Below are 57,671 nucleotides of genomic sequence, written 5' to 3'. Positions count from 1 at the left end.
CGGCGGTTCAAACCCCACCGCAGCATACAAATCCTGGAAAATCGTCAACGCAATCCCCCGCTGCCGCGTATCCCCAGTCGCATAATACGTAAGCTCCAACGCACACCGCCGCTTGCGGTCAAACGTCTCCACATACGCCTCCTGCACATGAGTGCGCCCAGAAAACACAGCCCACCCACAGAAACTATCCAACTGCTCAGCCACCTGCGCAGGCAACCGCGCCGCCAACTCCCGCGCAGCTAGCACCACCGCATCCCAATTCTCCTGCGGGTAATCCAACAGCAAACCACACGCCAAAAACGTATCCGCCCGCTGCTCAGGGGTATGCGCCACCACCGGAGTAACAGGCGCCTTCTGCCGCTTAGGCACAAAACTCGGCGCACACCGCGAACCAGAAGACATACTCACAACCCCGGACGCTTCCCAATAGAAACCGGCACCTTATTACCACGAGGCCCAAAATCACCCCGATCACCCACCGGACACAAATACTCCGTTGGCGTCCGCAACGTCTCCGGATGCGTTGTCGGAATCACATACCGATCCTCGTACTTAGCAATCGACAGCAACCGATACATCGCCCGCACCTGGTCCTCAGACATGCCCACAGCCTCAGGAATCTGCGGATTCGGATCATTACCCAACGTAATATCGCGCATATACGAACGCATCGCCGCCAACCGCCGCAACGACCGCTCAACCGGACGCGGATCCCCAGCCGTGAACAAACCAGCCAAATAATCCAACGGAATCCGCATCGTCGCAATCGCAGTCAGAAGAATCTTATGATCCTCCCCATCATTACCCGACGCCGTCACCGCATCCACCACCGGCGACAACGGCGGAATATACCAAACCATCGGCATCGTCCGATACTCCGGATGCAACGGCAGCGCCAAATCATACTCTTTAATCAACTTATAAACCGGAGAGTGCTGCGCCGCATCAATAAACGAATGCGGCACCCCACTCGCCTGAGCAGCAGCCACCACCTCAGGATCATTCGGATCCAACATGATCGACCGCTGCGCCTCATACAAATCCCACTCATTCTCAGTGGCCGCAGCCTCACTCACCCGGTCCGCATCATACAAAATCACACCCAAATAACGCAGCCGACCCACACACGTTTCCGAACACACCGTTGGCTCACCCTGCTCAATCCGCGGGTAACACAACGTGCACTTCTCCGCCTTACCTGAATGGTGATTAAAATACACCTTCTTATACGGACACCCCGACACGCACATGCGCCAACCCCGGCACGCATCCTGATCCACCAGCACAATCCCATCTTCCGTACGCTTATACATCGCACCAGACGGGCAAGCAGCCACACACGTAGGGTTCAAACAATGGTTACAAATCCGCGGCAGGTAGAACATGAACGACTCCTCAATGGACGTCTTCACACTCATATTCATCTGCTTCAAAACCGGGTCTGCATCTAACGTCTCCGTGGACCCCGCCAAAGAATCATCCCAGTTCGGACCCCACTCAATATTCTTCAAAGACTGCCCAGTCATCTGCGAACGCGCCTGCGCCACCGGCAGTGCCTTCGAATCCGCTGGCGCATTCAACAACTTATCGTAATCGTAAGTCCACGGTTCGTAATAGTCATCAATATCGGGCATCAGCGGGTTCGCGAAAATCTTCGAAAGCTGACGCAACTTACCACCCGAACGGGGCACCAACTTACCCGATTTAGTACGCTTCCACCCGCCCTGCCACTTATCCTGATCCTCCCAAGTCCGAGGGTAGCCAACACCAGGTTTCGTCTCTACGTTGTTAAACCATATGTACTCCGTGCCCTCCCGGTTAGTCCACGCCTGCTTACAGGTAACCGAACACGTGTGGCAACCAATGCACTTATCGAGGTTCATCACCATCACAACTTGGCTCATTACCTTCATGGCTGCATCCTCCCTGTCAAAAACTTCCCAGACTTAAACCAGACCTAAAACCGTTCCGGCCCAAAATCTTCTAAAACTCCACGTCTTGACTACGCCGGCGAATCACCGTCACCTCATCCCTCTGGTTACCCGTCGGCCCAATGTAATTGAATGCGTAAGACAACTGCCCGTACCCACCAATCAGGTGCGTGGGTTTAAGGAAAATGCGGGTCAGAGAGTTATGCGTCCCCCCGCGCTTCCCCGTGCCCTCATTCAACGGCGTGTGCGTAATCCGCTCCTGCGCGTGGTGCATGTACACCGTGCCCTCCGGGATCCGGTGCGACACTATTGCCCGCGCAGAAACCACGCCGTTACGGTTATGTGCCTCAATCCACTCGTTGTCCTTAACCCCAATCTTCTGCGCATCCGCCGGGCTCATCCACACGGTTTGCCCACCGCGCCCAAGCGTCAACATGTACAAGTTGTCGAAGTACTGCGAGTGAATCGACCACTTATTGTGCGGCGTCAAATAACGCACCGCCACTTCCGCGCCCCCACTGCCATCTTCACGCACAGTACCGGGCGCTGCCTCACCAAACAAATGATGCAAATCCAAAGGTGGTTTATAGATCGGCATGGTCTCGCCGTACGCATCCATCCAGTCGTGATCCAAATAGTAATGCATCCGTCCCGTGAGGGTGTGCCACGGTTTCATATACTCCACGTTCTGGCTGAACGCCGTGTAACGCCGCCCCCCATGCTCAGAACCAGACCACTCCGGGGTTGTTATCACCGACTGCGGTGCCAACTGCACCTCTTTCAACGAGATCTCGTGGTCCTCCTGACCCGCCGACATCTCCACCATGTTCCCATCGCTCCCCACCTTTTCTTGCAGCTGTTCAAAACCGCGGGTAGCGAGCCTCCCGTTCGTAGCGCCCGAGAACTTCAAAATGAACTCGCACGCCGCCAAATCAGTAGCTAAAGACGGACGCGGACCAATCGGGGTGTCCACCAGCCCGTACTCTTTCGCCATCTCTTTCACTTCCGGCTCCGGGTGCAGCGTGACGCCCTTAACCGTCTCCCCCAGTTTTTCAAGCAGCGGGCCAATCGACTTGAATTTTTGCCCAATCGCCGAATAGTCCCTCTCTACCGGCACAATCTTCGGCATATTCTGCCCCGGCACCCACCCGCATTCCGCGCGTGGCACCACCACGCCATTGGGGTTAGCCAGTTCGTCGGGCGTATCCGTGTTCAACGGGCACGCCACCACGTCCGTCTCCACCCCCAGGTGGCCGGCAGCTAGCTCAGAAACCTTATCCGCCAGGTTTGAATACAGCTCAAAATCCGTGCGCGCCTCCCACGGCGGGTTAATTGCCGCGTTAAACGTGTGGATGTACGGGTGCATGTCCGTGGTCGACAAGTCGTGCTTCTCGTACCAGGTAGCAGCTGGGAACACGATGTCCGAATGCAACGTGGTAGAGGTGTTGCGAAAATCTGCGGTCACAAACAAATCCAACTTGCCGTCCGCGCCCTGTTCCCGCCACCGCATGTGCTTCGGACGCTGCGCTTCACCCAGTTCCTCCCCCTGTACGTCATTATCGGCACCCAGCATGTGCCGCAAGAAGTACTCCGTGCCCTTCGCGGAAGAGCCCAGCAGGTTCGTGCGCCAGTTAAACAACACTCGCGGGTAGTTCACCGGATTAGACGGGTCTTTAGAAGCGAACTCCAACCGACCCGCCTCCAGTTCCTGCGCCACATACGGGCCCACATCTAAACCCACCTCTTTCGCTTCGCGTCCCAACCGCAGAGATGACTTGTTGAACTGCGGGTACGTGGGTGTCCATCCGCGTTCTTGCGCTTCCAACAGCGAATCCGCAACGTTCACGTCCTCAACCTTCGCGGTCGAAACCGCGGACGCCAACCGCGAGGTTTTCAACGCGTCGTAACGCCACTGCTCGGTTGCTAAATACCAAAATCCCGTGGAAATCATGTGGCGCGGCGGCCGGTGCCAATCCAACCCAAATGCGTAGTGCTGGAATGATGCCACGGGACGCACCTTCTCTTGCCCCACGTAGTGCGCCCAGCCACCACCGTTCACACCCTGCGTGCCACACATCGACGTTAAGGCCAAGATTGTGCGGTACACCTGGTCGGAGTGGAAGTAGTGGTTAGTACCCGCCCCCAACACGATCTGGGAGCGCCCCTTCGAATCGTCCGCGTTCTGCGCGAACTCCCGACCAACCCGGATAGTCGCGTTCGCAGGTACCCCCGTGATCGACTCCGCCCAACCCGGGGTGCACGGACTAGAAGTATCCGCGTACCCATCTGGCCACTGCCCCGGCAGGCCCTCGCGCTCCACCCCGTATTGGGCAAGCAGCAGGTCGTACACCGTGGTGACCCACTGGCCGTCGTAGTTAATGGCCGGCACCCCACGTTTAATCGCGCCCGCACCCACCGAGTGCTGCGCCGCTTTGCCATCCGGCACCAAGTCGAAGCGCGGGAGCGTCACCTCGGTCGGCTCTCCGTTTACCTCCGCGAGGCTCATCACGGGGTCCACGCCCTCCATCTTCAAATTCCAGTGGCCATGCCCCTCAGGGGTAAACCGGTCCGCCATGGTGCCACGCGGGTCTTTAACCGTCCCATCTTTACCCATCACCAGGTACCGCGCTTCCGGTTTCGGCGCGTTCTTAGTCTGCTGCGAAACGCTCGTCACGTCCTTTACCGTGAGGAACTTGCCGGGCACCAGCCCCTGCTCTGTCTGCTCCAGTTTCACCAAGAACGGGCTGTCAGTGTACTTGCGCATGTAGTCCAGGAAGTACGGGGTTTGCTTCTGCACGTGGAATTCCTTGAGGATCACGTGGCCCATCCCGAGCGCTAATGCCGCATCCGTACCCGGGTTTACTCGCAGCCATTCGTCCGCGAACTTCGTGTTATCCGAATAGTCCGGGTTGATCGACACCATTTTCTGCCCGTGGTAACGCGCCTCCGTCATGAAGTGCGCGTCGGGCGTGCGGGTAAGTGGCAGGTTCGACCCCCACACCAGCAGGTAGGTGGCGTTGAACCAGTCACCGGCCTCCGGCACGTCCGTTTGGTCACCAAATACTTGCGGGGAGGCCATTGGCAAGTCCGCGTACCAGTCGTAGAACGAAAGCATAGTTCCACCCAAGAGCTCCAGGAAGCGTGCGCCCGCACCATAGGACACCATGGACATCGCGGGAATCACCGAGAAGCCCGCGAGGCGGTCGGGCCCGTACTCCTTGATGGTTGAAACCGTTGCGGCCGCTGTGATTTCCGTGGCTTCTTCCCACGTGGCTCGCACCATCCCACCTTTACCGCGCTGCGACTTGTAACGCTTCGCCAACTTCGGGTCTGAGGCCACCGCATTCCACGCATCCACCGGATCCGGGTGCGACTTCTTCGCTTCCCGGTACGCCTCAAGAAGCACTGAACGAATATAGGGGTAGCGGATACGCGTTGGGGAGTATTCGTACCAAGAAAACGCGGCTCCACGCGGGCACCCCCGCGGCTCGTAATCGGGCATATCCGGACCCGTGGACGGATAGTCCACCGCCTGAGCCTCCCACGTGATCAACCCATCTTTAACGAACACACGCCACGAACACGAACCCGTGCAGTTCACCCCATGGGTAGAACGCACAACCTTGTCGTGGCTGAAACGCTGGCGGTAAAAACTGTCGGCTTCCCGCCCACCCAGCAAAAACATTTGCCGCGCGTCTTCACTTACATCACCTCTGCGCAGTTTAGCGCCCAGTTTCAATAAAGATGAGTTAGCCATCGTTACCCTTTCCGCAAATCTGTCTGTGCCCAAACGCTGCCACCACCCTGGCGAACCCCGCGTCCTTCAAGAACCTCGTGCTTTTCAAGAATCACCCGCCCAGCACCGTCGGAGCCCCTAGCCTGGGAACGGCGCCCCTTTTAGCGCGTACTGCTTCCAGCACAGCACGGATCCGACAACGCAGAACACTGCGCAAATAAAGAACCAGGTGGAAGCCGACACCGCTGTTAGTGCCATCGACACCACGAACGGGCCCAATGAGGCCACGGCCGCGGTGAAACCAATCGCCCCACCGGCCTGACGCGCCGGCATGATCATCGGCATCTGCTTGAACGTCCCCGCGTTACCGAACCCAGAGAACAAGAACATTACCAGCATTGCTGTTAAGAAAAAGTAGAAGTCCGTTTTACTCTTCGGATTCATGAGGAAGTAGCCACCCACCGCGAGTGACACCGCCATCCCCACGCCCGAGATGAACGTCCAAATTGCCCCGCCCATCTTGTCGCAAAACGGCCCCCACAGCATCCGCACCACGGAACCGATAAGGGGGCCGAGGAACGCAAATGACGCGCCCGTAACCGCAAGTTTCAGTGGTGACTGCGCCCCAAAGTTGTCGTTAATCAACAGTCCGAACACGGCGGAGAACCCCGAGAAAATCCCGAACGTCATCACGTACAGCACCGTCATGTACCAGGTGTTGGGGTTAGAGAAAATGTCTAGCTGCTGTTTAATATTCGCTTGGATCGGCACGTCCCTCAACAACCAAAACGACAAAACCGCAGCCACAATGCACCACGGAATAAAGAACACGGCAGCGTTGTGAACCCACAGGGGCCCGCCGTCTCCCTGTTGGGGAGATAGCCAGGTGAGGCCAAACAGAGAAAAGCCCATCAGTAGCGGCCCAACCAGTTGGATAATTGACATCCCCAAGTTCCCGATACCGGCCTGCAGGCCCAAAGCGGTGCCCGACAGGCGTTTAGGAAAGAAGTACCCGGTGGATGGCATGTAACCAGAGAACGATCCGCCGCCGATACCGCACATGAACGCTAAGGTCAGTAGCCACCAGTACGGCGTATTCGTGTTCTGCACGGCAAAAAACCAGCCGAGCATCGGGATGATGTACAGCAGTGAGGAAATGCCCACGAGCTTACGCGTGCCCACAATTGGCGGTAAGAACGTGTAGATCAAACGCAGCACCCCGCACGACAGGCCCGGCATCGACGTGAGCCAATACAGTTGCGCCTTCGTTAAGTCAAAACCAATTTCGTTTAGTTTCGGCGCTATCGCTGACACTAGGAACCACACGCAGAACGCGAGGATCATTGAGAATGTACTAATCACTAGGGTGCGCCACGCGATGCTGGCGTTCCACTTGTTGGGATCGTTCGGATCCCACCCCTTCAGGAGGTATTTTGATTCCTTAGTTACCATGTCATCCTCACGCAGTTACTACTTATCGGCCCTAGCATTCCACAAATATTCACACCTTTTTCCGGTTTAATATAGTGGGAGAGAATGTGCTGACTGTAAGGGCTTTCTTGAGGTCCGCCAAACCCGGGATGCGCCGAGCGTAAACACAATTAAAGTAAGTTCATAATTACGTAAATGAAGGGTTAAGGGATGGGCGACAAGAACACCAACTCGAAGATAAAACAGAAGAAACTGGCAAAATTACGACACCGCGTCGCAGGTGCGGTAATTATGGTGATGCACGACAGCATTCGCGCCAGCCAACCTGGCAGTGCCGGCAACCTCGCGCGCCAACTGCTACAAAAGTATCAAGTTGACACCCCAGACCTCGTTCTTGTCGACGAAGATGCCGCTAAGGTACAGGGCGCAATCAAAGCTGCAATCGCAGGCGGCGCCCGGGTGATCCTCACCTGCGGTGGAACCGGCGTGACTAAGAGCGACATCACCCCTCAAGCAACTGAACCGCTACTGGCCGCGCACCTGGACGCAATTCGCTGGCAAATCGCTCAACAAGGCCTGTCGATGACCCCACTGGCGTCCCTGTCGCGCGGACTCGTGGGCGTAACCTCCCAAGATTCCGACGGGGTACTCATCGTCAACTCCGCCGGGTCACGCGGCGGCGTAAAAGACACCATCACCGTAGTGGGCCCACTCATCCCTCACGTGTTAGAACAGCTGGACCCAGACACGTTCAAGCTAGTGACAGAGGAATCAAACTAGCGCAGACCCAATCCCCACACGACCGACGCGCCGAACAATACTGCGCCTTCAGGCTGGATACTTCGGTGGCGCGCCTTCAACCTGGCTACCGGCGACGGCCCAAACGCCACCCTTTCGCCTCCCGTGCTGGTTGATGCGGTTTATCCAACAGGCCCCGCGAAATCGCCGCAGCAAACGGCGGCCACAGCGGCAACCGGGGCATTAACAGTGCCTGCACCGCATGGTAATTGTCTTTTAAACCCGGCAGGTAAGATTCCGTGACCTCATTATCTTCCGACAGGCACCGGTGCCAATACCCGGGCTGCTCAATCACGTACTCCTCCACGTAATCTAACCACGAACGATAGTGGTGGTCGTAATGCTCCACGGAACCAATACTTCCGCCGTCGTCCAACACCGCTTGCCGCAGGGCGATCGTTGCGGCAATCCCCTCAGAAACAATCCACTGCATACGCGACGCATCCACCACATTGCCCTCAAAATCAACGGAATACACGAACCCCGGTTTCCCATTACGACGCCACCCATCCACGCGGGCACGTTCAAACATCTCTTGCGACAGTTCCAGAAGCCAATCCGGCGAGGTGCGCCCAATCGTCTTATTGGCAGCCCGCACGTGAACCGCAAGCCGGGCCCACTCCATCTGGTGGCCAATCACCACCGCGTTCGGAAAATGCTGCTCACCGCGCGAATGCCCCGGGTAATTCACCAGCGGCTGCCAGTTGGAATCGTAGTGTTCCCCCACCCGCCAATCGTTATTCGACGCCTCTTCGTACACGAACCGCAAAATCGCGGTGGCGCGGTCTATCCACACCGGGTCGTCCATCACTTCCGCCACCGCGAGGTACGCTTCCGTCGTGTGCAAGTTAGAATCCATGCCCCGGTAATCCGCCAATTCCGAATAGTCGCGGTTATAGCGCGCCCGCACCCGATCCACAGTTTCGTCCCACCAATGCGCCTCTTGATCCCGCATCGCTTCCAGCAGGAGCTCGTTACCACCCGGCCGGTTAGCCACCGTTGCCGACGCCGCCGCTAACAGCAAGAACGCGTTCGAGTACTGACGTTTCCACGCCCCATCCTCACCGTGTGGCACCCCGTTGCCATCCGCATCCGGCTGATGCTCAATCGCGAAAAACCAGCCGTCAAACTCCGGGTCCTTAAAATACTTCCGTAAACACCGCACCCCATGGTCCGCATACTTACGCGACCCCGGAATCCCCAGTTCGGTAGCTAAACAAAACACGTAAGTGAACCGAGCGGTGGCCGCTAGATCCACCGGGCGGGTCTTGTCAATACTCCCATCGGGGTTCAACATCCCAAACCCCGTTGGCACCATCGCGGACCGGCCAGTTTCAACCAGCGCCTGCAAATGCTTACTCAACCAACGGTTGTGTTCAATGGAATCTAACCAGCTCATAACGCATCCCCTCATTGGAACTACCGCCCACCCACGGGCAACTAGCTGTCTTAACTCCAGGCTAGCGCCTCCGCTTACACGCCGGGTTGCGTTCGGTAGTTTCCCAAGTTTTCAGAGGCGTTACTGGCGCGTTTCAAGACAGTTACGGGCGGTGCTTACGGAAGTGCCCCAGGTTTTCAGAGGCGGTTTAGAACACGATGAGGCCGTTGCAAGCCGGTGAGGCGGTTGCAAGCCGGTGAGGCCCCCTAGAACACAGTGAGGCCGTGATCGCGAAAGATTTCCCGCGCAGCCTCCGTGGCTTGTTTCGACGGGGGTTCGACGTCAGCTAACTGGTAGTCAATGCCCAGGCTGTCCCATTTATCGCGTGCCATCTGGTGGAACGGGAGCACTTCAACCCGCTCCACGTTCGGCCACGCGCTCACTATCCGCGCGGCTTGCTCCACGTTATCCGGGTTGTCCGTAAGCCCCGGGACCAGCACGAACCGGGTCCACACGGGAATCCCCCGCTGCGCAAGCACGTTTCCGAACTGCACGGTGGGTTCCAGGGGGCGCGAAGTCGTTTTCTTGTACGTGTCCGGATCCCCAGATTTCACGTCAAGCAGCACGAGGTTCAAGTTGTCCAAAATCGTGTCCGTTGCAGACCGTCCTAGGAAACCCGAAGTGTCGATCGTCGTGTGGATCCCCTGTTCCCGGCACCGCACCAGCAGGTTCTCAAGGAACTTCGGTTGCATCAGCGGTTCCCCACCCGAGAACGTGACCCCACCTTTACTGGCGCGGAACACGGCTCTATACCGACGGATGCGGTCCATCAGGTCATCGGTCATCACGGGGGTACCGTTACGCATTTTAAACGTGTCGGGGTTGTGGCAGTACAGGCATCGCAGTGGGCAGCCCGCGAAGAACGTGGTCATGCGCGTGCCCGGCCCGTCAACCGCGGTCACTAACTCCCACGAGTGCACGGAACCAATCTCCCCGGCCCGCACCGCTTCGAAATGCGCGTGCCGATCCAACTCCGGAGCCTTCTTAATTCCCTGCAGGCCCGCCCCAGAAACCCTGGGGACTTCTTCTTCTAACGGTTCGGGGCGGTACTGTCCGGTCAGACCCTCCGTCTGCCAGAACGCACCGCCCCTATCGAGTTTTTCACTCAAAATCGAGTTAATCCCTCAAACTTACATGCCGTCGTGGAACGTGCGCGACAGCACGTCCAGCTGCTGTTCGCGCGTTAGACGCACGAAGTTCACGGCGTAACCCGACACGCGGACCGTCAGCTGCGGGTACTTCTCTGGGTTCTCCATCGCGTCTTCTAACGTTTCGCGGTTAAGCACGTTGATGTTCGCGTGGTACAGGCCTTTTACCCCACCGTTGTCCGCCCGGTTTTCTTTCATGGAAGCCAGGCGCTGTTCAAAAGTCATGGTTGCCATTTTTGTCTCCTTATTATTTTGCTTCTTGAGGTTCTGCGCGAACCCTATAGCTAGTTCTGCTCGTTGAGGTTCTGCGCGAACCCTTGTGGTTATATTTACCGCTTCTTTAGTTAGCCCCGCGCTTAGTCTTGTTTGATGAAGCCGGCGTCCATGATGCCAACCAGGTTCGACACCTGCTCGCTCAGGTCGCGGCCCAGCGACGAGGGGATGATCGTGTTGGTCAGTGAGATGCCATCGAGGGCGTCCGTGTAGTCGAGCTTGCCGACCGAAAGCATGGAAGCCAGCATCCCGTGGGTGTCTGCCCCGTTTTCGGGGTTAGCGCCGGGTGCGAATGGGGTTCCCGCTTCGTGCCCTGAGGGGAACGACCCGGTCGCCTTGCCGTACACGACGTTCGAGGTGATGGTCAGAACCGACTGCGTTGGGATCGCGTCGCGGTACATGGGGATCGCTTTGATCTTAGACATCACGGTGTGCACGATGGTTGCGGCGATGTCGTCCGCACGGTCGTCGTCATTACCGTAGCGAGGGAACTCCCCTTCCGTCTTGTAGTCCACAACCAGCCCCGTTTCGTCCCGAACGGGAGTGACGGTGGCGTATTTGATGGCCGACAGGGAGTCCGCCACGATCGACAGGCCCGCGATACCGCATCCCATGGTGCGGACAATGTCGGAGTCATGTAACGCCATCTCCATTGCTTCGTACGCGTAGCGGTCGTGGCAGTAGTGGATGATGTTGAGGGCTTCCACGTAGGTGCCCACCACCCAGTCGAGCATCTGCTCGTACTTTTCCCAAACCTCATCGAAATCTAGGGGGCCATCGGATTTGATTGGTTCGTAACCTTCCATGACCTGCTTGCCTGATACTTCGTCGCGACCACCGTTGATGGCGTACAGCAGAGCTTTAGCCGCGTTAACGCGCGCCCCGAAGAACTGCATTTGCTTACCTACCCGCATTGGGGAAACACAGCAGGCAATGGCTGCGTCGTCACCCCAGTGGGAGCGGATCTGGTCGTCGGCCTCGTATTGGATCGATGAGGTTTCAATCGACACGCGGGCGCAGAAACGCTTGTACCCCTCAGGCAGGTTTTCGTTCCAGAAGATCGTGATGTTCGGTTCCGGGGCGGGCCCGAGGTTCATGAGGGTTTGCAGCAGGCGGAAAGACGTTTTCGTCACCAGGGTGCGTCCGTCTTCACCGAAACCGGCGTCCGACCAGGTGGCCCAGTACGGGTCGCCCGAGAAAATCTGATCGTACGCGATGGTGCGGAGGAACCGCACGATCCGTAGTTTAATCACCAGGGAGTCGATGATTTCTTGCGCTGCTTTCTCATCTAGCACACCGCGCTTGAAATCGCGTTCGAAGTAAATGTCGAAGAATCCAGATAGGCGCCCGATCGACATGGCGGCCCCGTCTTGGCTCTTAATGGAGCCCAGGTACCCGAAGTACGTCCACTGCACGGCTTCTTGCGCGTTCTGAGCGGGTTTAGAAATGTCGAACCCGTATGCGGCCGCCATGTTCTTCAGCTTCTTCAGGGCCTTGATCTGCTCCGCGTGTTCTTCGCGGTAGCGCGCCCAGTGTTCCGAGAACGGCTCGTTAGCTACAGCGTCTTTGTCTTTTTGTTTCTCTTCAATTAGTTTGTCCACGCCGTAGAGGGCGACGCGGCGGTAGTCCCCGATGATGCGTCCGCGCCCGTACGCGTCGGGCAAGCCGGTGATGATGTGGGAAGAGCGCGCAGCCCGGATGCGGGGCGTGTAAATGTCGAATACCGCGTCGTTGTGCGTCTTACGGTATTGGGTAAAGATCTTCTTCACGTCGGGGTTGGGTTCTTTACCGGCTTCTTTAATCGCCGTTTCAACCATGCGCCACCCACCCTCAGGCATCATCGCGCGTTTAAGTGGAACGTCGGTTTGTAGGCCAACCACAACGTCATCATCTTCACTGATGTAGCCCGCGGGGAAGGCATCCACGTCCGCGGGAGTGTCGATGTCAACGTCGTACACGCGGCGTTCACGTTCGACGGAAAGGTAGTTCTTTTCAAGAGTGTCCCAAAGACGCAACGTTTTGTCCGTGGGGCCTTCTAAGAACTCTTCACCGCCTTCGTAAGGCGTGTAGTTTTGCTGAATGAAATCTCGAACGTCAATGTTTTCGGTCCAGTTACCGGTTTTGAAATCGGCCCAGGCTTCCTCAAACGCTTGCGTTTGCGGTTTCGAAGCGTCTTTAGCCACTTTCTCATCTCCTTAGACGTGCTTGTATTTACGGTTTTTTCTGCTACTGCCTAATCGTATCCGAGCGCGCGAGGCGGTTCCTCAGATGGATTTAAAGATCACACCTGTGCGATCTAGTTCACGAATGGAGTTTTTTGTGGTTCCTTGAGGGTGGTTGGCGGCGCTACCGTTTCCCTAGTAATGCGGCCATAACTGCAGGTGCGCCATCGTATTCGGCGGGGCCGGTGACGGCGTTTGCAGCTGCTTTAACTTCGTCGCTGGCTCCCTGCATGGCGACGCCGTGGTGTGCCCACTGCAGCATCGCTAGGTCGTTGGTCCCATCACCGATCGCAACGGTACCGGTTTCTGGTACCCCCAGTTGCTCGCGCAGTGCTTCTAACCCGGAGGCTTTGGTGACCCCCTCTGCACTGACGTCCAGCCAGGCGGTCCACCCAACGGCGATCTCCACGCCCGGCAGGTCTAGCTGGCCGATGCGCTGCGCGAACTCGTCGCGCGTAACGTTCAGTTCCCGCACTATCAGTTTTGTGGTGCGGGTGCTGGCGACGTCCGCGATGTCTTTTACTATCACGGTGTGTTCGTCCTCCAGTAGTTCCCCGGGTGGGAACGGGCGAGACAGCCAGTAGCCCATGGGGAGGCGTTCGCATCCGAAGAACGCGTCGGGGAACTCCCTGACAATCGTGGAGATGGTTGGCTGGGGGTCGAAGTCGAACCGCTGCACCGCTTGGGCGTGCCCATCGGTTATTTGCAGGGTAATCGCCCCGTTGGAGCACACGGCCCAGCCGTCGCGGATCCCCACTTCCTCCAGCACCGGGAGAGTTGCGTTGATCCCCCGTCCGGTAGAAAGCACCACGTGCGCGCCGGCGTCCTGCAGCTGCGCAACCGCTTGTTTAGACCGAGGGGTCGCCCCGTCTACAGTCAGTAAAGTCCCGTCCAGGTCAAGTGCCACCAGCAGGTTCGGCCCCGCTTGCTCGAGGGTGCCGGGTAAATCCGCTGCCGCCTGGTCCAGCAGATGCTCGAACGGCATCGGCGGAAGTGTGGTAGGCGGCGGTGTCAGTAATGGATTACTCATCGCTCCTTACTGTATGGGGTCGAGCACGCTTACACCACCCATATAGGGCTGCAGTGCCTGCGGAACGTTGATGGAACCGTCTGCATTCTGGTGGTTTTCCAAAATTGCTACGATCCAACGGGTGGTCGCTAGCGTCCCATTTAGGGTTGCGGCAATCACGTTGCCATCCGTTTTGCGTTGGCGAATATTCAACCGGCGCGCCTGGAACGTGGTGCAGTTCGACGTGGAGGTCACTTCCATCCACCGCTCCTGGGTGGGCAACCATGCTTCGCAGTCGAACTTGCGAGCTGCCGAGGAGCCCAAGTCGCCCGCCGCCGTGTCGATCACACGGTAGGGTAGTTCCACTTTCGCGAGCATCTGCTCTTCCCACGCCAGCAACCGCGCGTGTTCTTCTTCAGCTTGCTCCGGCGGGCAGTAAGAGAACATTTCTGCCTTATTGAACTGGTGGACCCTAATAATCCCCCGCGTGTCTTTGCCCGCCGCACCGGCTTCGCGCCGGTAGCACGTGGACCATCCCATGTAGCGCCGCGGCCCCTCATCTAAATCTAAAATCTCATCCTTGTGGTAGCCCGCGAGCGCCACTTCGGACGTGCCCGTAAGGTACAGGTCGTCGGCGGGAAGGTAGTAGATTTCGTCGGAGTGTTCCCCGAGGAACCCGGTGCCTCCCATGATTTGTGGGGTAACCAAAGTGGGAGTCATCATCGGGATGAATCCGGCGTCCACCGCCTGGTCCATTGCCATCGTCAACAGCGCTAGTTCAAGCCGCGCGCCCACGCCCTTGAGGTAGTAGAAGCGCGATCCGGATACTTTTGCGCCGCGTTTCATGTCGATCGCGTCGAGCCCTTCAGCCAGTTCCAAGTGGTCTTTGGGAGTAAAACCTTCTTTGGTGAAATCGCGGGGGTCTCCGCCTTCGTGGCGCAGGACCTCAAATTTGTCTTCCCCACCCGATGGGACTTGTGGCAGCACAATATTGTCGAGGCTGCGCGCAAGTTTTTCTAGTTCCTCAGCTGCCGTATTCGCTTTGGCTTCAAGGGTTTTCACCTCTTCGGCGAGGGCTTTAGCTTTTTCGAGAACTCCGGCGCGTTCTTCTTTCGGGGTTTTCCCGATCGATTTCGACACGGCCTTTTGTTCGGCCCGTTTCGTTTCGAAATCCCGCAGGGCTGCGCGCCGGGCCTCATCGGCCTGCAGGATCTGATCTACAAGATTTGGGTCGGCGCCCCGAGCGATCTGTGAATCGCGGGCTGGTTGGGGGTCCTCACGAAGCTGTTTCAGGTCAATCATGCTTTAAGACTACCGCGGGTAAGCGGGTGCCTGGTATTCGCGCGGGCAGTTTCCGTGTCGCTACGGTTAAACTGGCTGTTAGCAGACCGGTGTTTTGAAACGCTTGGTTTCGGTCTGGTTAGGAGCTTGTTTTGACGACCACCCCCCACACGCACGGCGGCGTGTATGTGATTTATAATCCCGCGAAGGTCGCGCGGCTGCACCGGTTGAAGCGTTTGGTGCGCAGTTTTTGTTTAGAAACTAACGCGGGCGAACCCACGTGGTTGCCCACGAGCGTTACGGACCCCGGGACGGGGCAGGCAGCCCGGGCGGTAGCGGCGGGCGCTTCGCTGGTTATCGCCGCGGGGGGAGACGGTACGGTGCGGGCCGTTGCCGCGGGGGTTGCGAACACGGACGTGCCGCTGGCAATACTGCCGTACGGAACCGGGAACCTGTTGGGCCGCAATATTGATATTCCCCCCGACGACGTGGCAGAAGCAGTGGAGATCGCGTTCTACGGCTACAACTCGCACGCCGACATTTCGTGGCTACGCATTGAACGCGGGGACGAGCCACCGGTGCTGCTACCAGAAGGGCGGCTGCTACCCGAATCGCATTTACAGATGCTGCGTGCCCGCGGCGTTACCCCACCGGCAGCGAACGAGTACCCGTTCGTCGTAATCGCGGGCCAAGGGTGGGATGCGGAACTGTTTGCGGGTACGGACACGCGGTTGAAAAAGCACATGGGGTGGGGCGCTTACGTCGTAGCGGGAGCCCGCACCCTCAAGGTCCCAAATATTAAGACGCTAGTGGAACTGGATGGGCACCGGCGCTACCGCGTTACCGGCCGCTCGATCTTGTTCGCGAACTGCAGCCAACTGATGGCGGGGATTACCCTGGTGCCGGGCGCGCAGATTAACGACGGGCTAATTGACGTGACCGTGTTCGCCACACAAAGTGGGCTCATTGGGTGGCTCGACCTGTTTTCCAAAATCGCTGCGCAGGGCGTTGGAATTAAGCAAAGCTATTTACCGGGCACGGACGGTCGTTTAGACTTTCGTAGAGCCCGAACAATCTCAACACGCACCCGAAAACCGCGGTTAACGCAAGTGGACGGTGACACGATTGGAAAGGCACGGGACGTGTTTGTGCGCATCGACAAACAGGCACTGACACTAAGACACGGCTGAACAGCCGGTATTTAGAGGAGGAAAAACGCATGAGCGACGCCAACAACCCATGGGTCAACCCCGGAGGGCCAACCGAGGAACCGCCGCGGGAAAACCGTGACGCTGCCCCACTCGAACCAGGCGACGCAGCAACCTCCTCAGGGGACAAGACGGACTTGACTACGAACCCGGAAGCCACCAGCGCCGAAGCGTCTAGCACCAAAAAATCCAGCGCTGAAACCACTGACGGTGGGGGCAACAAAGAATCCAACGAAGACTACGCACACGCACAGATGCAGCAACAGGGCGCGAACAACCAAGGGAGTTACCAGCAAGCGGACACTCAGGTGAGTAACCCGTGGAGTAAACCCCCGTCATCGTACGGGTGGTCGGTAGTGAAACCGGGGATCATTCCAATCCGACCGCTGAAGTTAACGGATTTTTTCGAAGCCGTGTTCAGCCTCATCCGGTTTAACCCGGCGGGCACGCTTGGGCTCGCGGTTTTAGTGGGTGTAATCGGCGCACTCCTAGCGGGGGTTTCTAGCGCAATCGTCACCAACACCCCGATACCAGAAATGGGGGAAGATCCGCAGGACATGATCCTGGCCTTCATACCCGTAGGTCTGCAAAGCATCGGGTCGCAGCTGCTCACGGGGCTGCTCACACTGCTGGCGATCCCGATGCTGGTACTGGTTACGCTTGCGGCGGTACGCGGCTACAAACTGAACCTACAGCAAGTGTGGACGGGTGCGAAACCACGGTTACTGCCCGCGCTCGGTGCGGGAATCGTGATTTCAATAATCACCACAACGGTGGGGCTGGTGACGATCGCGGTGGTGGTTGCGGCTGTTATTTTCATAGTCGCCAACTCGCAGATCGACAGTATCCACCTGGTGTGGGTCATTCCTCTTCTGGCGATTGTGGGAATCCTGATCACAGCCTTGTTGAATGCCCGCTTCGCCCTCACCATGCCCGCGGTGGTAGAAGAAAAACTCTCCCCCCTCAAAGCTATTTCTCGCAGCTGGCGACTTTCTAAAGGAAATACGTGGCGACTGGCTGGAATCCTGATTCTCACCATGATCGCCGTCAGCGTCGTCGTCGGCGTAATCTCCCTCCCGTTATCAATCGGGTTAGGTGTGGTAGTGGGGCTCACTAGCACTACCGCAGCAACACTTTCGGCACTATCCGCTGCGGTTACCGCGATCAGCTACGCAATCTCATTCGTTCTAACCACCCCGATCCAAGCGGGTGTGGTAACCATGCTTTACGTAGACCAACGGATCCGGAAAGAAGGTTTCGACATGCAGCTACTGAACGAGTCGCAAACTCACTAATACGAAGATACAGCGGATATGTTAGTTTCCACTGCATTTACTCCAGATCCCGATGAGGCGCGGGAACTGTTGGAACGCGAACTCTCCCACGCGGAATACAACACGTTCGACATGCTCCAAGCGGTGTTCAACCGCTGGCTTCAAGAACTCCTCACAGCCGTCCACTTACCCCCCAACGAAGTGGGATACACGGTTGCGATCATCGCAGCAATCATAGTCGTTGCAGTTCTTGGGCTAATAATCTGGAGGATCCGCAAACACCGTAAAGTCCGCGGGCAAGCTTCCGTTGAAGACGCTTTACTGGACCCAACTGTGAGTGCTGAAGAGTATGCATCGCGCGCCCGCGCCGCCTTGGAAACTGATCCGGATGCCGCGGTAATAGATGCGTTCCGCGCAGTGGTGGCCCTGTTGGACCGCGCAAAAATCATGCACGCCTCCCCCGGGCGCACAGCCGGGGACGTGCAGCGGGAACTGCAGGCACATTTCCCGCCCCTCAGATCAGCGGCAACGCACGCCACCCGCGCATTCAACATCGCCTCGTACGCACAAACCCCAGCTCCGCGGACCACGCGTGAGGACGCGCAGCAGATCCTCATAGTCTTTGACCAGGTAAGCGCTGCCCACCAACGCAAGCAAGCACCTCAAGGGCATTCGGAAGTACACAGGTACCCAGCACCTCAAGGCCACTCGGAAACGCAGGGTCGTCCGGAAGCGCAAGGAGGTGGCAATGAGTGAATCCAAGCCGCTGACTCGTAACACCCGGGCGATCGTGATGTGGGTGGTTATCGCCGTGGTTGCGGTCGTGTTACTCGCCTGGTTTGGCCCCTCGTCGAAAGAACAGGTGCCGTTGGACGCAAAGTCACCTGGCCCCATGGGGACAAAAGCGGTGGTTCAAGTTCTGAAGCAGCACGGGGTGAAAACTCAATCGATTCACTGGGCCAACCAGTTGGAAGCCGTGCAAGGCAAAACGGTGGTGATTACAGACGTGGACGCCATCGAAGAAAAAGACGTGGCGAAAGTGAGAAACGCCCTCAAGAAAGCGCGCCGCACAGTGATTCTAGGGGGCAGTGAACAACGGCTGCACGACCTGGGAATAAACGTGCGCGCTGGGCAAGCGCAAACCATCGCCAAAACCACGTACCTGAACGTCCACTGCACCGCCGGCGTGTTTGGGAACGCGAAAATGGTGGACGGTTTAGCGATGCGGTTTACCGCTGCTTCAACCGAGGACGCGCCCGAAAACTGTGTTGGCGAACCCGCCCTCACCCTGCCTGCGAACGAGCGGCACCCTCAGACCGTACTGCTTGGCGACCCCACGATCTACACGAACGTGTCAATCCGATACTACGACAATGCGGCAGCAGCCCTGGCGTCCCTGTCCGCATCCGAAGATTTAATCTGGTACCTGCCAGTCCTCGACCCGAAAACGGAAGTGGACCCCACCGCAACCGGGTTCCTGCTGCTCATGCCACCGTGGTTCTACTCAGCAGCAGTGCTTGCCGGACTCGCGGTGCTGGCCCTCATGCTGTGGCGGGGCCGCCGGTTCGGACGCCTAGCAACCGAACCCCTCCCCGTGGTGGTTCGCGCAACGGAAACCACGGAAGCGTTGGGGAGGCTCTACGAGCAAAGTGCAGACCCGGGAGTGCCGTTAGAAGCCATCCGCGTGGGCGCACGTCACCAACTGGCCCGCGCTTTCGGCCTGGGAACACACTTCCACCCCGCCGTGCTGGTGAGGCGGGTTGCCGCCCGAACCGAGCGCGAAGAAAACCAGGTGCGCGACGCCCTGTACGGCAAGCAAATAGTTTACAAAACAGAACTCATTCATTACAGCCGACTAATAACGCAGATCCTTCAGGAGGTTACCCATGACTGAATCGACAAACTCTCGCGACGCCCTGCTGCGCGTGCGTTCCGAGGTGTCCAAAGCCGTGGTGGGGCAAGACGCCGCGGTTACCGGGCTGATGATCGGGTTCCTCACCGGCGGGCACGTCCTCCTCGAAGGCGTGCCAGGAACCGCGAAAACCCTGCTGGTGCGCGCCCTGTCAAAAGCACTTTCGCTTGACACTAAACGCGTGCAATTCACCCCGGACCTCATGCCCGGTGACATTACCGGGTCCCTGATGTACAACCGGGCAGCGGGCGAGTTCAACTTCCATGCCGGCCCGATTTTCACGAACCTGTTCCTGGCGGACGAAATTAACCGCACGCCCCCAAAAACGCAGGCGGCGCTGCTGGAATCGATGGCGGAACGTCAGGTGAGCGTAGATGGGCAGCCGCATTACCTACCGAAACCGTTCATGGTGGCGGCAACGCAGAACCCCATTGAGTACGAAGGTACTTACCCGCTGCCAGAAGCACAGTTGGACCGGTTCATGCTGAAAATAAACATGGACATTCCGGCGCGTGATCAGGAAGTGGAGATTGTGTCTAGGCACGCTCACGGGTTCGACCCGTCTGATTTGGATGAGGCGGGCTTGCAGCCCGTGGCCAGTGGGGAGGATCTGCAGGCTGCGATGCGGGCGGTGCAGGACGTGTCGATTCGCGATGAGGTTGTGGGCTACATAGTGGATATTGCGCGGGCCACACGGGTTGCACCGTCTTTGAACTTAGGGATGTCGCCGCGTGCGGCAACCGCGTTGCTGGCAACGGCGCGGGCGTGGGCATGGCTTTCGGGCCGCGATTTTGTGACGCCGGACGATGTGAAGTCCCTGGTGTTCCCCACGATCGCGCACCGGTTGGCATTGCGGCCAGAAGCGGAGGTTGAAGGGTTGAAAGTTGAGTCCGTGCTGGCGTCGGCGTTGGATTCGGTGACTGTACCGCGATGAGTGTTTCGTGGCGTCCCGCCGCCTTACTGTTAGCGGGCATTATCCCGTTGGTGATTGTGCAGCAGCGTTACGTTGCTGGCTTGTGGCTCGTGTTTGTGCTGGTGATGTGCGTTTTGGATTATGCGACTGCGGCGAGCCCGCGGAAGTTGTCGATGCGGCGTGAGCGTTCCAGCGCAGTGCATGCGGGTGAGCCTTCCACCACGTCCCTCACGATTATGAACGCGGGTAAAAGGGATATGCGCGCGGATGTGCGGGACGCGTGGCAACCTTCTGCGGGAGCGCACAACCACATTTTCTCTACCCGCATTCGCGCTGGTGAGAGCGTGGAACACACGTCTGACCTGGAGCCGACGCGGCGGGGCCGGTTACGTACCGACCGGGTTACGGTGCGTTCGTGGGGGCGTATGAGGCTAGTGGCACGCCAATTGTCGTTTGAATGCCCCGGTGAGTTGGATTCCCTCCCGGCGTTTCCTTCTAAGGCGAAACTTCCGGTGGCGTTCGCTAAGTTGCGTGCCGTTGAGGGCATGGCGACGGCGCGGATCCGCGGGCAGGGAACGGAGTTCGACTCGTTGCGCGAGTGGGTTGATGGTGACGACGTGCGTTCCATTGACTGGCGGGCTACGGCGCGCACGGACGATGAGTTGATTGTGCGCACGTGGCGGCCCGAGCGGGATCGGCACGTGGTGATGCTGCTGGACACTTCCCGCGTGATGGCAGCGCGCATTGCGGACACCCCCAGGTTGGACACGGCGATGGATGCAACTTTGCTGCTGTCTGCGGTTTGTGCGCGGGCTGGTGATCACATTTCGATGATTGCGGGCAGTAACGAGGTGGAACAGCAGGTGGTGCGACCTGCGAACGCCGACGCGTTGAACGACGTGTCCCACGCGTTGATGCACGTGGACCCGCAGATGATAGAGGCGAACTGGGCCAGGCTTGCGGCGGCGGTGCATGGCTTGGGAAATAAGGTGTCGCTAATTGTCATTTTCACTTCAATCGACCCGACCGTGCTGGCTGATGCGCTGCTGCCCCAGTTAAGTGTGCTGGCGAATAAGCACCGGGTTATGATCGCATCGGTTGCAGATAGTGAAGATGGGATTTTGAACCTGCCAACCGGTGAAGCCGAAACCACTGCCGCAGACGTGTACCGGGCCGCCGCGTATGAAACGTTGCGGGAGCGTTCCCGTCAGGCAATTACAGGTCTTGAGGCCATGGGCGTGTCCGTGGTTGAGCGCGACGCGGAGAACCTCCCGATGGCAGTAGTGGACCACTACCTGGCGTTAAAAGCTCGCGGCCTACTGTCTTAGACCACGCCAAACTCTGCGTGTTTGCCTCTAATCAGGCTGTTTGGCGGCGGTTTGGTTGGGTTTATGCACTGGCCCTAACTGGACTATATTGCGGTGACGGTTTGGGCGTCTCGCTGCCATAGGGGGATGTCGCCGTCAACCCCATTTTGGTAAGCGCGTTTGCCAAGTAGGAGTGCGTACAGCATGAAGCCTATCCACGCGGTCAGTCCGATCCCTACGCGCACAGCGGTGTTCAGCGGTGAGGGAGTTACGAACGCTTCGATGATCCCGCACAGCAGCAGCACTATTGCGAGCCCGAGGCTGATCATAAGTACTTTGCGTCCACATTCGCCGAATGCTTGTGCGCGCGTGCGCGCACCCGGTGCCACCCAAGACCAGAACAGTGCTAGGCCCGCGCCGGCGGCCACGAACACGCACGTCATTTCTAGCATCCCGTGGGGCAAGATGAGTCCGAAGAAAACACTGCCTTTACCAGCGGTGAACATGACCGCGCCAGAAACTGCGAGGTTCATCATGTTTTCAAACAGCACTTTCACCACCATCACCCCGGTTACGCCCAACGCGATGGCTTGCACGGAAACCCAAGCGTTATTTGTCCACACTTGCGCTGCGAACTCACTGGCCTGGTAGGTCGAGTAGTAGTCTTCAAACTGGTGGTTAGCCATTTCCTTAACCTGCTCGTTACCGAGCACCTGTTCCACCACTTCTGGGTGGTGCGTCAGCCAGAACCCGGCGGTGAACGCAAACAGTACTGAAACCACCATCGTGGTGATCCACCAGTACCTCAACTGGTATAAAACCGACGGGAAGGTGCGGGTAAAGAACTGTCCGATGCTGCGGGGGTGAAACACTTTTGTCTGCCCCGCCCGCCGCCGGGCTTTACCGAGAATGGCCGAAAGGTAAGACACCAGCATCGGATCAGGCGTGCGCGTGCGGACAAACGATAGGTGTGTGGAAGTGGTTTTGTACAGGTCCACGAGGCGTTGTGCCTGCACAGAGTCCAGTTTGCTCAGTTTTGATAGGTGCTCTAGTTCTTCCCAGAGCTCCCGATTTTTTAGGACAAACGCATCCAGATCCATACGTCTAATGCTAAATGACGATATCGTTCATGTCATGGGGCATTTCGACAGTACTGAAAGTCAAAGAACCTCGCTGCCGCAGCAGCCCGCCAGGCAGCGCCAGAACCTCACGACGGACGACTTCGTGGTGGGTGAAGGCGTGGCGCTCGCAACCCCACCTGTAAGCGTGGTTACGCGGCTGTTGGAAGGGATTATAGACTGCGCAGCACTTGCGCTCACGAGCATTCTACTGTTCGTAGCGTACTTATTGATATATCCGTTTAAAACAACCGCCACTAACTCTGTTGTGTTCGTAACTATCATTGGGACGATGCTCTTTCTGGTGCCCGCCACTATTGAAGCGATAACGCACGGGAAATCGCTTGGTAAATGGGCGTGCGGTACCCGCGTGGTGCGTTTTGACCAGGGCCCGATTTCTGCTCGCCATGCGTTCACGCGCGCTTTGATTGGGGTGGCAGAAATATGGTTGACGTCGGGTTCGCTCGCCACTATTTCTAGTTTTGTAGATAAGCACGCGCGCCGCCTAGGGGATATTGCAGCGGGTACGTATGTGATTAGTGAACGCGTGAAGCTGCAAGAAACACATCCAATGCGGGTTCCGCGTGGTCTTGAGGGGTGGGCTCGCTCGGCGGATATTAGTTTGCCAACTGGTTTGGCGCTGGCGATCCGCCAGTTTTTGAACCGGAAAGAGACGATGATGCCTCAGGCGCGCCAGGCGATGGGACAGCAGTTGTTAGATTCTGCTCGCGCCCACGTTTTGCCAATGCCTAGTGAGCAGGTGGGGGCGGAGGCCGCGTTGACCGCGATTTTGGCGGAACGCACCGCCCGTGATTTAGCGCGCATTGACCGCAACCGGGAGCTGGCTCAGCGGGTGCTGGTGCAAAGAAGTTAGCGTCCCCCTGCTTCTTCTGGTTTGCTACTGTACTGAGATGTGAGGTTTATTCACTCTTCATCGTCAACACGCGGGTGCCCAAAATTAGACAGCCACCGGGCACCTGGTAGCGAGCGCCATAATCGCCGCGCACTGGTTTTACCCATGCTGATCCTGGGGTTGTTAACGTGCTTAGCTTGGCTAACCCCGAACGCGCCTGCGTTTGCAGCTCCCACTGATTTCGAACCGGCCAGCGCGGCGCCTTCACCGGATTCTGCGAATGCACTGGTTTTGGCGCTGCCAGACACGGGGGTGGCGGATCTGGATTGGAAGTCACCGCGCTTGGCAAAATTCGCGCAGAAAGCGGGTTTTGCGAACCTCATGTTGACGTCACGTGAGGAATCCGTGACGCTCACCCAAACTGCAAAACAGTTGAAAATGACGCCGATTGGGCTTTCGGATTTTTCTTGCACGGGCCTGCAAAAGGCCCCGCAACTAGTGGACTTGTCGCGAGGTGTTACGGCAGATTCCCCGGCAGACCGGGCGGCGCAGGTTGAAGAGCGGCTCGCGCACGCGTTAGAAGCGTCTGCGGATTGTCCAGCGCGAATAATCGTCGCGTCCCTGTCGGATGCGGGGCCAGCGGACCTGCATGCGCTCGCGGTTTCAGATCCGGAGTCCCACCAAGCCGGAGCCCTGTATTCCGACAACACGCGCCGAGCTGGCTTGTTGACCGTGGCGGATTTGAAGTACCTCATAAATGGTGGAGCGGTAAATACCAGCCGGGAGCTGGGTACGAACCCGGGGGAAATCACGGGGAACCTGGTGAGCGCGCAGGTGCACGCGCATGCGGCGAAAAACACGATCGCTCCCTGGTTTTTAACGTGGGCACTGCTGATGGCGGCGGGAGTGATCGCTGCGGGCAGTGTTGGCTGGCTGGTGCGATACCGGCATAAGACAGTGAGTGTACGCACTTGGCGGGCGTTGACGTGGTGGAACACGATTTCGTTCGCGTGGGTGCCGGCCGCGTTAATACTGAACTTTGTGCCGTGGTGGGCTTATTCTACGCACCCTTCTATCCCGATTCTGCTGACCGCTTTGATAGCTGTGGTTTTAACTGCGGTGGCGCGGCAAACGGCGATTCCAATTGGGGTTTTAGCGGCCACTACTCTGCTGTTGTTGGTTACGGATATTGTGTCGGCCACTAGCTACCAGTTGGATGGTTTTTTGGGGCCGCTCACCTTGATTTTCCGCCGTTTCTACGGGGTGTCTAACCGCGAGTACGTGATTCTGGTTGTCACCGCGTTCATCTCATTGCTCCCGTATGTGCACGCGCAGTTGAAGGCTGGGAAGCGTTACGCGGCTGTGGGAGCGGTCGCGTTGATGGGCGTTGGGGTGCTGTGCGTGGACGCGTTGCCTGTGTGGGGCGCGGATTTTGGGGGTGTGCCCGGCATCGTTGGCGGATTCCTGTTGGCGTGTATTTTGCTTTTGGGTATGCGTTTGAGGTGGTGGCACGCTCTTTTGTGGATTGGCGCGTCCGCGTTGGGGTGGGTCTTGATCGCGGTGGTGGATGCGCATGCGCCGCAGCCCACGCACGTGGGACGGTTGTGGCGCGCTTTGGTTTCGGGTGAAGGTTGGCAGGTGTTGGCCCGCAAGTGGTCGGATATGACCGCGAGCGTGCTGAATCCGATTACGGTTGCTGTGGTGGTTGTGCTTGCAGTGGTTGCGCTTGGTTTGGTGTGGGCGATGCGCCGCGGCCGGTTCAGCGCAGTTGGGCAGTGGCTGGGGAGTGTACCTGGTTTACCCATGCCGCGTGAGCGTGGTTCGAAAGCCCTGTTGGTTTCCATGGGGTTCGCGATTTTGGTGGCGGTCTTGGTGAATGATTCGGGTCTAATTATTATTGCCGACGGTCTACTTATTGGACTGCCACCGGTGACCGCGTTGATTACCCGCCAGTTCCAAGAGTTAGCGGCTAGGGGTTAGGTGTTTTTCACCGCGTTTGGTAAGCAAGCGTTGTCACTGGTGGCGCAGGATTTGCGGCGGCAGGGCGTGCGCCGCCTGGTGGCGCCGGATTATTTTTGCCTCAGCATGATCCTTCCTTTTGAGTTGGAAGGTATTTCTGTTCGCTACTGCCCCACGGACCGGCGGGCACTACCGGTTCCGCAGCGCCTGGCCGAACTTGTGACGCCCGGTAGTGCGGTGCTGTTGTGTTTTACATTTGGGAACTTGCCGACTGCGCAGCTTGTAAGTGTTCTTGAGGGTGTGCGAGCGGGTGGCGTACCCATTGTGGTGGATGGGACGCATAGTTGGCTTGGCCCTCAAGCGAATCTGAACGGCGAGAAAACGCAAGCAACGCAGCGTGCGGACGGCGGTGGGTTCGCGTCTGTGGCGTTACGAGCGAAGCCGGGGTACGCGGATTATTACGTGGTGTCGATGCGTAAGCTCCTACCTGTTCCCGATGGGGCTTTCGTGCACGGGCTCGAGGCGGATAGTGCGTTCGTGGATACGCCATTTTTTGCACAGATCCCCGGCTCTATGGGCGACTCCGGCTCTATGGGTCGTTTTGGCAGTACGTCGAATAACGCACCTCCGTCTGAGCGGGCGACTGTTCTGGCGCTGGAGGCAATGCGCAGCCGCAAGAGTTGGTTAGCGGAGTTAACGCCTCGGGAGTCCCCGTCGTCTGAACACCGGGGCGGCCACATAATAAATCACGGGGACGCCCACATAGTCGAGCGCTGGGAAGCCCGTAGGGCTGCTCACAAGTGGTTGCAAGCGTTGGATGCGGCGGAGGATGCGATTGAGCAAGCGTGGTCGCCCGCGCCGATTAGTGCGTGTACACGACGTTTCCTAAGAACAGCGGACTTGGAGGAATACGCGCGCAAACGCCGCTCGGTCGGTTCTTTGTTGATTGACAGTATTTCGCACCGTTTCGAAGTGGTGAACCTACACACAGTGGAGTGTGGGGTGGTGGTGCGTACGGAAGGGAAGGAACACACCCGGCACCTGCTCGATCAGCTCTTGGAAATCGGGGTGTCCTCCCCTATTTATTGGCAACGCCCGGCCGGGCTGGCCCGTAACGCACCGTGGCCAGAAGACCTTCTGACACTTTCCACAGCGCCAGATCAACCATTGACGCTACTCGACAGAATCATAGAAACTATCTGCTAGCACCCGGGCCTCACGCTGCTTACGTTGCCACGCTTGCGCCCCGGTTTGCTTCTGTGCTGTTTCGTTAACCCCAATGTCGCTCGCTCAACGCAACCTCGCATTTGCCGCCGCTTCGTCCGCGGCAGTTCTGTTTGCTCGGCTATCTGGGTTTTGGAACTGGATGTCTGTTTGCTCAGCCGCCTGAGTTTTAGAACTGGATGATTTGGCGCAGTTCTTTCCCGGCTGCGAGCCTGTCCATACCTTCGTTTATATCTTCCAGTTTGATGTGACTGGTGATCAGTTTGTCTAATGGTAGTTTTCCATCTAGGTATAGCTCGGCGAATTCTGGTACGTCCCGTTTCGGCACTGCTGACCCCATGTAGCTGCCCATCACGGTGCGAGCACCAGCTGTAAGGGCTGTGGGGTGGATTTGTGAAACCTCGTCGGGGGCTGGTAGGCCAATCGTCACCATTTTCCCACCCACACAGATCGCTTTGTATGCGGTTTCAAAGGCTTTCGGGTGGCCCGCAGCCTCCAGAACTAGGTCGGCTGTTACCCCTTTTTCTTCCACTTCTTTAGTTGTCAGGCAGTGGTGGGCACCGAACTGTTTCGCAAGCTCCAGTTTGTCGGCACTGACGTCAGCAGCGGTGACTTCCACGCCCTCACACGCTAATGAGGTTAGTAAACCCGCCATACCAACCCCACCTAACCCCACTACCATGAACGATTGGCCTGGTTTTGGGTCTAGTTCGTTTAGCACAGCGCCACCGCCAGTGATCATTGCACAGCCGAGCACTGCGGAAATGTCAGCAGGTAGTTCTTGAGGTACTTTCACAATCGACGCCTGGTCTACAACCGCATGCGTGGCGAACCCGCTCACTCCCAAGTGGTGGTGGATCTGCTGGTCGCCGTCGTGCAAGCGGATGGAACCATTCAGCAAGGTGCCCGCATTGTTCGCAGAAACTCCCTTGCTGCACGGTAGTTTTCCACCTGTTTGGCAGGCTCTACATTCTTCGCAGCGGGGAAGGAATGTCATAACCACGTGGTCGCCCTCGTGGAAGTCTTTAACTTTGGCTCCTACTTCTTGCACCACACCAGCAGCTTCGTGTCCAACAACTAGTGGAGTGGGCCAAATCCGATTTCCCTGTAGAACGGAGAGGTCGGAGTGGCACAGCCCAGCAGAAGTGATTTTAACGAGTACTTCGGTGGGGCCAGGTGCGTCCAACACCAGTTCTTTCACCTGCAGGGCTTTTGATTCGCTAAATGGTTCCGGGCAGTTCTGACTTTCAAGTACGGCGGCTGTAATTTTCATGGTCATCATCCCCTTCGATACCGACCTCACGCAAGACCTCCTTACGTGAAAAACGTGTAACTAAACTACAACGAATCCGCAGGTTCAGCTACCGCACGGAATAAGCCTCCACATTTTGAAACTGAGTTATCAAATTGTTATCCAGATATTTTCCGAAAGCTCTTATCCCACCATCTGCATTCGCAGTAATATTGCACTGTTGCTACTCGGCAACTGCACAAATAGGTACTGAAAGGTACAAGACTAATGAAAACTATCGCAAGGAAATTAAACATTATAGCTGCCGTAGCTATAGTTTCTGGGGGGGTCTTCCCTCGCTCTAGCCGCTAACCACTCGGCTTCTATGACGGGGTCTACTGCAAAATCCGTTGGTAAAGTAATATATTCTTACGACACAGCAGCCGATTCTAAGTTCACCCGAGCCAACTGGACTGTAAAGGGTGCATCTGGTGGTGTTACAAACAGGTCAGGCTCCGGCTCAGTGGCATCAAGAAACACAGGACATGACATTAAAGCAGTGCAAGCATGCAGATCTAGAACTGCCTTACCCATGATTTGCACAAGTTGGAACAATAATTACTAACCAAGACAGAAACTGGAATGAAACATGAGGATAGGGGTTTCTCGGCGTACGTTTGTTGCGGTGGCTATTGCTGTCGGTATTGCTGTGCTTGCTTTCTTCACGCTTGCAGTTAGGTTCAGTAGTCAATATGCGCGGAACAGTTTTCTGGAGGAACTGGGAATGTCAGATACTCCCGCGCAGTCGGGATTACCTGCGAACGCAGATGCACTCATTTACTACACTGCGGCTAGTCAGCACACGGTTACAGCACTGCTCGCCAAACCACATACGTTAAGAACCCCGATCCCATTCAATGCAAATAAGTGGCCTTCCGCGGGGCATTTCTATGCATCCCCGGATCTCAATAGCTCCGAAATCCACGAGCTTTCAAATAAGTTCGGCGGATTCGAAGGCTATTTACCTACAGGAAGCGGACTGCCCTCAGCAAAATCATCTCGCATAGTTCTTGCAAACCCTAAAGCAACCAAAGGGTTGTCACCAGCCTGTCTTGGATGTTCAAAAGCGTCTGTTGATCCCGGATTTTTCCCACCAACCCAGTTGAGCACTGCGGTGAGCTACGTCGGATTAGTATGCAGTTTCATTATTCCCTCACTCATATTAGTGGGGACTGTAACTGTTGCTTGGCGCAGAAAACAGGACCACGCAACACAAATTCTGGAAACTTTGGGGGCAACACCACGTTCCCTACATTTCTCACTCTTCAAATCGTTAATAAAACCATGGTTGGCAGGAATCATTGGGAGCATTCCGATACTCATTATCCTGTTTACATTCGATATTCCTATTCCATTCTTCACCTTCACAATCAGAAGAATTGACGTGCTAGGAGTGTGGTGGGCATTCCTCCTTGCATTGCTTACCGCCGCGATAGTCAGTGTGCTAGTCATTCTAATGTGCACCTACCCAAGGAAACCTAGATTCACCCCGGCGGGAATACGAGATGCACACATAACAACTTCATCTAAAGTACTCGGTTTTATCAGTCTATTTATTCCACCAATAGCATCGACAACAGTGCTTAACGACTTCATAAACGCCAGTTACACGGATGCCTCAGACGCGAACTATGCACTTTTTTGGATCGGAATTATCTGCACGTTGCTTGCTATCCCATTCGCCGCCCGCTTCCTAATCTATTTAAGTTCACGCATTATTCTAGAACTCGGTCGCTGCAGCGCATCTGCTCCCATGATTGTTGCAGCCCGTACTTTATCCAGCTCGTCACAGATCGTACGTTCACTAAGCACAGGATCAATACTGATCCTAATAACCACTACACTCGCTATATTCAGCCTATTAACCTGGCTGCCCGCCGGCCAAGTTCAACGCACAATCAACTTCGTTGATAGCAGTTACGTTCAAATCGATATCCCACAAAATGCTTCAAATTCAGAACTTGCCAAACTAGAGAAAGCTCTGAACAAATACTCCGTCATGGAACTCGCTACTTTCTTACCCACAAATAATAACGAAAACTCGAAGCTGCACCACACACTTTCAGCCACCCCAAACTCATTTAAAAAGTAGCATTTGAAATCTGGAAAAACCACATCCGTAGCTTCGTTGCCTCCGAAACTTGGTGTCATGTTCCCAGATGACCAGGCACTCACCGTGCGCACTATTTCCTCAATAAAGAATGCTGGACTAGCAGCAAAGACAAAGGATGACGTCCCAGCATCATTTTCGTGGATAGTTTCGAAACAATCCGGTAATCGGGTCGACAAGTCAGAGATCACCAAAATAGTTAGCGCCACACTGGGGCCTATATACAACGTGTACGTGGGTGGTGAAGAATGGATCGCGGGTGCGAACGACACCGTATTCCAGCACAGGTGGCTCCACCTGTGCGCCATTGTTTCCTCAGTTATCCTATTGATCTCAATCCTCATCACCGCCACAAGAGACATTGAGGACTTCAACGCTCGCCTCATGCCAATTCAGAAAGCGTATGCAAGCACCTCAACAGTGCGTAAATCCATATGGCTCCGCACATGCCTACTGGGACTACTGACCGTGCTAGTAGGCGGTGGCGCTAGCATCTGCTTCGCGCGGTGCATAGAAGACGATCGTCTAAACACCGTTGGGGGAATATATCCGGTAATCACAGCAGTATGCACGCTAATGGTGATAACGCTTTTCCTATTCACTTCTCTATCGTCCAAGCATCACCGCAGCGAAAGACGTTTTTCAACCTTTTATATTCCCAAGACATAGCGCACAACCTCGCGCTCCCAAAACTAATTACTCACATAACCCATAATCGGAGGCCATAGTGGCTAACTCAGATCCAATAATCTCAGCGCATAATCTTCAACAGAAATTCTCGAAAAACCTGGTGCTAAACGATGTTTCATTAAGCGTGCACGCGGGTGAGTCTGTAGCTATTTCAGGCTCATCAGGTAGCGGAAAAACAACTTTGCTCGGATGCATTATGGGGTTAATCCGGCCAACATCAGGTGTTGTAATCGTTGCTGGGCAAGATATGAGTAAGCTTTCACGCGCAAAAGGCGCGGCCTTTAGGAACCAAAATATAGGCATAGTCTTTCAAAATGGGGAGCTCATCGAAGAGCTGACAGCAGAAGAGAACGTTGCTCTGCCGACTCTTATGAATAAGAAAGATAAATCTGTGCTGGAACGAGCGAGCGAATATTTATTTAAACTCAAAGTACCTGTGGGGCGTCCTGTTTATTCTCTGTCTGGGGGTGAAGCACAGCGTGTAGCGTTTGCACGTGCCACATTCAACCGGCCACCCGTGATTTTAGCTGATGAACCAACCGCTAGCCTCGACCCGGAGTTGCGCGATGAACTCTGTATGCTCTTATTCGAAAACGCGCGCGCCTCAAAGTCAGCTTTAGTAGTGGTAAGCCACGACCCGGTTGTAAACAGTAGGGCCGATAGGCATTACGCCTTAAAAGACGGGCATCTTATCCCTAACAACCCTAGATAACCGGGGGTATTAGCTTCCAGCAATAGTACCTGTGTTCCGCCTACTTACCAGTTAGATACTGTTTGCTCGCATTGGGCGGCTTTGTAATACTTGTTAAGCGAGTTAGAGAGGAAGTTAATGGCTGCTGTTACTTTAGATCGCGTGGAAGCCTCGTTAGGTAGGTTTGGTTTCCAGTCTGTGCGGAACAAAGAAACCACTATTGCGGCGTGGGATAACTGCGTCATTTACTTCAGTGTTGAAGGTAATGCGTTAGCTATGCGCGCGTACTGGCGTACTGAAATTAAGAATGAGGAGGATGTTGCCCGGATCGCCGACTTCCTCACGCAGTGGACAACGCCAGATAAGGTGTCGCAAACTTCTATAGACCAGTTGCATGAGGGCCACTACCTCGCTCAAGCTGCGTCTGGTGTGGACATAACAAACGGTTTAGACGACGAGCAGATAGACATCGCGATTAAGGCGACTCTACCGGAATTTTTTCAACTTTTTGACGATCTAGATGCCGCGTTCCCACACTTGAAACCCATCGTCTAATCCGACTTCCAACTAACCACACTGCCTCTTCTAACATTTTGAGGCATTACCACGGGTACCCCGGTGTTACTGGCTACCAGCAACACGCAGGCGCCCCGCTGTTATTTGGTTACTGCTAACTCGCAGGTATCCCAGTACTACTTTTTGTCGTATGCGATCCGGTAGGGTGCGCCCGCTGTGGTAGCGGTTTTTGGACGCGCATTACGCGGTACTTTACGGCCTGTTAAACGCCGCCGCATCACCGCAGCCCAAACGTCCTTATACTGGTTTCCCCGGTGCAGGTAGCCAGCAAGGTCATTCCCAGTGGGGCGGTGCGAGAAGTTACACGGCACCTCCTGGAACGTGAACCCTTGCACCAGCAGGTCAATCGTCATTCCAACTTCCACACCCCAGCCGGTAGCGAACGGCATGGCCGCATTCACAGCCTCACGCGTTAAACAACGCTGCCCCGAAAGCGGGGCCTGCTGCCGCCACCCCGTTGCCCGCTCAATTGCGCGGCGCGCAAAATTCACCACAAACCCGTGCCCACCAGCACCTTTCTGCGGCGGAAGCGTAGCCACCGCACAGTCCGCAACCCCTAACTGAACGTTCTCAATCAGCGACGTCGCCTCAACCGCGCTCTCCCCTAAATCCGCGTCCAAAAAAAGCAGGTGGCGGGGCTTACCCTCAGGTAAATCCCGCATCGCCGCCACCTTCACCCCAGTTTCAAGCGCAGACGCTTTTCCCCGAGGAATCGAATGACGCACCACCACAGCCCCACTGGACCGCGCGTAATCCCCCGTGTTATCCCCCGACCCGTCATCCACCACGATCAGCAGATCAACTCCGGGGAGGGCCCGGCAAGACCTCACGGTAGTGGCGATAGTGCGCGCCTCATCGTGCGCGGGAATCACCACCGCCACCTTCTGCTTCTCACGCTTACCCGCAGTCACAACCAACCCCTCCTAAACACTAAACGCGGGTTAACGAACAGACACTTGGCGCGACACCAAACCGGCACGCACACTCCGCTGCGCATCAGTGAGCGGCGTGGAATCCGCAAGCGCCTCCGCAAGCGCTTTCTCCAGTTCAGCCATCGGCTCCTCTAGCTCAGCGGCCGGCACCTGCTCGGGGAACTCGAACACCGGAATGGAAATCCCAAGCGCGCGGAAAGCACCAATAAACCGGGAACCAGACCCAAGCGTCAACTCGTCCCTGTCCGCTAGGCGCGCAAGAGCGGAGAAAAGTTTCGTCTCATCTTCCGTACGCACCCACCGCACAAACAGTTTCGGCATCGTCTGCCAGAACGCAAGTGACGGACCCGGCACAGGTTTAGTAGGCACCAGTTCCTTAGACGACTGTGCAATCGCCGACTGAGTCTGCTCATCTTCCAACTGTTCGGACGTGAACCAGAAAGAAAGGGAATCCTCAATAGAAAGGTCGCCAGCGGAGGAGATCATGTCACCGATCCGAGGGGCGGCGTCACGCACATCCACGTTCACCACACCCGGCTGCCCCTCACCTTTGTCGAACGCCTCCGCCCGCTTCAACGCCTCTTGCAGAGCAACCCCCAGGTCGTGCGCCACATCCCCCGAATGCGACCGGGTCTGCAACGCCACCAACACTTTACCGTCACCACGCACACTCGCCTGAGCCTGGTTCGGCAGGATCGTCACGAACAACACCTCGCGCGCACCGTATTCCTCAGTGGTCTTAGCGGGCAAGGTAGCGGCAGGCAGTAACTCGCGCATAGACACCAGCGCACCCTCATAATCCAAACCTTCAAACGGCCGGGCCACATGCGGAATCGGGGGGCGGAACTGCTTCGGCGTGCCCACAACCTTCTTACGACGACTCTTCTTACCCATCAGAATCCTTAAAACGATAAGTCTGTTAAACGACTCAATTGTAGCGTCAAAAACTTGCCTTTACGCAAAGTCACTTCCACCAGCGCACCCACCCCACCCGACCTGTAGTCTTGAAGGGAACGAAGGGAGCTTTCAATGAAGATTATTCTGCCACCGGAACCGAAACTGGATTGGAACTTGCCGGGTGAAGTGGAACCGGTGTTTCTAAGTGAGAATCAGGAGGTTCCAGCTGAACACCAGGATGCCGAAGCGGCGGTGGTTTGGGGGATGACCCCGGCGGTGCACCCGTTTGTAGAGCAACTACCGAACGTGCGTTACTGGCAGTCGATGGCGGCTGGCCCTGACGGCCTCATGTCCTCTAACTTGCGTACAGACGCGGTGGTGTGTAACGGCGCGCACTTCCACGACCGCACGGTGTCCGAACACGCACTCGCGCTCACCTTGGCGTTGGTGCGGCGCGTACCGAAACTGATGCGCGATAAACAGAATCACACGTGGGACACAGCCATGGGGCAGGAACGCGACCTGCACTCTGACCAGTGGGTCCACACCGTGGTCGATTCCAAAGTGGTCGTGTGGGGTTTTGGCGCTATCGGACAGGCCATTGGTAAGCGTTTCGCCGCATTCGGTTCCAAAGTGGTTGGGATTGCCCAGTCCGCAGGTACCCGCTCCGGGTTCCAAACCTACGCGGTCGATAATATTCTTGAGGTCCTGGCTGACACGGACATTCTTGTTATGGTGCTGCCCCGCGCGGAAAACACTGAGAATGCGCTTAACCAGCAGGTGATTGACGCGCTCCCCGACCGGGCAGTGGTTGTGAACGTGGGCCGCGGATCCACCGTAGACGAATCCGCCCTCGCGAATGCGTTAAAGAACGGTCACTTGTCGGGCGCGGGCATTGACGTGGCGCAAACCGAACCACTACCGGAATCCTCACCCCTGTGGGACACCCCGAACCTCATTATCAGCCCCCACTGTGCTGGCGGACGGCCAGATGGGCTCGTTGACGTAGTGGCCCACAACCTCAAGAAAATAAAAGAAGGGGACGTGGCGGGAATGCGTAACCTTATGCGCACACCGCAATCGAAATAGTCACTGAGAAATACTCTCCCACTCCGTGACATGCCTGTGACTTTTCCGGTGGTTACTGCCACACTAGAAGTATGTTTGAAAGAGCTGGCAAGCCTGCCGAAAAGAAGGATCTTATCAACGTCGATGAACTACTATCGGCCTACTACGATGTAGAACCAGACCCAAACAACCCAGATCAGCAAGTTGTGTTTGGCACGTCCGGACACCGCGGGAGTGCGCTCGACGGCGCGTTCAACGAAGCCCACATCGTCGCCACCACAGCCGCGATCGTGGAATACCGCGCAAAGGAGGGTATTGGCGGCCCCCTTTTCTTGGCGCGTGACACGCACGCACTTTCGGAACCCGCGTGGCGCACCGCCCTGGAAGTCCTGGTTGCAGCTGGGGTAGAAACCCGGATCTGCGCCCGTTCCGCATACACCCCCACTCCCGCGTTGTCGCACGCAATTTTGGTGGCGAACGGCGCGGGTTCCCGCAGTGGGGTGCGCACCACTGGCAGTGGCTTGGCGGATGGGATTGTGGTTACGCCGTCGCACAACCCGCCGCGCGACGGTGGGTTCAAGTACAACCCGCCTCACGGTGGGCCAGCGGGGACGGACGCAACCAGTTGGATCGCAAACCGGGCGAATGAGATCCTAAAAGACGGTTGGTCAAGAGTTAAACGCTACGGCGGTTCACAGTTACTGCAGCAATCTGAGATTCAGCGTTACGACTATTTGAGTACCTACGCCAAAGATCTTGAGAACATTATTGATTTCGAGGCGATCCGCCGTGCGGGCGTGCGCATAGGTGCGGACCCGCTGGGCGGTGCTTCAGTGGATTACTGGGGGCAGATTGGGGAACGCTACGGCCTGGACTTGACGGTGGTGAACCCGCAGGTGGATCCGGCGTTTGGATTTATGACGTTGGATTGGGATGAGAAGATCCGGATGGATTGTTCCTCCCCGTACGCGATGGCGTCCCTGCTGGAGGCCATGACTCCGAACGAGGATGGTCGCACGCCGTACGACATTGCTACGGGTAACGACGCGGATTCGGACCGCCACGGGATTGTCACTGCAGATGGGTTGATGAACCCGAACCATTTCTTAGCCGTAGCGATTGAATACTTGTACACGCATCGACCAGATTGGGCTGCGGATTGCGCGGTTGGGAAGACCTTGGTGTCGTCCGCGTTGATTGACAGGGTTGCAGACCATTTGGGCCGCAAGTTGATTGAGGTGCCGGTGGGCTTTAAGTACTTCGTGCCTGGCCTATTGTCTGGTGAGGTTGGTTTTGGTGGTGAGGAGTCCGCTGGGGCCTCGTTCTTACGCAATGACGGTACGGTGTGGTCGACGGATAAGGACGGCATTATTATGTGCCTGCTCGCCTCTGAAATTCTTGCGGTAACTGGTAAGACTCCGTCACAGTTGCATGAGGAGCAGGTGGAGCGGTTTGGTGATTCGGCGTACAAGCGGGTGGACGCACCGGCTGATCGGGAGCAAAAAGCTAAGCTCGCTGCCCTTTCGCCCGATGACGTGTCCGCAACCGAACTTGCGGGTGAGCCCATCACCGCGCGCCTGGTGAATGCCCCGGGTAATGACGCCCCAATCGGGGGGTTGAAGGTGACCACTGAGAGCGCGTGGTTCGCTGCCCGCCCCTCCGGCACAGAAGACGTGTATAAAATCTACGCGGAATCTTTCAAGGGCGATGACCATTTAGATGAGGTACTGGCCGAAGCTAAGGACGTTGTCGGAAACGCGTTGCAGAGTTAAGTTTCTTAGGCAGTTTAAGGTAACACGCTTTGCACTGTGAATAAACATGAACCGAAATCGTAAACGTTAACTGCGTAGCAGGGCTTTCGGTTCTGCTACCAAATACCTGGTTCGGTCGTTGAAAACTCACTGTGGGTCAGTTCACCTAGCGTGAAAGGCGTTTACGTGGCATGATTGAACCAACGACCGGAAACGTTTCCGATCAAGTTTGACAACCTACGGGATCCGAAGACGGATCCGCGTTCCAAAGGAGGAACCTCATGAGTACCAGAACCCGGAAGGTCTGTGCTGCACTCGTGGCTGGCGCATTCGCCTTAACCGGCTTGGCCGCATGCTCGTCCGATTCAGCTGACGACGGCAAAGGATCCGTCTACTACCTGAACGGCAAACCAGAACAAGACGCCGCGTTCCAAAAGATCGCTAAAGAATACACTCAAAAAACCGGTGTCCCAGTTAAGATCGTAACCGCCGCTTCCAACACCAACGAGCAGACCCTCAAGTCTGAAATCTCCAAAAAAGACGCCCCCACCATGTTCGGCATCAACGGGCCAATGGGGTTGAAAACCTGGCAAAAATACGCAGCCGACCTAACGGACACGAAGTGGGCCAAGAGCATTAAAGACGACAACCTCGCCCTCAAGGGTGAAGACGGAAAAGTATACGGCCTTCCGCTCGCAGTAGAAGGATACGGTCTGATCTACAACCAAGACATCTTCGACAAGTACTTCGCAATGGATGGCGCTAAAGCCAAGAACATGGAAGAGATCAATAACTTCCAAAAACTCAAAGAAGTTGCGGACGACATGCAGGCAAAGAAAGCGGATCTGGGAATCGACGGCGCGTTCGCATCTACATCCCTAGCGACCGGTGAAGATTGGCGCTGGCAGACCCACCTGTCAAACATCCCGATGTTCTACGAATACAAAGACGAAAACATTACGGACACAGACAATGCAAAGTTCAAGTACAACGACGAATACAAGAACATTTTTGACCTGTACCTGAAGGACTCCACGGTCGAGCCCGCGTTGACGCCCAACAAAACTGTTACCGACTCCATGTCAGAATTTGCGCAAGGTAAGGCCGCGATGGTTCAAAACGGTAACTGGGCTTGGAGCCAAATCAAAGACGTATCTGGCAACGTAGTTAAAGAAGACAAGATTAAGTTCATGCCTATCTACACCGGGCACGAAGGTGAAGAAAAGCAAGGTCTAGCGATCGGCACGGAATCCTTTACCGCGATTAACGCTAAAGCCTCCAAGGCTGATCAGAAAGCCACCCAAGACTTCATTGAATGGCTGTTCACCACCGACGAAGGTAAAAAGCACGTGGTGGAAGACCTGGGGTTCATCGCCCCGTACAAAGACTTCACCGACAGAGACATTCCCACCGATCCGCTGGCACAACAGGTTGCCCAGTCCATGAACGACACAGACAAAGAGACGATCACCTGGGTGTTCACCACCTACCCGTCCCAGCAGTTCAAGAACGACTTCGGTGCCGCACTGCAGCAGTACGCATCGGGGAACGAAAAGTGGGATCAGGTTGTCAAAACCTTCACAGATTCTTGGGATAATGAAAAGTCGATGCTCAAGTAGCCAATAAACCTGGGTTGGGGCGCGGTCACCGTGCCGCGCCCACCACCCCCTTTAGGTGATCTTTATGCAAGCAACACTGAAAAAATACTTCCCCATCTTCGTCCTCCCCACCCTCCTCGCGTTCCTGATTGCGTTCCTAGTGCCGTTCTTCATCGGCCTGTTCCTGTCGTTCGCCGACTTCACCACAATTACGGACGCGGAATTCGTGGGGCTGCAGAACTACATTGATGCCCTCGACCCCCGCGAAGGGTTCACCGCCGCATTCGGCTTCACACTGCTGGTAGTGATCCTGTCGATCATCAGCGTAAACCTGTTTGCGTTCACCATCGCGTGGGTCCTCACCCGCAAACTGGCGGGTACAAACTTCTTCCGCACCGTGTTCTTTATGCCAAACCTAATTGGTGGAATCGTCCTTGGCTACACCTGGCAATCCATCATCAACGCGTTCCTCGCGCGCTACTCAACCACCATCATTTCGGAGTGGAAATACGGTTACATCGGCCTGATCATCCTCATTAACTGGCAGCTAGTGGGGTACATGATGATCATTTACATCGCAGGTTTGCAAAACGTCCCTCCAGAACTGGTGGAAGCCGCGCAGATAGACGGTGCGGGCCGGTGGCAAATCCTGCGTAACGTAACTATTCCCACGGTCATGCCATCCATCACGATCTGCCTGTTCCTCACCCTGTCGAACACGTTCAAAATGTTCGACCAAAACCTGGCGTTAACAAATGGGGCGCCGCAGCACCAAACAGAAATGGTGGCCCTCAACATTGTGAACACCATGTTCAACCGAAATGGGTTTGAGGGTGTAGGCCAAGCTAAAGCCGTTATCTTCGTGTGCGTCGTAGTAGTGATCGCACTGTTCCAGTTACGCGCCACGCGCAGTAAGGAGGTTGAGGCGTGAGCACCGCAGCACTGAATCCGAACGCGCCCAATTCAAACCCGAACACACTCCAGGTTGCAGACCACTCCGGCACTAGTACGGGTAACCACCCGCAGGCCGCGCCGGGGGGCAAACTCCCCGCAAACCCGCGGCGGCGCCAGAAGTTAGGGCCCGCACAGCTGCTGCTGTACGCGGTGCTGGTGTTCCTTACCTGCGTGTTCCTCGGGCCAATATTTTTCATCCTATTCAACTCATTCAAAACAAAATTCTCCATCGCAGACCACCCATTCGCACTCCCCCTAGGGGAAATGTGGGCGGGCCTAGAGAACTACGTGACGGGCTTGGTGCAAACCGGGTTCTTCTGGGCCATGCTGTGGTCGTTCGTAATCACGATCCTGTCGGTAAGCGCAATCGTGTTCTTCTGCGCAATGACCGCCTACTTCATTACCCGCGTGAAAACGTGGTGGACCAGTGCCCTGTACTACATGTTCGTGTTCTCAATGGTGATCCCGTTCCAGATGGTCATGTTCCCCACCGTGAAAATCGCCGACATGCTGCACTTAGCGAACCCCATCGGGATCGTGGTGTTGTACCTGGGTTTCGGCTCTGGCTTGTCCGTATTCATGTTCTGCGGGTTCGTTAAATCCATTCCCCTAGACATTGAGGAAGCCGCGATTATCGACGGGTGCAGCCCCCTGCAGAACTACTTTAGGGTAGTGCTGCCCATGTTGAAACCAACGGCGATTACCGTGGCGATCTTGAACGCAATGTGGGTGTGGAACGACTACCTGCTGCCCTACCTGGTGATCGGCTTGTCAACTAAATACAAGACGATTCCCGTGGTTGTTCAAATGCTGGTGGGGTCGAACGGTAACCGTGACATGGGGGCGATGATGGCGATGCTGGTGCTGGCGATCATCCCGATCGTCGCGTTCTACATGTTTGCCCAAAAGTACATTATTGAGGGCGTAGTAGCTGGCGCGGTTAAAGGATAGAGTCCTCAAGGTAGGCCCCCGAAGGGGCCACGCCTATGGGCAACGAAAGTGTAAGTAATGATGGCACAAATTACTGGGCGGGTAACCATTAAGGAAATCGCCCAGGCCTGCGGCGTGGGCGTAACCACGGTGTCACGGGCCCTGAACGACGCGCCGGACGTGAACGCCCACACCCGCAAACGCGTACTCAAAATGGCACGCACCATGGGGTACACCCCGAACTTGCACGCCCGGAAACTGCGCCAGACCACGTCAGACAGCGTGGCGCTAGTAGTTAAGGGGCCGTCAAACCCGTTTTTCTTAGAGATGCTCGACGTGTTCGAAGCCAAAATCCGCGAGCGCGTAATGCACGTGACGATGCTGCGGGTTCCCCATGGGGAAGATGAAGTGCAGGCGGCTTTGCAGCACACCGCCACTGCTCACCCAGCCGCAGTGGTGTTCCTAGGCGGCCAGCTAGATGGTTCCCGCAAACAGTTCGAGGCCCTTGGAGCGCCCTTCGTGCTGTGCACCATCCCTCATAATGAAGCATTAAAACCAGACGCGTACTCGTCGGTGGCACTCGATGACCAGCTGGCTCTGACGCAAATCGTGGAGTATTTAGCGGACTTGGGGCATGAGGAAATTGGGTTCATCGGTTCGGACACGGCCGACAATTCAGTAGGAGAACTGCGTTCACACTATTTCCGCGCGGCAATGCGCACGCGTTTCGGTTCCAATACCACTCCCGCGGTGCTGCGTGGGCCCGTGCAAGACACCCCGTACTCCTACCACTACGGACTGCAGTTGGGCTACGAAATGCTGTCGAAACACCCGCAGGTCACAGCGATTGTGGGGATGACGGACGTGATCGCCCTGGGGGTGATGCGCGCCGTGCTGGACATGGGGCTGCGGGTGCCCGAAGCGGTGTCTGTGGTGGGGATTGATGGGGTGGAAATCGCTGCGTACTCGCACCCGCGATTAACCACCATCCGACAGCCCCTACACGACCTAGTGGAACGCACGTGCGAAGCCCTGTTCGCGGCCATGCGTGGGGAGGCAGCGCGCCACCTGCTGCTACCCGGTGAGCTGGTGGTACGGTCCTCCACCGGCCCGGTGCGCAACACAATCTTTGCTGAGCAACCCGTATGGAGGTCACGTGCCTAAGTGGTTGAGCCCTTCTTCTTCGTTCTACGCGGTGTTGTCTTTAGCCGCGGACCTGGTGGTGGTGAACCTGCTGATGGTACTGTGCTCACTACCGGTAATCACCATTGGGGCCACTACTCGGGCTGCGAACGCAGTGATTGCCGACCTGATTAAAGGCGGCGGGGCACGGCCGGCCCGTCAGTTTTTACGCGAGTTCACCTACCGGTTCGGTGCCGCCACGGGTGGGGCCGTGCTGTGCGGGGCTCTCGCGATGCTCGGGGGATACAACTGGCTGTTGATTGGGCAGGCAAGCTCGGCGATAACGAGCACCAGTGGAATGGTGCTAGAAATGGGGTTGATTGCCGGCACAATCGTAGTAGCTGGAATTACCCTGTGGTTATTTGCACTGTTAGGACAGTTATCGAAACCCTTTCGCACTCCAAGCCCCAAGCCCACCACCCCCAGTTTCGTATCTGTCCTTCAAACGGCTACCATCCGGTCGATCCGCTATCTTCCCCGCACCGCCGCAGCTGTGCTGGTGTGGGCTGCCCCGATTATTCTCGCCCTCGTTGTACCCGGCGCGCGCGGAACAGTACTTTTCACTTACTTTGTTTTTACGTTCGCGTTCTGCTGGTTCCTCACGCAACTAATATTTTCCCCCCACCTACAAAACCTGTAAGCGGCACATTCGCGCATTCTGATGGGGATCCGGTGGTATGTTTCACCCCTGGCGCAACGTGTTTTAAAGCAAAATATCTAATAACCTAGATGAGTGTTCAAGTCGTATCGTGAGATCCTGAGTATCCCCGGTGCATTAAAGTTTTCTGCAGCCGGGGTTTTAGCGCGTTTCCCCATGTCCCTGGTGGGTATTTCCCAGATCCTAATGATTTCTGCGCTGTACGGCTCATACACGCTTGCCGGCCAAGTTTCTGCGGTGAACATCGTGGCGTACGCGGTAGCGGCACCCGTGCTAGCGCGGTTAGTGGACCGGTATGGGCAGTCAAAAGTGATGCTCCCATCGGTCATCACATCCGTACTAGGCATCGTCGGGGTGATGGTGGTGGCATTCATGCGTGGGCCCGCCATCTTACTGTACATTTTTACGATCATAGCTGGGGCGTTTTCCGGTTCCCTAGGGGCGATGGTGCGGTCGCGTTGGACGGGCGTGGTAGAGAACGCCTCGCAGCTACACACCGCGTATTCACTAGAATCCACGTTGGATGAGGTGGTGTTTATGGTGGGCCCGATCCTCGCCACCTTGCTCACCACCTCCGTAAACCCAATCGCTGGCCTGGCGTTAGCGGTTTTGTTTGCCCTGTTTGGCGGCGTGTGGTTCCTATCGCAACGAGAAACGGAACCACCGGCGTTAGGTAAAGACGCGGCAGCGGACGCGGGTGGTTCAGTGATGACTCAACCGGTGATGATCTCCCTGGCGCTCGTGTACATTGGAGCGGGCGCGATGTTCGGTGGGATCGACGTGTCCGTAGTAGCGTTCACTTCTGAACACGGAGTGCGGTCGGCCTCAGGATTACTGCTGGCCGTGTTCGCCACCGGATCGATGCTAGCGGGTCTGATTTACGGGGCACGCACCTGGCGGTTCCCACTGTGGAAACTGTTCGTAACCGGGGTGGTGGCCCTATCTGTTGGCGTTACGCTAGTGGGATTCACTAAAGGCGTGGTGTTGATGGCGATCATGATGTTCATAACCGGCTTCGGTATTTCCCCCACCATGATTAACGTGAACGCGATGGTTCAGCGGGCTGTGCCCGCCCGACGTCTAACGGAAGGGCTCACATGGATGTCCACGGCAATGAACGTGGGCGTGTCAATCGGCTCGGCGATTGCAGGCCGGTTCATTGACCATTCGGGTTCTTACGGTGGGTTCCACGCCGTGATTGCTTTCGCGTGGTTGATGACGCTGGTGACGCTGCTTTCGATTCCGTTCTTGCGCGAAACCTCGCGTAAACGCAAGAAGAATCACCTACCCACCGAGCTGCGTTCGCGCCGCCTGGGGATGGGCCGGCTGTGGAAGCGTAAGAAGCGGCGTAAAGGCGACCAGAACAACGGCGACACACAAGATAAGTAACAGGTTACACGCTGATACAACACACCTTTAATGCGGATATAGGACTAAAGTGTGGAGTATGAGCAATCCCATTACACCAGCACAGTCGTCAAATTCTCCCTCTAGCCAGTCTCCAATTGCCTCCCCTAAAGAAATTGTGGGTATAGCCGCTAACGCGATGCTCGGCAAAGCTACGGCCCGGCCCACAAAAATGTTCATGCTCGCAGTTTCTGCGGGTGCGTTCATCGCATTAGGCTTCACGTTCTTCACCACGGTAGCAACCGGTAGCAACCACCTGCCTTTTGGGGTGGCTAAGCTGCTTAGTGGCCTAGTTTTCTCCGTTGGTTTAGGCCTCGTGATTATTACAGGGGCGGACCTGTTCACCTCAACTACTATGAACCTGGTGGCCAAGGCGGAAGGCATGCTGAACTGGCCACAAGTATTCGCCCACTGGGCTGTGGTTTACGTGGGGAACCTGGTTGGGTCACTCGGGGTGGTTGCGCTTTGCTATTTTGGTGGACTGCAGAAGAACGCGAACGGAGCCTGGGGGCGAACAATTGTAGCGACGGCGTCTGCGAAGCTTTCACACACGCCGTTTGAATGCTTCGTTCTTGGGATTGGTTGCAACCTGGCGGTCTGTCTAGCGGTGTGGCTGTCGTACGCTGGACGTTCCCTCACGGATAAGATTGTCGCGGTAATCGGTCCGATTTCATTGTTCGTAGCAGTTGGATTCGAGCACTCTGTTGCGAATATGTACATGCTGCCCTACGGCCTGCTACTTGATTACGGGCACGGGCCACTTACTCTGTTCAACGCTCTATTTGTGAATCTGCTGCCGGTCACGTTGGGAAATATTCTCGGCGGAGGTGTATTCGTAGGCATCTACTTCTGGTACGCGCACAAACATCCACATTCCACGGCCGACTCACAACCGGGCCAATAACTCACAGCCAGGCAAGTAGCCCACTGGTAGGCCAGTAACCCCTGCTCTTACCGCCCAGTATTTTTACAATGAGGGGATACAAAAAGGGGGCTTGGACCCGCTTCCGCGGCGGATCCAAGCCCCCTTTAGTTTGTTCTTGCGCTTAGATGCGCGTTAGAACCTCACGAAGAAAACCACAGGAAGTGGGTTACTTCTCGATCTTCATGCGGTCGCGCACTTCCTGGTTCTTATCGAGCCATTCTTTAACAGTTTTGTCAATCGGCTCGTCCTTGTGCTCGTTCAACACGTAGTTCTCCACGTCCGAAAGCTCTTCGGCCGAAAGTTTGAAGTTCTTAATCATCTTCGCAACAGCTTCATTATCTTTGCTGAAGTCCTTGCGTGCGAACGTGTGGATCTTCTCTGCGCCGCCCATGGCCCCCTTCGGGTCCTCTAGGTCACGCACGTCGAACGCGCTGTACGCCCAGTGGGGGCTCCACAGGGTAACCACAATGTTCTTCTTGTTCTTCATCGCAGAATCCAGTTCCGCCAACATCGCGGCGGTAGAGGAAATCTTGAAGTTCATGTTGTCCAGACCGTACTCTGGGATCGCGGTTTTCTCGGTGGTTTCCGTGATTCCCGCGCCCGCGTCAATACCAACGATTTCGTTGTTGAAATCGTCCGCGTGGTCCGCCAGTTCCTCAATCGACTTAATCGGCGCGTCCTTATTCACAGCCAACGCCAGCTTCGCCTCGTCGAACCAGGTTCCCAGGTCCTCCATGTCGTCCCCGTATTTCTCTACGTAAGACTTGTGGGTAAGTGGCAACCAACCGTCAAACAGCAGGTCCATATCGCCCTTGGAGATGGAGGTGAACACTGCGCCAATGTCCGCGTCCGTCAGTTTCAGGTCGTAACCCTGGTCTTCCAACGCGCTCTTCATCATGTTGGAAATAACTACGCCTTCGTCCCAGCCGGCGGGTACGCCAACGGATAGGGACTTGGACTCTCCTGCGTCCGACTTATCTCCCGAACCACCCGAGCAGGCTGCGAGCGAAACGGAAAGCGCTAGGGCTGAGCCCACAGCAAAAGCTTTCTTCAAAAACATGCGTTTTCCTTCCTCTACTTGTGCAATGAGATTTGTATCCAGTTGAGAGCTTCAGTTAGCGGTTAGCTCTTTCGGATTTTTTACCGAATGAGGCAGTTAGCCGGTCGAGGATCATTGCGAGCACCACAACGGCTAAGCCAGCTTCAGCACCCAACCCGATGTTCACGCGTTGCAGTGCTTGGACAATGTCGTTACCGAGGCCGCCGCCACCGACCATACCGGCGATAACCACCATGGACAGGGCCAGCATAATCACCTGGTTAATGCCTGCCATGATTGTGGGTAGTGCTAGGGGGAGTTCTACTTGCCGGAGCACGCGGCTGGGTTTAGCCCCAAAGGCGTACGCGGCTTCCACTACAGATTTGTCTACCTGGCGGATCCCCAGTTCCGTGAACCGCACGGCCGGTGCGATTGAGAACAGGACGGTCGCGACAATACCGGGGACGATCCCGATCGAGAAGATCATGACGAACGGAATCAAGTACACGAACGCAGGCATGGTTTGCAGGAAGTCCATGATCGGCCGGGTGATGCGTGAAACCCATTTAACCCGAGCCGCTAAGATCCCCAGTGGCACGCCGAACAGCACGGCGATTGCGGAGGCTTCCACAACCATCGACAGGGTGGACATGGCGTTGTCCCACTGGCCCATACCGTAGATGAACAGCATGCCGATAATGGACCCAACCGCCAGTTTCCAACCGCTTGCGAAGAACGCGATGACCGCGACGATCAGGATGATCACCCAGAACGGAGGTGTAGAGAACACGAAATACAGGGCGTCGCACACGGACGTTAGGATCATGGCGACAACGCCGAAGAAGCCGTCCCACGCGTCCATCATCCACCGCATCGCGGCGTCGGCCCAGTCCCCTACGGGCAAAGAGAACCACAGATCGTTGTTACCCATCAGTTATTCTCCTTCCCGTTCGAAAGTTCTTGTTCGATTTCTTGCTCCTGTCTCGGCTTACCGTTCAGCTGTGTGGTGACTCCTTCGGTTTCAGCAGTGTTTTCCGCTGCGGGAGCACCACTCGTTTCAAACGCGCCCTCAGCAGCGGCACCACTCGTTTCAGACGGGCCTTCCGCCGCAGGAGTTCCACCGGTTTCAGCTGTATTGTCCGTAGTGGTACCACCTGCGTCCGAGTCACCTTGCGCTGCAAGTGCCACCACGATCGCGACGCGGGGAATAATGCCCAGTAGCTTGTTGTCTTCGTCCACCACGGGAATCGTAATGTCCGTATTCGCCGCCATACTAATGATTTCTGACAGGGGCGTATCGGGCCCCACCTGGTAGAACTCGTGGCGCAGAATCGATTCAGTGGAACGCAGTTCCGGGTTCTTGTGTAGCGCGTGCGCCACGTCTTCCGTGTGGATCATGCCGCGCAGCCGCAGGGTACCTGAGTCTGTTACCCAACCGCCTTCTTCGTCCCATTCTTCTAGTTTCTTGAGGGCAACGCGCGGCCCGTCTGCCGTGAAAATCCGGGTACCAGGCTGGCGCATCAGCGAGGACGCGGTAATCACGCGCGTGCGGTCCACGTCTTGCACGAACCGGGCAATGTAGTCGTTAGCGGGGCTGGTGAGGATTTCTTCCGCGGTCCCAACCTGTTCGATCTTCCCGTCTTTCATCACCGCAATGCGGTCCCCCACGTACATCGCTTCGTTCAGGTCGTGGGTGATGAAGATGATGGTGCGTTTCTTTTGGCTTTGCAGTTCCAGCAGGAGGTCTTGCATGTCCCGGCGGATCAGGGGGTCTAGCGCCGAGAATGCCTCGTCCATCAGCAAAATGTCCGCATCCGCAGTGAGGGCGCGAGCCAGGCCCACGCGCTGCTGCATTCCGCCGGAGAGTTCGTCGGGGTACGCGTTCTCCCGGCCTTCCAAGCCGGTGGTTTTTAGGGCCTCAAGTGCTTTCTGCTCGCGTTCTTGTTTGCCTACACCTTGAATCTCTAGGGGGTAGGCAGCGTTGTCCAGCACGGTGCGGTGCGGTAGCAACCCGAAGTGTTGGAAAACCATGGACATGTGTTGCTCGCGTAGCCGGCGGATTTCCCCCATGGGCATGTTTGTGACCTCTTGGTCGCCCACGTAGATTTTCCCGTCCGTAGCTGGACCTAAGGCGTTTAGCGTGCGTAGAAGCGTGGATTTACCGGACCCGGATAGGCCCATGACCACGAAGATTTCGCCTTCGTTAACATCTAGGCTCACATCTTCTACAGCTACTGTTACACCTTCGGGCAGCGCACTACGCTGAGCGCCTTCTTTAAGCATTTTTAGAGCTTTTTTTGAATCTCTACCAAAAATTTTGTAGACGTTCTCGCAGCGCAGTGCGCGCATCTACACCCTCTTCTTCCGTGTTCTAGACTTCAAGTTTTTGATTGCAATCTCGCGATTTTTTATTTCGCGTTATTTAACGAACCACGTTTCAGGCTATTGGTCTAGGTGGTAAAAGATCTAGTTTTTAGGCCCTTATTGTGCTCGATAACACTTAAATTTTAGTAAATGCTGAATTTATTATAAACTTTTCCCTTAAGGTATAGATTTATATTTTCTTATATGCGCTCGATTGCATTTGTTTTCCGATTTTCCACACTCTCCATGCGTGTGGACTGCTCTTGCTTGCCGTTAGACTGGTGGTGTGCTGCTAGAAGCCGTGACGACGTTCGGGAATCATTTCAACAAGGCCCTCGCTAACCTGCTTAAGGGCGCTGGTTGGCGCGCAGAAATGATCGGTTACGGGGGGATTGGTTCACCCAGCCGGGTACGTATTTTAGGGCGGGCACTCATGTCCCCCACTCCGTTTGAAGAAAAGTTTGAGGCGTGGGTTCAGCAGTCAAAACTCACGGGTTGGCAAGACCGCCCGGAGTTCGCGCATCTGAGTGATTCTGACTTGATTCGGGAGGCATTTGGCCAAGGTGGGCGCGAACGCGGTGAACGAGGGTGGCGCCAGTTTATGGACGCACAGATCCCGTTCCAACCCGTGGTGGTGACGGTTGGGAAGCAGCGGCAATTGGTTTATGCAGATCGAGGTGGGTACGTTGATGTCACGATCAGCGGGCATGGGCTTGCCCCCGGTTGGCACATGGCGACCGTGGCAGCGGCCGACCCGGCGAGCCTGCGCGGCGGGAAGTACGGTTCCACGGCTTCAGGCCAAGCGGGTATAAACAAGCGGCGGCAGGGTGCTCAAAAACTGCGGGTGCGCACGTCCCGGCCGGCTTCTGTGCCCGTGCGGATTGTGGGAACCGATGAGTTGTTCGGCGTGGTTTCAGACGTGGACGACACCGTGATGATCTCTTGGCTGCCGCGCCCATTGATCGCCGCGAAGAACGCGTTCTTCCTCTACGTGTCTTCGCGTCAAGCGGTGCCGGGCATGTCTTACTTACTGCAACGCGTGACCCGCACAATAGGAACTCTGCCGAGAAGCACGCCAAACGAATCGGACCGCACCCCAAGCAGCGTCCCAAGAGTATCGGGGAGCATGCCCAGCAACCCGGGTGCGAGCAACCCAAAAATGGAGGGTCTGGAGGCAAGCAATGCGGGTGGCCGGGTGCCGAACCACGCCCCGGTTGCCTATATTTCTACGGGCGCGTGGAACGTGGCGCCGGGGCTGCGACGGTTCCTGTCGCGCACCGGGTTCCCAACGGGCACACCCCTGCTGTCAGACTGGGGTCCGTCGCAAACCGGGTGGTTCCGGTCTGGGCCTAAACACAAGCGGCGGGAACTAGAGTTTTTAACGAACCTGCTGCCGTGGGTGCGGTGGGTTCTCGTTGGCGACGATGGGCAGCATGACCCCCTCATCTACTCCAAGTTCGCGCGGGACTACCCTCACAGAGTTGCAGCGATCCTCATCCGCACTCTCACGCCAACACAGCAAGTGCTGTCTCACGGCAGTGTCGCCGCCCCCGAACGAGTACTGGATGGGCTCACCACCCCAGTTTTCGTCGGTCCAGACGGCTACGACCTACTGCAGCAACTGCGCGCAAACCAGCATTCTGTAAACCAGCCACGCGAACGGGAGCACGCTAGTCGAGGTTGCGCAAAGTAGTCACGAAACGGCGATTACGCCCACTGACATTCCCCAGCGCAGACACTACGCGGTGCGAGCTACCCCAGCTGACGTTACGCGGCGCCGGGCACGTTGAAGTAGACGGTGCGGTCTTGCCCACCGCGATGCGCCCACTTACGCGTATCCGAACCCGACATGATCATCACCACGAGCGCTGCGAGCGCAGCCGCCGTCAAATTCGTGACACTCGGCGTCGGATCTAGCCACAACTGCGATAACTGTAGGCCCGCCTCAAGCAAGAATGTGGCGGTGAACGCTAACCGGGCCCACTGGAAATGCTTCAGCACCAGCACCCACAGAAGAATCTGGATAACCGCGTAAACAATCCCACCAATCACGAATATGCGGCGCAGCAAACCCGGGTCCACATCCACAACCCCGTGCAAACTCCAGCCCATGCTCACCACGAACGCTAAATGCACCAGTGCTAACACGCCCGCTGCGATCAACGAAGCGGGGGGCAGGTGGTGGTCCCCCACGCGGCTGAGTAAAGACCGGTGTTCTGGCTGGTAATCCGGAGCTTCCTCATCGACCACGTCTTCGCAGTTCACAACTGGTAAGTTACCGTCCGTGCGGATCCTATCTCCCCCACCGTTGCGGTGGTGGTACGCCGTAGAGAAATCCTCGATCACGGACACATCCACTTCCTCATTGGAATGCAACAAACTTCGCACCACGTAGTCGCGTTCTAAATCCGTGTTCTCATCAATCTTGTGCGTCACCTGCAGGGTGAAAATCGACAGGCCAACCGACTTATCGTAAGTCCCTGCGGCAAGCCAGTGCGCGTGGTGACCACCCGGAAGTAACCAGCCTTTCGGCACCTGCCAAAACCGCACGTGGTGACGCTGATTCGCATTGCCTTCCACTTCTTGCTGGTAGGCGAACTCTTGGGGTTTACCGAACACGTACAAGTCGGACACCGGGGCTTGCGGGTAGGACCGTTTGAATACGGAAGAAATCACGATTTTCCACGAGGAACGCAGGTTAACTGGGTCCGCTAAACTCCAGCCAGCGCGGCGCATGGCCGTGTGAATATCATCCGCAGTACCTTTAAAAGCCAAGTTCACTGGGTCACCCAGCAACCCATCGCGGGTTTTGGTGCGGCCAATAAAATAATCCGGCACGTACACCAGCGAAAACACTTGGTGCAGCCGCGGGAGCAGCAAAAACGTGAGCACTCCCCACAGCAAGATCGCCGCCAGAATCGCTGTCCACGACAGCCGGAACGACGCACGAATCAGGAACGCCGCCAAAATCCCCGCCTGCACGGCCGCCAAAATAATGAACGCTGTATCCAACACCTCGTACAACGACCACGCCCGCTTACTTCCTTTAACCCTCTTGTCGTAGCGGTACTTTGGGTACTGGTTGGGCCGCAGGTAGTGCGTTGAAACTTTCACAACCGGTTTCGGCTGGTCGTCAAACGTAGATTCTTGAGGGACTGCAAGAGCAGTGTCATCAGACTTCTCTTTAGCCTGACCTTCCAACGAGGACGACGAGCGGGCAGACCACCGTGGTGACGAGGATGAGGAATTCATGCCCACAGTCTAGTCTCTTCACGTTGCACCTGCGCACATCCCTGCCCAATTGCACGCTTAAGTACCGCGCAATCCGTCCGTTGGCGGGTAGTGAGTTAAGCCCGTTAGCGGGTAGTGAGTTAAGCCCGCTGGCCGGTAGTGAGTTAAGCCCGCTGGCGGGTAGTGGGCTTAGCCCATCGCCGGGCAGTGGGCGAGCGTGTTGATGATCGCTTGTTTTTCTTGGGTCGTAACCGTGAGCACCCACCGGGCTTTAACCTTGGCTTGCCGCGCCACGTACGCGCACTGGTAGTCCTCATTTGGGGGCAGCCACTGGTCTGCCGATTTACTGCCTTTATCTTGGTTCGCGGGCCCATCTACTGCCAGCAGGTTCATGGGGTCGTTCGCGAACTGTTCACGTTTGCGCGTATCCCACTGCCACGCGCCAGACCGCCACGCGTCCGCGAGCGCCACCACGTGGTCTATTTGCACTGCCGGGGAAGTTTCGGCCCCGCGTTTAAAATGAATCTTCTTACCGGTATACGGGTCGTTTAGTTCTCCGGAGGCGACCTTGCAGTTCCCGTTTTTAAAACGCACCGCCGTCATGTCCCGCCCCAGGATGTCGTTGCGCGTGTCGCAACCGTTGCGGTCCACGTCCGCCCATGCCTGTCCGTATGCTGCGCGCGCGTATTTGGGAGTATGCTGTTTTCCTCTAACTTGGAGTTGGGCAACGTAATTGCGGGCCTGGGAATACGGGATGTCCTCCAGCTTGGCGCGACCGAAGAACTTCCCCAGCGTCCCGCTGGACAGGTAGAGCACAAGCGCTATGCCGATCACGCTGATCAGGACGATCACGACCCAGTCCGCTACCCGTATTTTCCTCACCCCTACAGGGTGCCACACTTAGCGTGCCCTCAGGATTATCCACAACCTGCGTGGCCAAGAAACCTGTTTTATCTGCTCAGTCGAGCCTCTGCACTAACGACGGGTTGTTATTCGCCACGTTCCCCACGGCTTTCGACACAGCTCGGGGCATGAGGTTCGGCGCGGGTATCGCATCCAAAAGCGCCCCCACTTCCGCGTCGGTGTCAATGGTGGGACACAACCACTCATCCCACAACTCTGGTGGCACTACCACGGGGGAACGGTCGTGAATATGCCCCAGCGCATCCGGTGCCGCCCGCGTGAGAATCGCGAACGTACGCAACCACCCATCCGGCCCCTGCCACGCATCGTAAATCCCCGCGAACCCCATCACCGGATCCTGCGCCGCCACTTCAGCCGGGTTTGCAGCACTTACTTCTGCCGCCTGAGGCGCTCGCCCGGTTTGCGCGCACACGTCCGAGTCCGCATGGGGATCAGCCGGGTTTGGATCGGCGGAGGCCTTGGTTACGTTTGGGCCGGCGGGAGGTTTAGTTAGGAAAAATGGCTGCTTACCCTCGGGGGTGGTTTGCCATTCGAAATACCCGTTGGCTGGCACCAGGCAGCGTTGGCGCCGCATAGAAGCTTTAAATGAGGGTTTTTGCAACGCGGTTTCACTGCGCGCATTAATCATGGGACGCTTGTCGTCGCGCGCCCACGACGGCACCAGGCCCCACTGCAACGGCTGCAACCGCCGCTCCACCAACCCGTCTGGCTGCGTCTTCGCCGCGTCCGAGGCTGGTTTCGATGCCTCCGGCCCCACCTGCGACTTCGACCCGCCCGAGTGCGGGCTCGGTTCCTTCGGTTCAATGAGGCGTTCAAACACGACGGGCAGCAGCTGCGAGGGAGCCGCATTCCACGTTGGTTGCACGGGGGCGAACATGCGGTCCACGTTAAACAGTGGAACCAGGTTCTCCTCCTCATCCCACAGGGCGTAACGTCCACACATTAAAACTCCTCAAAAGCAACTTCACTTACGTTCCTCAGGTGGGTCAGTGGGTTTTTCTTCTTCAAACACAACTTCCACAGTGGGGGCTGCAGCAGTTCGGTTCCGCTTCACCCGCACCTTACCCTGAGGTGTGCGCGGGCGATTGCGACGGGTTTTCAACAGGCGCCGCAACTGTTCAGACGTGATCGTCAACGTCCAATCTGGTGAGGCCGGTAGCTTCCAGCTACGCCAGTTCGCTAAACACGTAAACGCGGACCCAACCACGGTGGCCACCAGCATCCCCATCATCGCAAGATCCGCGTGGAAAAATCCCACCATAATCACCGAACTAACCGCAGCGGGCGTGGCATAAAGCTCGTTGCCACCAAACACCATTGGGACGTTGCCTGCAGAAATGTCGCGGATCATCCCGCCTCCAACCGCGGTGGTCATCCCCATCAAAATGGCAGGCATTACCCCAAACCCAAGGGCCAGGGTTTTCATTGCCCCCGTCGCCGCCCACGTGCCAAGCACAGTGCCATCGGCAATCACAATCAACACGCGCGAAGGCCGCGAATCTAACTTCCACAGCAGCGCCGTCAACGCCCCCAAAATCGCCACAATAATGTAGTACGGGTCCGTCAACGCTATCGGTGGGCCAGCCGACAGCATCACGTCACGAATAATGCCCCCACCCATCGCAGACATTAACGCCAACACCGCGTAACCCACCGGGTCGAACCCCTTCTGCCGGGCCAGCCGCCCACCCAGAATCCCGTTCAAAAACACGCCCGTCAGGTCGATTGCGCGAAACAGGTCGGGGATGGCGTCGTTCAGTTCCTGTAACAGCCCCATCGGCCCTCCTGAAAAATCAAGACAAAAACCTACACGCCAGAGGCACCAAAAGCCAACCCCAGCAAGTACGTAACTAACGTAGCACCGTAACCGATTGCCAACTGCCGCAACGCTCGTGGAAGCGGGGACTTACCCGACAGCACGCCCGTCACCCCACCGGTACACATCAGGGCCGCCCCCACAATCACCACGGACACCCCAAGCGCCACGTAGCTCGACAACCCGAACATGAACGGAAGCAACGGCAAAAACGCGCCGGTCGCGAAAAACAGGAACGAAGACAAGCCCGCGCGAACACCCGAACCAATCTCCACAAACTGCTGGCCATCCTCACGCAGTTTCGCCCGCTGCTTAGCACTGAGCATAGCGTGGTTAGTGACAATCGAACCAGTTGTCAGTTCGGTTGCGGGCCGGTTAATCGCCGCCAAAATAGTGCGGGCGTGGTCGCGCGACTCCTGCTCGGAATCACCGCGAGCGCGGAACACCAGTTCCAGTTCGTTCGCATGCACATCGAGTTTCGCCACTGCCTCACGCATATCCTCGCTGGGACTACTGGCCTCCAAAAGTTCCCGCTGGGAGGTGACGGAGATGTACTCCCCCGCAGCCATCGACAACGCTCCCGCAAGCAAGCCCGCGAACCCGGCGGCAATCACCATGGACTGCGTCGTACCAGTAGCGGCAATCCCCGCGATCAACGCTAAGTTAGACACCAGCCCGTCGTTCGCCCCGAAAACGGCGGCGCGGAACGTGCCCGACAGGCGCTCACGCGAACGTTCCGCCAGCCCCCGCACTACTTCCCCGTGAATATGCTCATCCGCAGCGATTTGCGCGCTCGCATCATCGTCCGCATCGTAGTTTGAGCGGCCTTCACTTCGCTGCGCTAGCGCCAGCACGAACAGGGTGCCGAACATGCGCGCCAGTTTCGACAGCAGCCACGAACCCGGGGAAGGTTTCGGATCTGGTTTCGCGTATTTACCTAACCGCTGCACCCAGTATTGTTCGTGGCGGCATTCCGCCACAGCTAGTTGCAGTAAGATTTCGCGTTCTTCCCCATCGCGTTTTTTCGCGAGGTACCGGTAGGTCTGCGCTTCCATCCGCTCGTCGGCAACGTAACGGCGCCACCGGCGGATCTGCTCTCGGGTGGGAGCGGGGGCGTTAGGCTGAGGGGGCACCGGCGTTATTTTCCTTCGAAACCTTCAGAGCTTTCGAAACCAGGTGTTTTAGCGGAATCGGCAGGTGGTTCTTCTGTAACTTCCACTACGTCTACGTCCACGTATTCCGGTTTCGGTTCCGGCGCTACGCCGAACACACGTTCTTTAACTACAGATACAATCTTGTCGGTAGCAGCCTGCCCACCGCGCCGCAGGGCTTCCGACACTTTCTCGGACGCATTATCGATCGGTTTCGCCAACGTTGGTGAGTTACGCAGTTTGGAAGCGTGTCGTTTAATTGACTCGTACCGGGACCTACCGGCGCGGGTGCCGAGCACGTATCCGATGCCAGCTCCGAGTATGAACGATAGTTTGCGTGCCATAATCCCTCCGTAGGTTTGTGGATTCCTACCGTACAGTGTACGGGTGTTTACCCTGGGTGTTTCCACCCTAAGCATTATCACTAGAGTTTACTTATCTAGGTTTACTATGCTCTAAGTATGGCTGAGGTAGAGATCTCGACTCCGCGCGGCAAGGTTCTGCGCGGTAGTTTTGTGAACCCTGTGGATGCAACAGACGCAGCGGTACTCTTCTCTCACCCATTCCTTGGGGAACGCACGTCCAACAGTTATTTCGACATGCTCGCCGCAACCTACCGGGGGGCGGGTTACGCCACTTTGGAGTTCGACTACTCTGGGTGCGGGCGTTCTGACGACGATGTGATTACCGCCCGGAACCAGCAAGAAGACCTGCAGTCCGCCAGTTCGTGGCTGGTTGAACACGGGTTTTCCCGCCAGGTTCTGCACGCGCATTCGTTTGGTTCCCTGGTTGCGTTGCGCGCGCACCCTCAGGCAACCCAAGCCATGATTTTAACGGGGATGATTACGGGCCCGATTTCATTTGAATGGTCCCATATTTTTTCTGAGGGACAGCTCGACGATTTGGAACAGCGGGGCGAAACCCGGATCCCGAACGACACGGATCCGCAGCGCAAGTACTTTCTGATATCGCGCCAAACCCTGGTGGACCTGTCGATGAATAAGACGGAAGAACTACTGGCGGATCTGAGCGCGCCGATCCTTGCGATTCACGACGCGGACGATATCGCCCAGGGGTTAGATAAGGCGAGTGCGGAAGTGGTGGCGGACCTGCCGGCGGGGTCGAAACGCGTGTTGATACCGCACGCGCATTTTGGTTCGGGCCAAGATGTTGACCGGTTGCGCGAGCTTTCACTGCAGTGGGCACGCGACCACGTGCCCCCGCGACTGGGGTAGCCAATGGTTCCGGAACCGCAGTTGGCGCGCACAATCCGCACGGGGAAACGAGAAATCGTTACGTTCCCCAAACTGGGGTCGGCGCAAGTACACGTGTTAGATGAGGGGGAAGGCCCAGCGGTTGTGTTTTCTTCCGGTCTGGCGATCGCGTGGTTCGACTGGCAGGATTTAACGGACCAGTTACTAGCCGATGGGTATCGCGTGATCTGCATTGACCGACCTGGGGCGGGATTGTCGGGCCCACTGCCTCAGGGAAATTACCCGTCGATCGTGGACCAGGCGGGGGTGATTGCCCAGGTGTTGGATGCGCGTGAGGTGGAGTCCGCGATTGTGGTGGGTCATTCGATGGGTGGCATGGTTGCGGAGGCGTTTGCGCAGCTCTACCCGCAGCGGTGCGAGCGGCTAGTGCTAGTAGACACCTCGTATGAAACCCCGCCAGAGACGCTTGGGCAGGCCAGCCCGGAACCTGCTCGCTCGGAATCTGTTGGTTCGGAGCCTTTTAGCTCGGAATCTGCTGCTTCGGATCTTGAGGGGGAGCGCGTGGAGCGGGAGGCGGACGGAGTGTCGAACGAGTCTCTGTTAGCGCGACTGTTAGAGAGCCCGCCGGTGGAGGACTTGTTTTTGTTCGCCACGAAACAAGCTCAGGTGGTACTCACGAGTTCACCGGCGTTGGCACGGCTGGTGTCTAAAATCCGGTTCCACACTAAACGCACTCCACTGCGCAGTGCCCGGCGGGTGGATGAGGCAAAAGTGTCGCGCGCCGTATTCACTAAGGCCCATATCCTGTCGGGAATGGTGCGTGAATACGCGGCGTATGGGGACTGGGTGAAACAGGTTGAGAAGCTGCGCCACACCCACACCTACACAGGGCAGGTGGCGGTGGTTGCCGCACAGTCTGGCTCGCACGCCCTGTCGGAACGGTGGGTGTCACTACTGGACGAACTGGCAGGCCGGTTCGCAGACCAAGGAGCGGTGACTGGCTTCCACGTTGTCAAAGCGTCCCACCTGGTGATGCGCGACATCCCTCAAGACCTCGCGCAAATCATTGAAGGCGACTGAACAAACCCGGCAAACTGCGAGGCCTAGTTGGCGGACGTGCGGACGAAGGCGGCTATACCTACACGCGATGCTTCCCAGGCGGGCGAAGGCGGCTGAAAGGCTGCAGCGTTCGCCGGCCGGTTGGGGGAACACGATAGACTGGTGGGCGTGTCTGCCC

The 57,671-nt window shown here is 56.9% G+C and carries 49 protein-coding genes (1 of these 49 running past the window's edge); 26 read left to right on the top strand and 23 right to left on the bottom strand.

The features are described 5' to 3' along the window. From narJ to CJ187_RS08595, 4 genes are all read right to left on the bottom strand, one after another. Window positions 1-402, bottom strand: the 5' portion of a protein-coding gene (gene narJ, locus CJ187_RS08610) for a nitrate reductase molybdenum cofactor assembly chaperone (protein WP_284667510.1). It extends 60 nt beyond the left edge of the window; 402 of the gene's 462 nt are visible here — the first part of the coding sequence; it begins with the start codon at window positions 400-402; the stop codon falls past the left edge of the window. 2 nt (window positions 403-404) lie between these two features. After that, on the bottom strand, window positions 405-1,913 hold the full coding sequence (narH, locus tag CJ187_RS08605) for a nitrate reductase subunit beta (RefSeq protein ID WP_102216456.1): 1,509 nt from the start codon (window positions 1,911-1,913) through the stop codon (window positions 405-407). Between the two features lie 70 nt (window positions 1,914-1,983). Then, window positions 1,984-5,688: a nitrate reductase subunit alpha gene (locus tag CJ187_RS08600; RefSeq protein WP_102216457.1), complete on the bottom strand. Its 3,705-nt coding sequence runs from the start codon at window positions 5,686-5,688 to the stop codon at window positions 1,984-1,986. A 117-nt stretch (window positions 5,689-5,805) separates the two neighbouring features. Continuing rightward, window positions 5,806-7,119: a nitrate/nitrite transporter gene (locus CJ187_RS08595; RefSeq protein WP_102216458.1), complete on the bottom strand. Its 1,314-nt coding sequence runs from the start codon at window positions 7,117-7,119 to the stop codon at window positions 5,806-5,808. Between the two features lie 189 nt (window positions 7,120-7,308). On the opposite strand from CJ187_RS08595, the gene CJ187_RS08590 reads away from it, so the two are divergent. Further along, on the top strand, window positions 7,309-7,878 hold the full coding sequence (locus CJ187_RS08590) for a molybdopterin-binding protein (RefSeq protein WP_102216459.1): 570 nt from the start codon (window positions 7,309-7,311) through the stop codon (window positions 7,876-7,878). 85 nt (window positions 7,879-7,963) lie between these two features. Here CJ187_RS08590 and CJ187_RS08585 read toward each other — a convergent pair whose 3' ends face one another. The 6 genes from CJ187_RS08585 to serS all read right to left on the bottom strand — a co-directional run bounded on the left by CJ187_RS08585 (window position 7,964) and on the right by serS (window position 15,288). After that, entirely contained in the window at window positions 7,964-9,295 is a 1,332-nt protein-coding gene (locus CJ187_RS08585; protein ID WP_158237727.1) for an AGE family epimerase/isomerase, read from the bottom strand. Between the two features lie 245 nt (window positions 9,296-9,540). Beyond that, complete coding sequence (pflA, locus tag CJ187_RS08580) at window positions 9,541-10,443, bottom strand: pyruvate formate-lyase-activating protein (RefSeq protein WP_233187336.1); 903 nt, start codon at window positions 10,441-10,443, stop codon at window positions 9,541-9,543. Between the two features lie 21 nt (window positions 10,444-10,464). Next, complete coding sequence (gene grcA2, locus CJ187_RS08575) at window positions 10,465-10,716, bottom strand: autonomous glycyl radical cofactor GrcA2 (RefSeq protein ID WP_102216461.1); 252 nt, start codon at window positions 10,714-10,716, stop codon at window positions 10,465-10,467. Between the two features lie 122 nt (window positions 10,717-10,838). Next, window positions 10,839-12,938 (bottom strand): pyruvate formate lyase family protein, encoded by a 2,100-nt coding sequence (locus CJ187_RS08570; protein ID WP_102216462.1) that lies wholly within the window; start codon window positions 12,936-12,938, stop codon window positions 10,839-10,841. A gap of 163 nt (window positions 12,939-13,101) precedes the next feature. Further along, window positions 13,102-14,007: an HAD family hydrolase gene (locus CJ187_RS08565; protein ID WP_102216463.1), complete on the bottom strand. Its 906-nt coding sequence runs from the start codon at window positions 14,005-14,007 to the stop codon at window positions 13,102-13,104. 6 nt (window positions 14,008-14,013) lie between these two features. Beyond that, window positions 14,014-15,288 carry a serine--tRNA ligase gene (serS, locus tag CJ187_RS08560; RefSeq protein ID WP_102216464.1) on the bottom strand — a complete coding sequence of 425 codons (1,275 nt, stop codon included), beginning with the start codon at window positions 15,286-15,288 and terminating at the stop codon, window positions 14,014-14,016. Between the two features lie 131 nt (window positions 15,289-15,419). On the opposite strand from serS, the gene CJ187_RS08555 reads away from it, so the two are divergent. Genes CJ187_RS08555 through CJ187_RS08530 form a run of 6 tightly spaced genes read left to right on the top strand, consistent with a single transcriptional unit; the run spans window position 15,420 to window position 21,902 of the window. Further along, on the top strand, window positions 15,420-16,457 hold the full coding sequence (locus tag CJ187_RS08555; RefSeq protein ID WP_233187337.1) for a diacylglycerol/lipid kinase family protein: 1,038 nt from the start codon (window positions 15,420-15,422) through the stop codon (window positions 16,455-16,457). Window positions 16,458-16,486: 29 nt separating this feature from the next. Next, window positions 16,487-17,770: a glycerophosphoryl diester phosphodiesterase membrane domain-containing protein gene (locus CJ187_RS08550; protein ID WP_102216465.1), complete on the top strand. Its 1,284-nt coding sequence runs from the start codon at window positions 16,487-16,489 to the stop codon at window positions 17,768-17,770. 18 nt (window positions 17,771-17,788) lie between these two features. Beyond that, the gene (locus CJ187_RS08545; protein WP_102216466.1) at window positions 17,789-18,505 is read left to right on the top strand and encodes a DUF4129 domain-containing protein; all 717 of its coding nucleotides are present in this window, start codon (window positions 17,789-17,791) and stop codon (window positions 18,503-18,505) included. Next, window positions 18,498-19,643, top strand: coding sequence for a DUF4350 domain-containing protein (locus CJ187_RS08540; protein WP_102216467.1), 1,146 nt, complete (start codon window positions 18,498-18,500; stop codon window positions 19,641-19,643). The genes CJ187_RS08545 and CJ187_RS08540 overlap by 8 nt, the downstream gene beginning before the upstream one ends. Next, on the top strand, window positions 19,636-20,595 hold the full coding sequence (locus tag CJ187_RS08535) for an AAA family ATPase (protein ID WP_102216468.1): 960 nt from the start codon (window positions 19,636-19,638) through the stop codon (window positions 20,593-20,595). Before CJ187_RS08540 ends, CJ187_RS08535 begins: the two co-directional genes overlap by 8 nt. After that, window positions 20,592-21,902 (top strand): DUF58 domain-containing protein, encoded by a 1,311-nt coding sequence (locus CJ187_RS08530; protein WP_102216469.1) that lies wholly within the window; start codon window positions 20,592-20,594, stop codon window positions 21,900-21,902. The genes CJ187_RS08535 and CJ187_RS08530 overlap by 4 nt, the downstream gene beginning before the upstream one ends. A gap of 83 nt (window positions 21,903-21,985) precedes the next feature. Here CJ187_RS08530 and CJ187_RS08525 read toward each other — a convergent pair whose 3' ends face one another. Further along, the gene (locus CJ187_RS08525) at window positions 21,986-22,981 is read right to left on the bottom strand and encodes a stage II sporulation protein M (RefSeq protein ID WP_102216470.1); all 996 of its coding nucleotides are present in this window, start codon (window positions 22,979-22,981) and stop codon (window positions 21,986-21,988) included. 34 nt (window positions 22,982-23,015) lie between these two features. On the opposite strand from CJ187_RS08525, the gene CJ187_RS08520 reads away from it, so the two are divergent. The 3 genes from CJ187_RS08520 to CJ187_RS08510 all read left to right on the top strand — a co-directional run bounded on the left by CJ187_RS08520 (window position 23,016) and on the right by CJ187_RS08510 (window position 27,017). Continuing rightward, on the top strand, window positions 23,016-23,873 hold the full coding sequence (locus tag CJ187_RS08520; protein WP_158237728.1) for an RDD family protein: 858 nt from the start codon (window positions 23,016-23,018) through the stop codon (window positions 23,871-23,873). Window positions 23,874-24,017: 144 nt separating this feature from the next. Further along, window positions 24,018-25,832 carry a hypothetical protein gene (locus tag CJ187_RS08515; RefSeq protein ID WP_102216472.1) on the top strand — a complete coding sequence of 605 codons (1,815 nt, stop codon included), beginning with the start codon at window positions 24,018-24,020 and terminating at the stop codon, window positions 25,830-25,832. Next, window positions 25,833-27,017 carry a hypothetical protein gene (locus tag CJ187_RS08510; protein WP_102216473.1) on the top strand — a complete coding sequence of 395 codons (1,185 nt, stop codon included), beginning with the start codon at window positions 25,833-25,835 and terminating at the stop codon, window positions 27,015-27,017. A gap of 187 nt (window positions 27,018-27,204) precedes the next feature. Here CJ187_RS08510 and CJ187_RS08505 read toward each other — a convergent pair whose 3' ends face one another. Further along, entirely contained in the window at window positions 27,205-28,338 is a 1,134-nt protein-coding gene (locus tag CJ187_RS08505; RefSeq protein ID WP_233187338.1) for an alcohol dehydrogenase catalytic domain-containing protein, read from the bottom strand. A 613-nt stretch (window positions 28,339-28,951) separates the two neighbouring features. On the opposite strand from CJ187_RS08505, the gene CJ187_RS08500 reads away from it, so the two are divergent. The 4 genes from CJ187_RS08500 to CJ187_RS08485 all read left to right on the top strand — a co-directional run bounded on the left by CJ187_RS08500 (window position 28,952) and on the right by CJ187_RS08485 (window position 32,372). Further along, window positions 28,952-30,418 carry a hypothetical protein gene (locus CJ187_RS08500; RefSeq protein ID WP_146003086.1) on the top strand — a complete coding sequence of 489 codons (1,467 nt, stop codon included), beginning with the start codon at window positions 28,952-28,954 and terminating at the stop codon, window positions 30,416-30,418. Window positions 30,419-30,475: 57 nt separating this feature from the next. Beyond that, window positions 30,476-31,105 (top strand): hypothetical protein, encoded by a 630-nt coding sequence (locus CJ187_RS08495; protein WP_102216475.1) that lies wholly within the window; start codon window positions 30,476-30,478, stop codon window positions 31,103-31,105. A gap of 58 nt (window positions 31,106-31,163) precedes the next feature. After that, the gene (locus CJ187_RS08490; RefSeq protein WP_199171067.1) at window positions 31,164-31,838 is read left to right on the top strand and encodes an ABC transporter ATP-binding protein; all 675 of its coding nucleotides are present in this window, start codon (window positions 31,164-31,166) and stop codon (window positions 31,836-31,838) included. Window positions 31,839-31,955: 117 nt separating this feature from the next. Beyond that, window positions 31,956-32,372: a hypothetical protein gene (locus tag CJ187_RS08485; protein ID WP_102216476.1), complete on the top strand. Its 417-nt coding sequence runs from the start codon at window positions 31,956-31,958 to the stop codon at window positions 32,370-32,372. Window positions 32,373-32,509: 137 nt separating this feature from the next. Here CJ187_RS08485 and CJ187_RS08480 read toward each other — a convergent pair whose 3' ends face one another. Both CJ187_RS08480 and CJ187_RS08475 read right to left on the bottom strand, forming a co-directional pair. Continuing rightward, window positions 32,510-33,304 carry a glycosyltransferase family 2 protein gene (locus tag CJ187_RS08480; protein ID WP_199171068.1) on the bottom strand — a complete coding sequence of 265 codons (795 nt, stop codon included), beginning with the start codon at window positions 33,302-33,304 and terminating at the stop codon, window positions 32,510-32,512. Between the two features lie 30 nt (window positions 33,305-33,334). After that, entirely contained in the window at window positions 33,335-34,219 is an 885-nt protein-coding gene (locus tag CJ187_RS08475) for a DUF5926 family protein (RefSeq protein WP_102216477.1), read from the bottom strand. Window positions 34,220-34,354: 135 nt separating this feature from the next. Here CJ187_RS08475 and CJ187_RS08470 point away from each other — a divergent pair, with 135 nt between their 5' ends. From CJ187_RS08470 to CJ187_RS08430, 9 genes are all read left to right on the top strand, one after another. Then, on the top strand, window positions 34,355-35,311 hold the full coding sequence (locus CJ187_RS08470; protein ID WP_102216478.1) for an NAD(P)-dependent oxidoreductase: 957 nt from the start codon (window positions 34,355-34,357) through the stop codon (window positions 35,309-35,311). Window positions 35,312-35,382: 71 nt separating this feature from the next. Further along, complete coding sequence (gene pgm, locus CJ187_RS08465; protein WP_102216479.1) at window positions 35,383-37,062, top strand: phosphoglucomutase (alpha-D-glucose-1,6-bisphosphate-dependent); 1,680 nt, start codon at window positions 35,383-35,385, stop codon at window positions 37,060-37,062. 260 nt (window positions 37,063-37,322) lie between these two features. Further along, complete coding sequence (locus CJ187_RS08460) at window positions 37,323-38,660, top strand: ABC transporter substrate-binding protein (protein WP_102216480.1); 1,338 nt, start codon at window positions 37,323-37,325, stop codon at window positions 38,658-38,660. 64 nt (window positions 38,661-38,724) lie between these two features. Continuing rightward, window positions 38,725-39,570, top strand: coding sequence for a carbohydrate ABC transporter permease (locus tag CJ187_RS08455; protein WP_102216481.1), 846 nt, complete (start codon window positions 38,725-38,727; stop codon window positions 39,568-39,570). Window positions 39,571-39,728: 158 nt separating this feature from the next. Further along, window positions 39,729-40,544, top strand: a complete 816-nt coding sequence (locus tag CJ187_RS08450) for a carbohydrate ABC transporter permease (RefSeq protein WP_199171087.1) — start codon at window positions 39,729-39,731, stop codon at window positions 40,542-40,544. Window positions 40,545-40,601: 57 nt separating this feature from the next. Further along, the gene (locus CJ187_RS08445) at window positions 40,602-41,687 is read left to right on the top strand and encodes a LacI family DNA-binding transcriptional regulator (RefSeq protein WP_102216482.1); all 1,086 of its coding nucleotides are present in this window, start codon (window positions 40,602-40,604) and stop codon (window positions 41,685-41,687) included. Next, complete coding sequence (locus CJ187_RS08440; protein ID WP_102216483.1) at window positions 41,680-42,345, top strand: DUF624 domain-containing protein; 666 nt, start codon at window positions 41,680-41,682, stop codon at window positions 42,343-42,345. Before CJ187_RS08445 ends, CJ187_RS08440 begins: the two co-directional genes overlap by 8 nt. 93 nt (window positions 42,346-42,438) lie before the next feature. After that, on the top strand, window positions 42,439-43,752 hold the full coding sequence (locus tag CJ187_RS08435) for an MFS transporter (protein WP_102216484.1): 1,314 nt from the start codon (window positions 42,439-42,441) through the stop codon (window positions 43,750-43,752). Between the two features lie 58 nt (window positions 43,753-43,810). Then, complete coding sequence (locus tag CJ187_RS08430) at window positions 43,811-44,674, top strand: formate/nitrite transporter family protein (protein ID WP_284667490.1); 864 nt, start codon at window positions 43,811-43,813, stop codon at window positions 44,672-44,674. 187 nt (window positions 44,675-44,861) lie between these two features. Here the strand turns inward: CJ187_RS08430 and CJ187_RS08425 are convergent, their stop codons facing one another. Genes CJ187_RS08425 through CJ187_RS08415 form a run of 3 tightly spaced genes read right to left on the bottom strand, consistent with a single transcriptional unit; the run spans window position 44,862 to window position 48,017 of the window. Beyond that, on the bottom strand, window positions 44,862-45,755 hold the full coding sequence (locus CJ187_RS08425) for a glycine betaine ABC transporter substrate-binding protein (RefSeq protein ID WP_102216486.1): 894 nt from the start codon (window positions 45,753-45,755) through the stop codon (window positions 44,862-44,864). A gap of 55 nt (window positions 45,756-45,810) precedes the next feature. Continuing rightward, entirely contained in the window at window positions 45,811-46,665 is an 855-nt protein-coding gene (locus CJ187_RS08420; protein WP_102216487.1) for an ABC transporter permease, read from the bottom strand. Next, window positions 46,665-48,017: a quaternary amine ABC transporter ATP-binding protein gene (locus tag CJ187_RS08415; RefSeq protein WP_233187340.1), complete on the bottom strand. Its 1,353-nt coding sequence runs from the start codon at window positions 48,015-48,017 to the stop codon at window positions 46,665-46,667. Before CJ187_RS08415 ends, CJ187_RS08420 begins: the two co-directional genes overlap by 1 nt. A gap of 367 nt (window positions 48,018-48,384) precedes the next feature. Here CJ187_RS08415 and CJ187_RS08410 point away from each other — a divergent pair, with 367 nt between their 5' ends. Continuing rightward, window positions 48,385-49,791: an App1 family protein gene (locus CJ187_RS08410; RefSeq protein ID WP_284667486.1), complete on the top strand. Its 1,407-nt coding sequence runs from the start codon at window positions 48,385-48,387 to the stop codon at window positions 49,789-49,791. Window positions 49,792-49,865: 74 nt separating this feature from the next. Here the strand turns inward: CJ187_RS08410 and CJ187_RS08405 are convergent, their stop codons facing one another. From CJ187_RS08405 to CJ187_RS08380, 6 genes are all read right to left on the bottom strand, one after another. After that, window positions 49,866-51,350: an LssY C-terminal domain-containing protein gene (locus CJ187_RS08405; protein WP_102216620.1), complete on the bottom strand. Its 1,485-nt coding sequence runs from the start codon at window positions 51,348-51,350 to the stop codon at window positions 49,866-49,868. Between the two features lie 168 nt (window positions 51,351-51,518). Beyond that, a complete protein-coding gene (locus CJ187_RS08400) occupies window positions 51,519-52,211 on the bottom strand; it encodes an HNH endonuclease family protein (protein ID WP_284667484.1) in 693 nt (230 codons plus the stop codon). A gap of 76 nt (window positions 52,212-52,287) precedes the next feature. Beyond that, complete coding sequence (locus tag CJ187_RS08395) at window positions 52,288-53,196, bottom strand: SOS response-associated peptidase (protein WP_102216489.1); 909 nt, start codon at window positions 53,194-53,196, stop codon at window positions 52,288-52,290. Between the two features lie 21 nt (window positions 53,197-53,217). After that, a complete protein-coding gene (locus CJ187_RS08390) occupies window positions 53,218-54,030 on the bottom strand; it encodes a trimeric intracellular cation channel family protein (protein ID WP_102216490.1) in 813 nt (270 codons plus the stop codon). 29 nt (window positions 54,031-54,059) lie between these two features. Continuing rightward, window positions 54,060-55,202: a VIT1/CCC1 transporter family protein gene (locus tag CJ187_RS08385; RefSeq protein WP_233187342.1), complete on the bottom strand. Its 1,143-nt coding sequence runs from the start codon at window positions 55,200-55,202 to the stop codon at window positions 54,060-54,062. A 5-nt stretch (window positions 55,203-55,207) separates the two neighbouring features. Continuing rightward, entirely contained in the window at window positions 55,208-55,564 is a 357-nt protein-coding gene (locus CJ187_RS08380) for a YtxH domain-containing protein (RefSeq protein ID WP_233187343.1), read from the bottom strand. A gap of 117 nt (window positions 55,565-55,681) precedes the next feature. On the opposite strand from CJ187_RS08380, the gene CJ187_RS08375 reads away from it, so the two are divergent. Together CJ187_RS08375 and CJ187_RS08370 are read left to right on the top strand one after the other, a co-directional pair. Beyond that, window positions 55,682-56,455, top strand: coding sequence for an alpha/beta hydrolase (locus CJ187_RS08375; RefSeq protein WP_102216491.1), 774 nt, complete (start codon window positions 55,682-55,684; stop codon window positions 56,453-56,455). A gap of 3 nt (window positions 56,456-56,458) precedes the next feature. After that, entirely contained in the window at window positions 56,459-57,514 is a 1,056-nt protein-coding gene (locus CJ187_RS08370) for an alpha/beta fold hydrolase (RefSeq protein ID WP_102216492.1), read from the top strand. The last annotated feature ends 157 nt before the right edge of the window (window positions 57,515-57,671 follow it).

Source organism: Gleimia hominis (genome assembly GCF_002871945.2).
In the GTDB taxonomy this organism is placed as follows: domain Bacteria; phylum Actinomycetota; class Actinomycetes; order Actinomycetales; family Actinomycetaceae; genus Gleimia; species Gleimia hominis_A.
The sequence above is the reverse complement of the archived record's forward strand: the minus strand, read 5'-3'. Positions and strand labels throughout refer to the sequence as shown.

Bases quoted from the DNA above. Each gene is read 5' to 3' on its own strand.
- narH (WP_102216456.1), bottom strand. From the start codon at position 1,913: ATGAAGGTAATGAGCCAAGTTGTGATGGTGATGAACCTCGATAAGTGC.
- CJ187_RS08600 (WP_102216457.1), bottom strand. From the start codon at position 5,688: ATGGCTAACTCATCTTTATTGAAACTGGGCGCTAAACTGCGCAGAGGT.
- CJ187_RS08595 (WP_102216458.1), bottom strand. From the start codon at position 7,119: ATGGTAACTAAGGAATCAAAATACCTCCTGAAGGGGTGGGATCCGAAC.
- CJ187_RS08590 (WP_102216459.1), top strand. From the start codon at position 7,309: ATGGGCGACAAGAACACCAACTCGAAGATAAAACAGAAGAAACTGGCA.
- CJ187_RS08585 (WP_158237727.1), bottom strand. From the start codon at position 9,295: ATGAGCTGGTTAGATTCCATTGAACACAACCGTTGGTTGAGTAAGCAT.
- grcA2 (WP_102216461.1), bottom strand. From the start codon at position 10,716: ATGGCAACCATGACTTTTGAACAGCGCCTGGCTTCCATGAAAGAAAAC.
- CJ187_RS08565 (WP_102216463.1), bottom strand. From the start codon at position 14,007: ATGAGTAATCCATTACTGACACCGCCGCCTACCACACTTCCGCCGATG.
- serS (WP_102216464.1), bottom strand. From the start codon at position 15,288: ATGATTGACCTGAAACAGCTTCGTGAGGACCCCCAACCAGCCCGCGAT.
- CJ187_RS08550 (WP_102216465.1), top strand. From the start codon at position 16,487: ATGAGCGACGCCAACAACCCATGGGTCAACCCCGGAGGGCCAACCGAG.
- CJ187_RS08545 (WP_102216466.1), top strand. From the start codon at position 17,789: ATGTTAGTTTCCACTGCATTTACTCCAGATCCCGATGAGGCGCGGGAA.
- CJ187_RS08540 (WP_102216467.1), top strand. From the start codon at position 18,498: ATGAGTGAATCCAAGCCGCTGACTCGTAACACCCGGGCGATCGTGATG.
- CJ187_RS08535 (WP_102216468.1), top strand. From the start codon at position 19,636: ATGACTGAATCGACAAACTCTCGCGACGCCCTGCTGCGCGTGCGTTCC.
- CJ187_RS08530 (WP_102216469.1), top strand. From the start codon at position 20,592: ATGAGTGTTTCGTGGCGTCCCGCCGCCTTACTGTTAGCGGGCATTATC.
- CJ187_RS08525 (WP_102216470.1), bottom strand. From the start codon at position 22,981: ATGGATCTGGATGCGTTTGTCCTAAAAAATCGGGAGCTCTGGGAAGAA.
- CJ187_RS08520 (WP_158237728.1), top strand. From the start codon at position 23,016: ATGGGGCATTTCGACAGTACTGAAAGTCAAAGAACCTCGCTGCCGCAG.
- CJ187_RS08515 (WP_102216472.1), top strand. From the start codon at position 24,018: ATGCTGATCCTGGGGTTGTTAACGTGCTTAGCTTGGCTAACCCCGAAC.
- CJ187_RS08495 (WP_102216475.1), top strand. From the start codon at position 30,476: ATGTTCCCAGATGACCAGGCACTCACCGTGCGCACTATTTCCTCAATA.
- CJ187_RS08485 (WP_102216476.1), top strand. From the start codon at position 31,956: ATGGCTGCTGTTACTTTAGATCGCGTGGAAGCCTCGTTAGGTAGGTTT.
- CJ187_RS08475 (WP_102216477.1), bottom strand. From the start codon at position 34,219: ATGGGTAAGAAGAGTCGTCGTAAGAAGGTTGTGGGCACGCCGAAGCAG.
- CJ187_RS08470 (WP_102216478.1), top strand. From the start codon at position 34,355: ATGAAGATTATTCTGCCACCGGAACCGAAACTGGATTGGAACTTGCCG.
- pgm (WP_102216479.1), top strand. From the start codon at position 35,383: ATGTTTGAAAGAGCTGGCAAGCCTGCCGAAAAGAAGGATCTTATCAAC.
- CJ187_RS08460 (WP_102216480.1), top strand. From the start codon at position 37,323: ATGAGTACCAGAACCCGGAAGGTCTGTGCTGCACTCGTGGCTGGCGCA.
- CJ187_RS08455 (WP_102216481.1), top strand. From the start codon at position 38,725: ATGCAAGCAACACTGAAAAAATACTTCCCCATCTTCGTCCTCCCCACC.
- CJ187_RS08445 (WP_102216482.1), top strand. From the start codon at position 40,602: ATGATGGCACAAATTACTGGGCGGGTAACCATTAAGGAAATCGCCCAG.
- CJ187_RS08430 (WP_284667490.1), top strand. From the start codon at position 43,811: ATGAGCAATCCCATTACACCAGCACAGTCGTCAAATTCTCCCTCTAGC.
- CJ187_RS08425 (WP_102216486.1), bottom strand. From the start codon at position 45,755: ATGTTTTTGAAGAAAGCTTTTGCTGTGGGCTCAGCCCTAGCGCTTTCC.
- CJ187_RS08420 (WP_102216487.1), bottom strand. From the start codon at position 46,665: ATGGGTAACAACGATCTGTGGTTCTCTTTGCCCGTAGGGGACTGGGCC.
- CJ187_RS08415 (WP_233187340.1), bottom strand. From the start codon at position 48,017: ATGCTTAAAGAAGGCGCTCAGCGTAGTGCGCTGCCCGAAGGTGTAACA.
- CJ187_RS08405 (WP_102216620.1), bottom strand. From the start codon at position 51,350: ATGAATTCCTCATCCTCGTCACCACGGTGGTCTGCCCGCTCGTCGTCC.
- CJ187_RS08395 (WP_102216489.1), bottom strand. From the start codon at position 53,196: ATGTGTGGACGTTACGCCCTGTGGGATGAGGAGGAGAACCTGGTTCCA.
- CJ187_RS08390 (WP_102216490.1), bottom strand. From the start codon at position 54,030: ATGGGGCTGTTACAGGAACTGAACGACGCCATCCCCGACCTGTTTCGC.
- CJ187_RS08380 (WP_233187343.1), bottom strand. From the start codon at position 55,564: ATGGCACGCAAACTATCGTTCATACTCGGAGCTGGCATCGGATACGTG.
- CJ187_RS08375 (WP_102216491.1), top strand. From the start codon at position 55,682: ATGGCTGAGGTAGAGATCTCGACTCCGCGCGGCAAGGTTCTGCGCGGT.
- CJ187_RS08370 (WP_102216492.1), top strand. From the start codon at position 56,459: ATGGTTCCGGAACCGCAGTTGGCGCGCACAATCCGCACGGGGAAACGA.